57 protein-coding genes and 3 tRNA genes (2 of these 60 only partly in view) are annotated in these 54,879 nt (G+C 71.3%); 29 read left to right on the top strand and 31 right to left on the bottom strand.

Going from position 1 to position 54,879, the window contains the following annotated elements; translation table 11 throughout:
• Positions 1–955, bottom strand: partial view of a tRNA lysidine(34) synthetase TilS gene (gene tilS, locus DEJ20_RS00820; protein WP_111234399.1) — the 5' portion only. 65 nt of this gene lie to the left of the window's left edge; the window shows 955 of its 1,020 coding nt (coding positions 1–955); the start codon lies at positions 953–955; its stop codon lies beyond the left edge, outside the window.
• Positions 956–1,019: 64 nt separating this feature from the next.
• Here tilS and DEJ20_RS00815 point away from each other — a divergent pair, with 64 nt between their 5' ends.
• Positions 1,020–1,511, top strand: a complete 492-nt coding sequence (locus tag DEJ20_RS00815; RefSeq protein WP_027467055.1) for an inorganic diphosphatase — start codon at positions 1,020–1,022, stop codon at positions 1,509–1,511.
• Positions 1,512–1,741: 230 nt separating this feature from the next.
• On the opposite strand, the gene DEJ20_RS00810 is transcribed toward DEJ20_RS00815, so the two are convergent.
• Positions 1,742–3,211 (bottom strand): C40 family peptidase, encoded by a 1,470-nt coding sequence (locus DEJ20_RS00810; protein ID WP_181431448.1) that lies wholly within the window; start codon positions 3,209–3,211, stop codon positions 1,742–1,744.
• 34 nt (positions 3,212–3,245) lie between these two features.
• Positions 3,246–4,523, bottom strand: coding sequence for a M23 family metallopeptidase (locus tag DEJ20_RS00805; RefSeq protein ID WP_111234400.1), 1,278 nt, complete (start codon positions 4,521–4,523; stop codon positions 3,246–3,248).
• Between the two features lie 258 nt (positions 4,524–4,781).
• Between DEJ20_RS00805 and DEJ20_RS00800 the strand changes: the two genes are divergently transcribed.
• The 3 genes from DEJ20_RS00800 to DEJ20_RS00790 all read left to right on the top strand — a co-directional run bounded on the left by DEJ20_RS00800 (position 4,782) and on the right by DEJ20_RS00790 (position 5,058).
• Positions 4,782–4,854: transfer RNA gene (locus tag DEJ20_RS00800), tRNA-Glu, on the top strand.
• Between the two features lie 53 nt (positions 4,855–4,907).
• Positions 4,908–4,984: transfer RNA gene (locus tag DEJ20_RS00795), tRNA-Asp, on the top strand.
• Between the two features lies 1 nt (position 4,985).
• Positions 4,986–5,058, top strand: a tRNA-Phe gene (locus DEJ20_RS00790).
• Positions 5,059–5,256: 198 nt separating this feature from the next.
• Here the strand turns inward: DEJ20_RS00790 and DEJ20_RS00785 are convergent.
• Positions 5,257–6,267: an aldo/keto reductase family protein gene (locus DEJ20_RS00785; RefSeq protein WP_071404504.1), complete on the bottom strand. Its 1,011-nt coding sequence runs from the start codon at positions 6,265–6,267 to the stop codon at positions 5,257–5,259.
• 243 nt (positions 6,268–6,510) lie between these two features.
• On the opposite strand from DEJ20_RS00785, the gene DEJ20_RS00780 reads away from it, so the two are divergent.
• Positions 6,511–7,140 carry a hypothetical protein gene (locus DEJ20_RS00780; protein WP_146245133.1) on the top strand — a complete coding sequence of 210 codons (630 nt, stop codon included), beginning with the start codon at positions 6,511–6,513 and terminating at the stop codon, positions 7,138–7,140.
• A 58-nt stretch (positions 7,141–7,198) separates the two neighbouring features.
• Positions 7,199–8,191, top strand: a complete 993-nt coding sequence (locus DEJ20_RS00775; RefSeq protein ID WP_111234401.1) for an NAD-dependent epimerase/dehydratase family protein — start codon at positions 7,199–7,201, stop codon at positions 8,189–8,191.
• A gap of 119 nt (positions 8,192–8,310) precedes the next feature.
• Here DEJ20_RS00775 and rocD read toward each other — a convergent pair whose 3' ends face one another.
• Positions 8,311–9,540, bottom strand: coding sequence for an ornithine--oxo-acid transaminase (rocD, locus tag DEJ20_RS00770; protein WP_111234402.1), 1,230 nt, complete (start codon positions 9,538–9,540; stop codon positions 8,311–8,313).
• Positions 9,540–10,448: a dimethylargininase gene (ddaH, locus tag DEJ20_RS00765; protein WP_111234403.1), complete on the bottom strand. Its 909-nt coding sequence runs from the start codon at positions 10,446–10,448 to the stop codon at positions 9,540–9,542. The genes rocD and ddaH overlap by 1 nt, the downstream gene beginning before the upstream one ends.
• 246 nt (positions 10,449–10,694) lie before the next feature.
• Between ddaH and DEJ20_RS00760 the strand changes: the two genes are divergently transcribed.
• The 4 genes from DEJ20_RS00760 to DEJ20_RS00745 are packed head-to-tail and all read left to right on the top strand — an operon-like array spanning position 10,695 to position 13,118.
• The gene (locus tag DEJ20_RS00760) at positions 10,695–11,132 is read left to right on the top strand and encodes an Lrp/AsnC family transcriptional regulator (RefSeq protein WP_017887694.1); all 438 of its coding nucleotides are present in this window, start codon (positions 10,695–10,697) and stop codon (positions 11,130–11,132) included.
• Between the two features lie 10 nt (positions 11,133–11,142).
• The gene (locus DEJ20_RS00755) at positions 11,143–11,523 is read left to right on the top strand and encodes a hypothetical protein (protein WP_111234404.1); all 381 of its coding nucleotides are present in this window, start codon (positions 11,143–11,145) and stop codon (positions 11,521–11,523) included.
• Between the two features lie 3 nt (positions 11,524–11,526).
• Positions 11,527–12,360, top strand: coding sequence for a nitroreductase family protein (locus DEJ20_RS00750; RefSeq protein ID WP_111234405.1), 834 nt, complete (start codon positions 11,527–11,529; stop codon positions 12,358–12,360).
• Positions 12,357–13,118 (top strand): YqjF family protein, encoded by a 762-nt coding sequence (locus tag DEJ20_RS00745; RefSeq protein WP_220034960.1) that lies wholly within the window; start codon positions 12,357–12,359, stop codon positions 13,116–13,118. The genes DEJ20_RS00750 and DEJ20_RS00745 overlap by 4 nt, the downstream gene beginning before the upstream one ends.
• Here the strand turns inward: DEJ20_RS00745 and DEJ20_RS00740 are convergent.
• Entirely contained in the window at positions 13,090–13,743 is a 654-nt protein-coding gene (locus tag DEJ20_RS00740; protein WP_111234406.1) for a hypothetical protein, read from the bottom strand. The two genes, DEJ20_RS00745 and DEJ20_RS00740, sit on opposite strands and share 29 nt — an antisense overlap.
• Before the next feature lie 99 nt (positions 13,744–13,842).
• On the opposite strand from DEJ20_RS00740, the gene DEJ20_RS00735 reads away from it, so the two are divergent.
• The 4 genes from DEJ20_RS00735 to DEJ20_RS00720 are packed head-to-tail and all read left to right on the top strand — an operon-like array spanning position 13,843 to position 15,966.
• Positions 13,843–14,838 (top strand): SDR family oxidoreductase, encoded by a 996-nt coding sequence (locus DEJ20_RS00735; RefSeq protein ID WP_027467045.1) that lies wholly within the window; start codon positions 13,843–13,845, stop codon positions 14,836–14,838.
• Positions 14,835–15,182, top strand: coding sequence for a hypothetical protein (locus DEJ20_RS00730; RefSeq protein WP_111234407.1), 348 nt, complete (start codon positions 14,835–14,837; stop codon positions 15,180–15,182). Before DEJ20_RS00735 ends, DEJ20_RS00730 begins: the two co-directional genes overlap by 4 nt.
• A gap of 33 nt (positions 15,183–15,215) precedes the next feature.
• Entirely contained in the window at positions 15,216–15,758 is a 543-nt protein-coding gene (locus DEJ20_RS00725) for a dihydrofolate reductase family protein (protein ID WP_111234408.1), read from the top strand.
• A gap of 10 nt (positions 15,759–15,768) precedes the next feature.
• Positions 15,769–15,966, top strand: a complete 198-nt coding sequence (locus DEJ20_RS00720; RefSeq protein WP_035809337.1) for a hypothetical protein — start codon at positions 15,769–15,771, stop codon at positions 15,964–15,966.
• An 86-nt stretch (positions 15,967–16,052) separates the two neighbouring features.
• Here the strand turns inward: DEJ20_RS00720 and DEJ20_RS00715 are convergent, their stop codons facing one another.
• On the bottom strand, positions 16,053–19,622 hold the full coding sequence (locus DEJ20_RS00715; RefSeq protein ID WP_111234409.1) for a proline dehydrogenase family protein: 3,570 nt from the start codon (positions 19,620–19,622) through the stop codon (positions 16,053–16,055).
• Between the two features lie 128 nt (positions 19,623–19,750).
• Here DEJ20_RS00715 and DEJ20_RS00710 point away from each other — a divergent pair, with 128 nt between their 5' ends.
• Positions 19,751–20,230, top strand: coding sequence for a MarR family winged helix-turn-helix transcriptional regulator (locus DEJ20_RS00710; protein ID WP_071245301.1), 480 nt, complete (start codon positions 19,751–19,753; stop codon positions 20,228–20,230).
• Here DEJ20_RS00710 and DEJ20_RS00705 read toward each other — a convergent pair.
• The 4 genes from DEJ20_RS00705 to DEJ20_RS00690 are packed head-to-tail and all read right to left on the bottom strand — an operon-like array spanning position 20,227 to position 23,237.
• Positions 20,227–20,934 (bottom strand): anti-sigma factor, encoded by a 708-nt coding sequence (locus DEJ20_RS00705; RefSeq protein WP_111234410.1) that lies wholly within the window; start codon positions 20,932–20,934, stop codon positions 20,227–20,229. The genes DEJ20_RS00710 and DEJ20_RS00705 overlap by 4 nt on opposite strands.
• Entirely contained in the window at positions 20,931–21,446 is a 516-nt protein-coding gene (locus tag DEJ20_RS00700) for a sigma-70 family RNA polymerase sigma factor (RefSeq protein WP_071404491.1), read from the bottom strand. The genes DEJ20_RS00705 and DEJ20_RS00700 overlap by 4 nt, the downstream gene beginning before the upstream one ends.
• The gene (locus DEJ20_RS00695) at positions 21,443–22,132 is read right to left on the bottom strand and encodes a YceI family protein (protein ID WP_111234411.1); all 690 of its coding nucleotides are present in this window, start codon (positions 22,130–22,132) and stop codon (positions 21,443–21,445) included. Before DEJ20_RS00695 ends, DEJ20_RS00700 begins: the two co-directional genes overlap by 4 nt.
• Before the next feature lie 43 nt (positions 22,133–22,175).
• Positions 22,176–23,237: a TerC family protein gene (locus tag DEJ20_RS00690; protein WP_111234412.1), complete on the bottom strand. Its 1,062-nt coding sequence runs from the start codon at positions 23,235–23,237 to the stop codon at positions 22,176–22,178.
• Positions 23,238–23,378: 141 nt separating this feature from the next.
• Between DEJ20_RS00690 and DEJ20_RS00685 the strand changes: the two genes are divergently transcribed.
• On the top strand, positions 23,379–24,236 hold the full coding sequence (locus DEJ20_RS00685) for an NAD-dependent epimerase/dehydratase family protein (protein ID WP_111234413.1): 858 nt from the start codon (positions 23,379–23,381) through the stop codon (positions 24,234–24,236).
• Positions 24,237–24,304: 68 nt separating this feature from the next.
• Here the strand turns inward: DEJ20_RS00685 and DEJ20_RS00680 are convergent, their stop codons facing one another.
• Together DEJ20_RS00680 and DEJ20_RS00675 are read right to left on the bottom strand one after the other, a co-directional pair.
• Positions 24,305–25,792 (bottom strand): sugar porter family MFS transporter, encoded by a 1,488-nt coding sequence (locus DEJ20_RS00680; RefSeq protein WP_111095605.1) that lies wholly within the window; start codon positions 25,790–25,792, stop codon positions 24,305–24,307.
• Positions 25,793–25,881: 89 nt separating this feature from the next.
• A complete protein-coding gene (locus tag DEJ20_RS00675; RefSeq protein WP_111234414.1) occupies positions 25,882–26,847 on the bottom strand; it encodes a DNA-3-methyladenine glycosylase family protein in 966 nt (321 codons plus the stop codon).
• 73 nt (positions 26,848–26,920) lie between these two features.
• Here DEJ20_RS00675 and DEJ20_RS00670 point away from each other — a divergent pair, with 73 nt between their 5' ends.
• The 6 genes from DEJ20_RS00670 (at position 26,921) to DEJ20_RS00645 (ending at position 32,492) form a co-directional block, all read left to right on the top strand.
• On the top strand, positions 26,921–27,949 hold the full coding sequence (locus tag DEJ20_RS00670) for a 6-phosphofructokinase (protein WP_111028748.1): 1,029 nt from the start codon (positions 26,921–26,923) through the stop codon (positions 27,947–27,949).
• A gap of 157 nt (positions 27,950–28,106) precedes the next feature.
• On the top strand, positions 28,107–29,084 hold the full coding sequence (locus DEJ20_RS00665; protein ID WP_111234415.1) for an MDR family oxidoreductase: 978 nt from the start codon (positions 28,107–28,109) through the stop codon (positions 29,082–29,084).
• Positions 29,085–29,176: 92 nt separating this feature from the next.
• Positions 29,177–29,845 carry a GntR family transcriptional regulator gene (locus DEJ20_RS00660; RefSeq protein WP_071404482.1) on the top strand — a complete coding sequence of 223 codons (669 nt, stop codon included), beginning with the start codon at positions 29,177–29,179 and terminating at the stop codon, positions 29,843–29,845.
• Between the two features lie 3 nt (positions 29,846–29,848).
• Complete coding sequence (locus DEJ20_RS00655; protein WP_111234416.1) at positions 29,849–31,171, top strand: hypothetical protein; 1,323 nt, start codon at positions 29,849–29,851, stop codon at positions 31,169–31,171.
• Positions 31,168–31,965, top strand: coding sequence for an ABC transporter ATP-binding protein (locus tag DEJ20_RS00650; RefSeq protein WP_111234417.1), 798 nt, complete (start codon positions 31,168–31,170; stop codon positions 31,963–31,965). Before DEJ20_RS00655 ends, DEJ20_RS00650 begins: the two co-directional genes overlap by 4 nt.
• A gap of 134 nt (positions 31,966–32,099) precedes the next feature.
• Positions 32,100–32,492 carry a DUF8479 domain-containing protein gene (locus DEJ20_RS00645; RefSeq protein WP_111234418.1) on the top strand — a complete coding sequence of 131 codons (393 nt, stop codon included), beginning with the start codon at positions 32,100–32,102 and terminating at the stop codon, positions 32,490–32,492.
• Between the two features lie 48 nt (positions 32,493–32,540).
• Here DEJ20_RS00645 and hemL read toward each other — a convergent pair whose 3' ends face one another.
• The 11 genes from hemL to hemE all read right to left on the bottom strand — a co-directional run bounded on the left by hemL (position 32,541) and on the right by hemE (position 42,394).
• Positions 32,541–33,872 carry a glutamate-1-semialdehyde 2,1-aminomutase gene (gene hemL, locus DEJ20_RS00640; protein WP_111234419.1) on the bottom strand — a complete coding sequence of 444 codons (1,332 nt, stop codon included), beginning with the start codon at positions 33,870–33,872 and terminating at the stop codon, positions 32,541–32,543.
• Positions 33,869–34,924 carry a porphobilinogen synthase gene (hemB, locus tag DEJ20_RS00635; RefSeq protein ID WP_284183360.1) on the bottom strand — a complete coding sequence of 352 codons (1,056 nt, stop codon included), beginning with the start codon at positions 34,922–34,924 and terminating at the stop codon, positions 33,869–33,871. The genes hemL and hemB overlap by 4 nt, the downstream gene beginning before the upstream one ends.
• Complete coding sequence (locus tag DEJ20_RS00630; protein ID WP_258370482.1) at positions 34,921–35,502, bottom strand: uroporphyrinogen-III synthase; 582 nt, start codon at positions 35,500–35,502, stop codon at positions 34,921–34,923. The genes hemB and DEJ20_RS00630 overlap by 4 nt, the downstream gene beginning before the upstream one ends.
• A gap of 261 nt (positions 35,503–35,763) precedes the next feature.
• Complete coding sequence (hemC, locus tag DEJ20_RS00625; RefSeq protein WP_258377074.1) at positions 35,764–36,816, bottom strand: hydroxymethylbilane synthase; 1,053 nt, start codon at positions 36,814–36,816, stop codon at positions 35,764–35,766.
• Positions 36,813–38,045: a ferrochelatase gene (locus DEJ20_RS00620; protein WP_111234422.1), complete on the bottom strand. Its 1,233-nt coding sequence runs from the start codon at positions 38,043–38,045 to the stop codon at positions 36,813–36,815. Before DEJ20_RS00620 ends, hemC begins: the two co-directional genes overlap by 4 nt.
• Entirely contained in the window at positions 38,042–38,794 is a 753-nt protein-coding gene (gene hemQ, locus DEJ20_RS00615; protein ID WP_111234423.1) for a hydrogen peroxide-dependent heme synthase, read from the bottom strand. The genes DEJ20_RS00620 and hemQ overlap by 4 nt, the downstream gene beginning before the upstream one ends.
• 68 nt (positions 38,795–38,862) lie before the next feature.
• Positions 38,863–39,093, bottom strand: a complete 231-nt coding sequence (locus DEJ20_RS00610; protein WP_027467026.1) for a DUF3618 domain-containing protein — start codon at positions 39,091–39,093, stop codon at positions 38,863–38,865.
• A gap of 41 nt (positions 39,094–39,134) precedes the next feature.
• On the bottom strand, positions 39,135–39,593 hold the full coding sequence (locus DEJ20_RS00605; protein WP_111234424.1) for a phage holin family protein: 459 nt from the start codon (positions 39,591–39,593) through the stop codon (positions 39,135–39,137).
• Complete coding sequence (locus DEJ20_RS00600) at positions 39,590–39,844, bottom strand: hypothetical protein (RefSeq protein WP_017887727.1); 255 nt, start codon at positions 39,842–39,844, stop codon at positions 39,590–39,592. The genes DEJ20_RS00605 and DEJ20_RS00600 overlap by 4 nt, the downstream gene beginning before the upstream one ends.
• Positions 39,845–39,944: 100 nt before the next feature.
• The gene (locus DEJ20_RS00595) at positions 39,945–41,261 is read right to left on the bottom strand and encodes a protoporphyrinogen/coproporphyrinogen oxidase (RefSeq protein ID WP_111234425.1); all 1,317 of its coding nucleotides are present in this window, start codon (positions 41,259–41,261) and stop codon (positions 39,945–39,947) included.
• Positions 41,258–42,394, bottom strand: coding sequence for a uroporphyrinogen decarboxylase (gene hemE / locus DEJ20_RS00590; RefSeq protein ID WP_111234426.1), 1,137 nt, complete (start codon positions 42,392–42,394; stop codon positions 41,258–41,260). Before hemE ends, DEJ20_RS00595 begins: the two co-directional genes overlap by 4 nt.
• Positions 42,395–42,432: 38 nt before the next feature.
• Here hemE and DEJ20_RS00585 point away from each other — a divergent pair, with 38 nt between their 5' ends.
• Positions 42,433–43,755, top strand: a complete 1,323-nt coding sequence (locus DEJ20_RS00585) for a glutamyl-tRNA reductase (protein WP_111234427.1) — start codon at positions 42,433–42,435, stop codon at positions 43,753–43,755.
• 35 nt (positions 43,756–43,790) lie between these two features.
• The gene (locus tag DEJ20_RS00580) at positions 43,791–44,189 is read left to right on the top strand and encodes an NUDIX hydrolase (RefSeq protein ID WP_111234428.1); all 399 of its coding nucleotides are present in this window, start codon (positions 43,791–43,793) and stop codon (positions 44,187–44,189) included.
• A gap of 89 nt (positions 44,190–44,278) precedes the next feature.
• On the opposite strand, the gene DEJ20_RS00575 is transcribed toward DEJ20_RS00580, so the two are convergent.
• On the bottom strand, positions 44,279–44,554 hold the full coding sequence (locus DEJ20_RS00575; RefSeq protein ID WP_111234429.1) for a hypothetical protein: 276 nt from the start codon (positions 44,552–44,554) through the stop codon (positions 44,279–44,281).
• Positions 44,555–44,653: 99 nt separating this feature from the next.
• Here DEJ20_RS00575 and DEJ20_RS00570 point away from each other — a divergent pair, with 99 nt between their 5' ends.
• On the top strand, positions 44,654–45,334 hold the full coding sequence (locus DEJ20_RS00570) for a DUF4232 domain-containing protein (RefSeq protein ID WP_111234430.1): 681 nt from the start codon (positions 44,654–44,656) through the stop codon (positions 45,332–45,334).
• Between the two features lie 21 nt (positions 45,335–45,355).
• A complete protein-coding gene (locus DEJ20_RS00565; protein ID WP_111234697.1) occupies positions 45,356–45,775 on the top strand; it encodes a GNAT family N-acetyltransferase in 420 nt (139 codons plus the stop codon).
• A 37-nt stretch (positions 45,776–45,812) separates the two neighbouring features.
• On the opposite strand, the gene DEJ20_RS00560 is transcribed toward DEJ20_RS00565, so the two are convergent.
• Both DEJ20_RS00560 and DEJ20_RS00555 read right to left on the bottom strand, forming a co-directional pair.
• Entirely contained in the window at positions 45,813–46,751 is a 939-nt protein-coding gene (locus tag DEJ20_RS00560) for a serine hydrolase (RefSeq protein WP_071248868.1), read from the bottom strand.
• Entirely contained in the window at positions 46,751–48,715 is a 1,965-nt protein-coding gene (locus DEJ20_RS00555; RefSeq protein ID WP_111234698.1) for a M13 family metallopeptidase, read from the bottom strand. The genes DEJ20_RS00560 and DEJ20_RS00555 overlap by 1 nt, the downstream gene beginning before the upstream one ends.
• Positions 48,716–48,796: 81 nt before the next feature.
• On the opposite strand from DEJ20_RS00555, the gene DEJ20_RS00550 reads away from it, so the two are divergent.
• Positions 48,797–50,134 carry a uracil-xanthine permease family protein gene (locus DEJ20_RS00550; protein WP_111234431.1) on the top strand — a complete coding sequence of 446 codons (1,338 nt, stop codon included), beginning with the start codon at positions 48,797–48,799 and terminating at the stop codon, positions 50,132–50,134.
• 186 nt (positions 50,135–50,320) lie between these two features.
• On the opposite strand, the gene DEJ20_RS00545 is transcribed toward DEJ20_RS00550, so the two are convergent.
• The 3 genes from DEJ20_RS00545 to DEJ20_RS00535 all read right to left on the bottom strand — a co-directional run bounded on the left by DEJ20_RS00545 (position 50,321) and on the right by DEJ20_RS00535 (position 52,408).
• Positions 50,321–51,217, bottom strand: a complete 897-nt coding sequence (locus DEJ20_RS00545) for an exonuclease domain-containing protein (protein ID WP_111234432.1) — start codon at positions 51,215–51,217, stop codon at positions 50,321–50,323.
• A gap of 107 nt (positions 51,218–51,324) precedes the next feature.
• Positions 51,325–51,732 (bottom strand): hypothetical protein, encoded by a 408-nt coding sequence (locus DEJ20_RS00540; protein WP_140448665.1) that lies wholly within the window; start codon positions 51,730–51,732, stop codon positions 51,325–51,327.
• 85 nt (positions 51,733–51,817) lie between these two features.
• Positions 51,818–52,408 (bottom strand): hypothetical protein, encoded by a 591-nt coding sequence (locus DEJ20_RS00535; RefSeq protein ID WP_110893820.1) that lies wholly within the window; start codon positions 52,406–52,408, stop codon positions 51,818–51,820.
• A gap of 136 nt (positions 52,409–52,544) precedes the next feature.
• On the opposite strand from DEJ20_RS00535, the gene DEJ20_RS00530 reads away from it, so the two are divergent.
• Positions 52,545–53,879, top strand: a complete 1,335-nt coding sequence (locus DEJ20_RS00530) for an MATE family efflux transporter (protein WP_258377075.1) — start codon at positions 52,545–52,547, stop codon at positions 53,877–53,879.
• A 50-nt stretch (positions 53,880–53,929) separates the two neighbouring features.
• Positions 53,930–54,879 carry the 5' portion of a lipopolysaccharide biosynthesis protein gene (locus DEJ20_RS00525; protein ID WP_181431450.1) on the top strand. The gene runs 223 nt beyond the window's last position, so only the first 950 of its 1,173 coding nucleotides appear in the window; it begins with the start codon at positions 53,930–53,932; its stop codon lies off the right edge, out of view.

The raw sequence follows: 54,879 nt of genomic DNA, 5'->3' as shown, positions 1-54,879 counted from the left end.
GGCCCTGTCCGCTCCAGTCCGTGACGAGCCGGCAGACCTCGAGCGTCTGCACGCGCGACAGCGTCACCCCGAACTCGCTCTCCACCGCCAGGCGCACGAGTCGCTGCCGGAGCGCCGGCGGGTTCGCCCCGAGCGCCCGCACCGACAGCGAGATGCCCGCCTCGGAGTGCTCGGCGATGTCCTCCGCGATCTCCTCGGCGAAGTGGTCCAGAGCAGCGGAGTCCTCGCGCAGCTGGTCGGCCGTGCGGGCCAGGGCCTCGGGCACCCCGGCACCGAGCTCCCGTTCGAGCACCGGCAGCAGGGTGTTCCGCACCCGCACCCGTGCGTACGCGGGATCGTCGTTCTGCGGGTCGTGCCACGGCGCCAGCCCCGCTGCGGCGCACGCCTGCCGGGTCGCGTTGCGCCGGACCGACAGGAGCGGCCGGCCGTAGGCCGGACCGCCGTCGCGGCGGGCGAGTGGCTGCATGCCGGACAGGCTGTCCGGCCCGCTGCCGCGCAGCAGGCCGAGCAGCACGGTCTCGGCCTGGTCGTCCAGGGTGTGGCCCAGCAGCACCAGGGGTGACCCGGTGGCGGCCGCGACCTCGGCGATCGACGCGTGGCGGGCCTCCCGGGCGGCGCCTTCCGGACCACCGTCGGAGCCGACCGTGACCCTGCGGACCGTCACCGGGTCGAGTCCCAGCTCGGATGCCTGCCGGGAGGCGCGGCTCGCGACCGCCTCGGAGCCCGCCTGGAGCGCGTGGTCGACGACCACTGCCCCGGCCCGCAGACCCTGCTTGCCCGCTTCGAACGCGGTGGCCGCCGCCAGGGCGAGGGAGTCCGGTCCGCCGCTCAGTGCGACGAGGACCAGGTCGCCTGCGGCGAGCACGCCGTCGTCGACGGCTGCGGCGAGCAGGTCGCGGACGGCCAGGCGGGTCTCGGCGACGGCGGGGTCGAGCCGGGGACGCGGAGAGTTCACCCGGTAACGTTAGCCGCGCTTTCGCAACACACGACAGTCCCCGAAGCAGACACAGGAGCGCAACATGGCCGCGTACGACGTCGTCGTCGAGATCCCCAAGGGCAGCCGCAACAAGTACGAGGTGGACCACGAGACCGGTCGCGTCTACCTCGACCGCGTGCTGTTCACCTCGTTCGTCTACCCCACCGACTACGGGTTCTTCGAGAAGACCCTGGCCGACGACGGTGACCCCGTGGACGCGCTGCTGCTGCTCGAGTTCCCGACGTTCCCCGGCGTCGGCGTCAAGGTCCGCCCCGTCGGCGTCTTCAAGATGAGCGACGAGGCCGGCAACGACGAGAAGGTCCTCGTCGTCCCCGCCAAGGACCCGCGCTGGGCACACATCCAGGACATCTCGGACGTGCCGGAGCAGACGAAGGCCGAGATCGCGCACTTCTTCGAGCGGTACAAGGACCTCGAGCCGAACAAGTGGGTCAAGGCCGAGGGCTGGGGCGACGCTGCCGAGGCCGAGCGCATCGTGCAGGCCGGTCAGGCCGCGTACGTGCCCGGCTCGCACTGACGATCCCCTGACGACGAACGGCGCCCGCTCTCCATCCGGAGGGCGGGCGCCGTTCTGTGTCGTGCGTGGTGGGCTGCTGTCGCGCGGGGCGTGGCGTGCGCGGGCGGCGCGGCGTGCGGAGGCGCACCTGGTGGAAACGGGCGTACCTGGTGCGTTGATCCGTGCAGGTACGCCCGATCTCGCTTGCTACCGCAGCCGCTCTGGGAAAGAACGGGCACACCGGGAGCGGGCTACAGGGATCCGCTCGGGCGGGCGACGTACGGCATGAGCTGGTTCGGCAGCCAGATCGCGCGCTCGACGACGCCGACGCCGGGGCGGGCGGCCTCGACCATGGTGCCGTAGCTCGTCACGATCGAGTCGTGGTACGCCCCCGAGGCCGTGCCGTTCGACGAGTAGAACAGGATGTCGCCGGGCTGGCGCTGGGACAGCGGGACGAGGCGGCCGATCGACTTGAAGTAGTTGTACTGCCAGACGACGTTGTGCCCACCGGTCGCGATGCCCTGCGAGTTGTAGGCCATCATCACGAGGCCGGAGCAGTCCCACGTGTTCGGGCCGGCGCCACCGAGGACGTACGCCTTGCCGAGCTGCCCGCGGGCGTAGGAGATCGCGCCGGCAGCCTTCGAGGGGCTGCTCGGGGCCGGTGCCGGTGCGGGGGCCGGAGCGGGCGCCGGAGCCGGAGCCGGGGCGGGTGCTGGCTTGCTCGGCGTGCTGGGGGTGCTCGGCTTGCTCGGGGTGCTCGGCTTCGCGGGGGTGCCGGGGTTCGACGGGGTGCTGGGCTTGGACGGCGTGCTCGGGACGGCCGGAGTGGAGGTCCCGCCGCCGGTGCTGCCGGTGCCGCCCGTGTTGCCGGTGTTGCCACCGCTCGTGCCGCCGCCGGTGGCGTTCCCGGTGCCGGAGCCGTTCCCGGTACCGGCGTCGCCCGTCTGCTTGGCGATGGCGGCCGCGGCCGCCTTCGCCTGCTGCGCACTCCAGTACGCGGTCTCCGTCGCGACGCTCGTGCCCTTCAGGTACGCGAGCTGGCGCAGGACCTCGGCCTGCTGGTCCTGTTCCTTCTGCACCCGGGCCTGGGCGCCTGCGGCCACGTCGTTGGCCGTCGCGAAGGTGGTCTTCGTCGCCTCGGTCGCCTTGCTCAGGGCCTTCTCGGCCGCGGACTGCTGGGCGGCCAGGGACTCGACGGTCTTCTGATCGGCGCGTGCCTCCGCCAGGACGGTCGCGGAGCGCTCGGACAGGTGCGACATCGTGCCGACGCGGTAGAGCAGGTCCTTCGAGTCCGACGAGTCCATGAGCATGGTCGTCGACAGGTCGCCGCCGCCCGTGCGGGACAACTCGACCACGAGCCCGGCGACCTGGCCGGCAGAGTCGTCCGCCCGGGCCTTCGCACGCTTCGACTGCGCGGACAGGTCGGCGAGGGTGTCCTTCGCCTCCTGCTGCTGCGACGCCGCGAGGGCGTACGCCTGCCCGGCCTGCTGCTCGGCGACACCGGCCTGGTCGGCGGCGTCCTGCAGCGTGCCGAGCCGGTCGCTCAGCTCGTCGACCGTCTGCTGGGCGTCGGCCGCATCGGACTTGGCGGCCTTGACGTCGTCCCACGACGGACCCGAGGGTGCGGCCTGCGCCGGTCCGGCGATGACGACCGACAGGCCGATGCCGAGCACGGCGATGGTCGCGATGCCGCAGGAGAACGAGCGAGCGGAGGTGGTCATGACGTGGGTCGACGCCTTCTGGTGGCGCTGATGCTCATACCGAGATCCCCCGCGCCGCCATGAAGGGGACCGGGTCGACGGCAGCGCCGTTGATCCGGGTCTCGAAGTGGAGGTGGCACCCGGTCGACCAGCCGGTCGAGCCGATCTTGGCGATCTGCTGTCCCGCGGTGACGTGCTGGCCGGCGGTGACCATGATCCCGCCGTCGACGACGTGGCCGTACGCGGTGGAGATGCCGCCGCCGTTGTCGAGGATGACCTCGTTGCCGTACCCGCCGCCGTTGCCGGCGAAGGTGACGGTGCCGTCGTGTGCCGCGTAGATCGGGGCGTAGCAGGCCGGGGCCAGGTCGACGCCGGCGTGCAGGGCGCTGACGTGCGTGTAGGGGTCGACGCGGTAGCCGTAGGGGCTGGTCTGGAACCCGCCCGCGGGTCGGACCCACCCAGCGGGGTTGGCGCTGCCGCCGCCGGTGCCGCCCTGGCTGGTCGCCGCGGCCTTGGCTGCTGCCTTCGCGGCGGCTGCTGCGAGGCGGGCCTGGCGGGCCTTCTCGGCGGCGACGCCCTTGCGGTAGTCGGCCTCGACGCCGCGCTGCTTCGAGGTGAGCGCGGTCAGCTGCGCCTCGAGCCGGGACTCGTTGTCGTTCTGGGCGTCGACCGCGGTCTGTGCGGCGTCGGCGGCACCCTGGGCCTGCTGCATCTTCGACTGTGCGGCGTCGGCCAGGTCCCCGAGGGCCTGCTTGGCGCGGTCGGCCTTGTCGGCGAGGCCCTGGGCCACACCGCGGTCCTGCGAGGCCTGCGCGTAGATGCCCTCGGACTGCTCGCTGAGCTTCGACATGGCGCCGAGCTCGTAGAGCAGGTCTCCGGAGTCGGACGGGTGCGTGAGGATGTCCGTCGTCACGTCGTCACCGCTGGTGCGACCGAGCTGTGCCGCGAGCTGACCGGCCTGCTCCTCGGACCGCGCGGCGGTCTGCTCGGCGTCGTCGGCCTGCGACTGGAACTTCTTCTGCTTGAGCGTCGCCTCGTCGTACTTGTTCTGCGCGGCCTGGTATGCCTCGCCCGCGGCCTGTGCGGCCTTCTGCTTGGCAGCCGCCTCGCTCTTCAGCGACGAGATGAGCGACTTGATCTCGCTGACCTTGGCCTGCTGGGCACTGGTCGACGACTTCGCCCGCTGCACCTCGTCCCAGCTGGGGTAGCTCGCAGCGCTGGCGGACGACGTCGGGGCGAGGGCCGCGAGCGTGCCGGCCGTGAGCGCGACGGCGACCGCGGCGGCGATCAGGCGGCTGCGGGTGCGGAGGGAGAAGGGAGTGGAGGTCGACATGTATCTCGATTTCGTAACAGCGCGGCAAGGCTCACGCACGTAACACTGTTAACAGGTGCAACAGTAACAACACGGGTCGCAGGCTCGACAGCCCCTCGGGCGAGGGGTGCGGCCGCCGACGATGCTCGCACCGGAAGCATCGGAGACCCGTGCGCTGACGGCGCGACACGCCGGGGATGCACGGTTGGCGGGGTCGGATTTGTGAAACCCGGGGGGCATCCGTATGCTTGTCCATCGGTAGCGCGATGCACTGCTTGCGGCCCTATCGTTTAGTGGCCTAGGACACCGCCCTTTCACGGCGGCAGCACGGGTTCGAATCCCGTTGGGGTCACTCCTTGAGTGAGCGAGCAAGTAGTACTGAACAACACCACAGCAATTCAATATGGCCCTGTAGCGCAGCTGGTTAGCGTGCCGCCCTGTCACGGCGGAGGTCGCGGGTTCAAGTCCCGTCAGGGTCGCCACGGCTGGATAGCTCAGTTGGTAGAGCGTTCGACTGAAAATCGAAAGGTCCACGGATCGATGCCGTGTCCAGCCACCGGTGAAGGCCCCCTGCTTCGGCAGGGGGCCTTTTCCGTTGTCTGAGCGGTGTGACGTCGGTCGCCGCGCACAACCGAAGTCACCCCGAACCACGCAGCGGCGCAGTTCGGGGTGACTTCGGTTGTGCGGCTTGCGTTCGTGCCGGGTCGCCGACGGCCTGGAGGCGCGGGTCGCCTCCGCACGCCGGCTTCTGGGACTAGGCCTCGCGCGTCTTCGGGCTGCTGTCGTTCGTCTTCGCCGGGTCGCGCTCGACCACGGCGCCCAGGGCATCGTCGATCCGCGACATGAGCTCCGCGGGGATCGTGACGCCGGCAGCGCCCGCGTTGTCGTGCACCTGCTCCGGACGCGAGGCCCCGATGATCGCCGAGGCGACGTTCTCGTTCTGCAGGACCCAGGCGACCGCGAGCTGCGCCATGGACAGGTTCAGCTCGTCGGCGACCGGCTGCAGCTCCTGCACCGAGGACAGCACCTCGTCGCGCATGAACCGCTTGATCATGTCCGCGCCACCCTTGTCGTCGGTCGCGCGGGAGCCCTCGGGCAGGGGCTGACCCGGCTTGTACTTGCCGGTGAGCACACCCTGGGCGATCGGCGACCAGACGATCTGCGAGATGCCGAGTTCCTTCGAGGTGGGGACGACCTCGTCCTCGATGACCCGCCACAGCGCCGAGTACTGCGGCTGGTTCGAGATGAGCTGGAAGCCGAGGTCCTTCGCGAGCGCCGCCCCCGCACGCAGCTGGTCCGCGGTCCACTCGCTGACGCCGACGTACAGGACTTTGCCCTGGCGCACGATGTCCGCGAAGGCCTGCATCGTCTCTTCGAGCGGGGTCTCGTGGTCGTAGCGGTGCGCCTGGTACAGGTCGACGTAGTCCGTCTGCAGCCGCTGCAGCGAGCCGTCGATCGACTCGAGGATGTGCTTGCGGGACAGTCCGGTGTCGTTGTGGCCCTTCGGACCGGTCGGCCCGAACACCTTCGTGGCGATCTCGAGGGACTGGCGCCGCTCCCCCTTGAGCGCTTCGCCGAGGACCGTCTCCGCGCCGGTGTTGGCGTAGACGTCGGCGGTGTCGAACGTCGAGATGCCGACCTCGAGGGCTGCCTTGACGCAGGCGATCGCCGCGTCGTTCTCGACCTGGGATGCGTGGGTGAGCCAGTTGCCGTAGGTGATCTCGGAGACCTTGAGGCCCGAGTTGCCGAGGTAGCGGTACTCCATGTGCGTGTCACTCCTGTCGTGGGGCGCGTCGGTGCGACCCGAACCGTGACGGTAGTCCGACGTCGTCGGCGCGCACTCGGCAAGGCGGCGCGGCGCTGTACGCTGATGTTTCAGAAACGGTCGGCAAAGACGAAACCCCGGCGATGTGGCCTGAGCCAGTGATCGTTCCGGGGTCTTCAATATATGAGTTTACGGGGCGAGCGTTCGATGTCAACTGGAGGTCGCGTGGAGCCGGCGGACGTAGTGGACCTGCTGACCCGGGAACGCCTTCGTTCCTACTTCCACGCTGTGCCCGACGACGCACGCGCTGTCGGGCTCTACGAATGGAACATGCGAGCTGCAGCTGCCGTGATGGAGCTGACCGGGGCGGTCGAGATCGTGGTGCGCAACGCCGCAGACGTGCAGCTCTGCGCTTGGGCAACTGCTCGTCACCCCGGCTCATCCTGGCTCGACGTCGTTCCCCTCGACGCCCAAGGCAAGAACGATCTGGTCGTCGCGCGACGACGTGCCACGCGAGGGGGGAAACGAGCAGAAGTGCACGGGCGAGTCGTCGCCGAACTGAGCTTCGGGTTCTGGCGGTACCTGTTCGAGTCTCGTTACCTGACGGCCCTGTGGACACCGGCACTCCACCGCGCGTTCCCACACGGCCCGGCGGATGCGCTGACTCGCCAGCGCGAGGTTCGGACACGTATGCAGCAACTGCACTTCGTGCGGAACCGCGCCGCGCACCACGAGCCGATCCATGGGCGTGATCTTCGGCGGGACCACGATTACGCGATCGAACTGCTCGGATGGATCCACCCCGGCGCCGCGGCTTGGGCACAGGACGTGACGATGCTCGGCACGGTGCTCGGTGCCCGACCCAGCATCTGAGGGGCAGGATCGGAGGGGTTCGGCGCAGGGCTGCGCCGCGGAGAGCGAGGGAGCATCCATGACCGGAGCGAGCGTGTTGTTCATCGGCGGGAGCGGCGTGATCAGCGCCGCCTGCGTCCGGGAAGCCGTCGAGCGGGGGTTCGACGTGACCGTGCTCAACCGGGGGACCACCGGGGGCAGGCCGATCCCGGAGGGTGTGACGCGCCTCCAGGCCGACGTGTCGGACCGCAGCGCACTGGCGGACGCACTCGGCGACCAGCGCTTCGACGTGGTCGTGAACTGGATCGCCTTCACGCCGGACCAGGTGCAGGCCGACGTCGACTTCTTCGCCGGGCGGACGCGGCAGTACGTGTTCATCAGCTCGGCCTCGGCGTACCAGACGCCGGCGACGCACCTGCCGATCACGGAGTCGACGCCGCTGAAGAACCCGTACTGGCAGTACTCGCGCGACAAGATCGCGTGCGAGGAGCTGCTGATGGAGGCGTACCGGGAGCAGGACTTCCCGGTGACGATCGTGCGGCCGTCGCACACCTACGACGAGACGAAGCTGCCGCTGACCGGCGGCTGGACCGCGGTCGCTCGGATGCGTGCCGGCAAGCCGGTCATCATCACCGGCGACGGCACCTCGCTGTGGACCCTGACGCACAGCCGTGACTTCGCGGTCGGGTTCACGGGGCTGCTCGACCGGGCCGAGGCGATCGGTGAGCCCTTCACGATCACGAGCGACGAAGCCCCGACGTGGAACGCCATCGCGCACGAGATCGCGGCGGCGGCCGGGGTCGAGGACCTGCGGATCGTGCACGTGCCGGCGGACGCGATCAACGCCGTCGACCCCGAGTGGGGCGCGGCGCTGCTCGGCGACAAGGCGAACAGCTCGGTGTTCGACAACAGCAAGGTCCGGTCGCTCGTGCCGTGGTACCGGCCGCGCACGACCTACCGGCAGGGTGTGCGCGAGGTCATCGCCTGGTACGAGGCGCACCCCGAGGAGCAGGTCGTCGACGAGCGGCTCGACGCCCTGATGGACGAGCTGGCGGCGCGTTGGGCCGTGTGAGTCGCGCTTGGTGAGCAGAAATGGTCGGGTGCCGTGTGGCGACCCGACCATTTCTGCTCACGAAACTCGCGAAGCGCGTGCGAGCGCAGGCGAGCGCGCGGCGCGGGCGCGCGAGCCCGTCAGGCGCGCGCCGCGAGCACGTCGGCCAGGGTCCCGATCGCGAAACGCAGCTCGTCGTCGGTGACGACGAGGGGCGGCGCGAAGCGGATCGTCGACCCGTGGGTGTCCTTCACCAGGAGCCCGCGGTCGGCGAGGTCCTTCGAGATCGCCTTGCCGGTGCCGAGCGCGGGGTCGATGTCGATCCCCGCCCAGAGTCCGGCGACCCGGTGCGAGACGACACCCTTGCCGAGCAGGTCGTCGAGCAGGCCGCGCAACAGCGGTTCGCCGTCGAGGGCCCGCTGCTGGAAGGTGCCCTCTCCGAGCATCGCCACGACCTCGGCGCCGACGGCTGCGGCAAGCGGGTTGCCGCCGAAGGTCGAACCGTGCTCGCCGGGGCGCAGGACCCCGAGGACGGCAGCTGAACCGACGACCGCCGACACCGGCACGATGCCGCCGCCGAGGGCCTTGCCGAGCGTGATGAGGTCGGGGCGGACCCCGATGCGCTGCACCGCGAGCGTGTGTCCGGTGCGACCGAGGCCGGACTGGATCTCGTCGGCGATGAACAGCGCACCGAACTCGTCGCAGACCGCGCGGACGTCGGGAAGGTAGGACTCCGGCGGGATGACCACGCCGCCCTCGCCCTGGATCGGCTCGAGCAGCACGGCGACGACGGTCTCGTCCATCGCCTCGCGCAGAGCCGCAGCGTCGCCGTACGGCACCGTGCGGAAGCCGGGCGTGAACGGCCCGAAGTCATCGTGGGCCGATGGGTCGTCCGAGAACGAGATGATCGTCGTGGTGCGGCCGTGGAAGTTGCCGGACGCGACGATGATCGTCGCCCGCTCGGCCGGCACGCCCTTGACGCGGTACCCCCAGGCGCGGGACACCTTGATCGCGGACTCGACGGCCTCGGCACCGGTGTTCATCGGCAGGACCATCTCGGTCTCCGTCAACGCCGCCAGTGCTGCCGCGAACGGCCCGAGCTGGTCGTTCACGAACGCGCGGCTCGTGAGCGTCACCCGCTCGAGCTGCGCCCGCGCGGCGTCGAGCAGCCGCGGGTTGCCGTGGCCGAAGTTCACCGCCGAGTACGCGGCGAGGCCGTCCAGGTACTGCTTGCCGTCGACGTCGGTGACGGTTGCTCCGGCACCCGACGCGATGACGACGGGCAGGGGGCTGTAGTTGTGCGCGAGGGCGCGGTCCTCGACGGCGAGCGCCGCCGCGGTGTTGAGCCCGAGCGACGCTGCCGCCGACATCAGCTGACCCCGAGCGAACGCGCGACCGAGGTACCGGTGCCGACCGGGTGCAGGTCGAGCGTGCAGCACTTCACGCCGCCACCGCCGAGCAGCAGCTCGGACAGGTCGACGCCGATCGGGTTGTAGCCCTTCTCGCGCAGCTGCTCGGCAAACCGAACAGCCCGGGCGGCGATCACGACGTTGTACCCGTCGGAGTACGAGTTCAGGCCGAGGATCGCGGCGTCCTCTTCGGTGGCGATGATCGCGTCCGGGAAGCGCTCGCGCAGGATCGCCAGCGACGGCTCGTCGAAGGCGCTCTCCAGGTAGGCGATGTTGCTCGTCCCGTCGACGGAGGGCTCGGGGTCGAGCACGGCGATGGCGGTGTCGAGGTGGTAGAAGCTCGGGTTGATGAGCTTGAGCGTGACGACCTCGCGGCCGTAGATCTTCGCGAGCTCGTCGTGCGAGGTGCTGTCCGACCGGAAGCCGGTGCCGGCGAAGATGGTGTCCCCGATGAGCAGGAAGTCACCCTCGCCCTCGTTGGTCTGCTCCGGCTCGGCGACGGTCAGACCAGCCTGGCGGAACCAGTCCATGTACGCGGGGCCCTCGGGCTGGCGCTCGGGGTACTGGAACTTCGCGCCGTACGCGATGCCGTCGAGGACGAACCCGCCGTTGGCCGCGTAGACCATGTCCGGCAGGCCGTCGATCGGGTCGATGTACGAGATGTCGAAGCCGAGCTGCTCGTAGACGGCGACGAGCGACTCCCACTGCTCGACGGCCTTCGACGTGTCGGTCGGCTCCTCCGGGTGCATCCACGGGTTGATCCGGTAGCTCACGGTGTAGAAGTCCGGCTTGCACATCAGGATCGTGCGCTTGGTGGCGACACGGGCCGGGGTGGCGACGGACTCGGGGGCGGGTGCGGTGTTCGACATCAGTCCTCCTGGAAGGGACCGGGGCCCGAGCCTGCCAGGAACCGAAACGGAACGAGGAGAAGAGCTCCGGTGAGATGCAGGCTCACTCACCGCAGCGGACCAGGTCGACGCCACTCAGAAGTCTGGCATGAACCGTCCGACGAGTGCAGTCCCCCGCCTGCGGGACCATGACACCCGTTCGGGTGACGCACGTTTCGTGCGCCAGACCCACCGGCCTCGCAACAACTCCGCGTACGATGGGGACAAATGGATACGCTCGACCACCGCATCCTGGATCAGCTCCGGGACAACGCCCGCGCCGGCTACGGCGACATCGGGTCGGTGGTCGGACTCTCGGCCTCGGCCGTCAAGCGCCGCGTCGACCGGCTGGTCGGTGACGGCGTCATCCAGGGCTTCACGATCAAGGTCGACCCCGCCGTCGAGGACCGCGGCACCGAGGCCTGGGTCGAGCTCTACTGCCGCGGCACCGTCTCGCCCGACGAGCTGCGTGCCCTGCTCGACACCGTCCCCGAGGTCATCGACGCCGGCACGGTCACCGGCAGCGCCGACGCCGTCGTGCACATGCGCTCGAAGGACCTGTCCGCGCTCGAGGAGGCGCTCGACAAGGTGCGCCTCGCACCCCAGGTCGACCACACCCGCTCCGCGATCGTGCTCTCCAAGCTCGTCAGTCGAGAGACCGCGTAACGTCCCACGCATGGGACGGAAGACGGCCGGGAGGCGCGGATCACCGCCCACGGGATCGCGCCCGGCCCGGCAGCTGGTCACCGCTGCGAGCGTCGCCTACGTCGCGAACTGTCTGTGGGGCACCGCGGTCGCCGTGCGGTTGATCCGCACGAAGAAGCTCCGCGTCGTGCACCACGGCCTGTTCGTCGTGACCGCGACCCTGACCGGCGTCGCCGCGACGACCCCCGCGTGGACGCGCGACCGCACCGCACTGTTCCTGCTGCCGGCACTCGTCCCGCTGGCGGTCGCTCCACGCACGAACCCGCGCTCCGGAGCACACTGGAAGGTCGCGGTCGCCGCCGCACCGTCCTACCTGGGGGCCGTGCTCGCCCGCAGGCGATCAGAGAGGTGAGCAGTGGAGCTGTTCGAGGCCATCCGACGACGACGCACGACGAACGGGCCGTTCCTGCCCGACCCGGTGTCCGAGGAGCACCAGCGGCTGCTCATGGAGCTCGCCGGCCGGGCGCCGTCGCAGCTCAACAGCCAGCCGTGGCGATTCGTGCTGATCGAGGAACGCCAGACGATCGACCGCGTCGCCGAGATCAGCGGCAGCTCGATGACCCGCACCATGGCCGAGGGCACGTTCTTCGAGCGGTACAAGCCGTACTTCCGGTTCTCCAAGGCCGAGATGGACGAGCGGCGCGACGGCATGCTGTTCGACAAGCTCCCCGGGCCGCTGCGGCCGTTCACGAAGCAGGTGTTCACGAAGCGCGGGCAGCTGCTCATGAACACGCTCCGGGTGCCGCAGACCCTGGGTGAGGAGAACCGGAAGCTCGTCGCCGGGTCACCGCTGCTGCTCGGCGTGATGCTCGACCGCCACGAGTACCGGAAGGAGGAGCTGTCCGGCTTCTACTCGGTGTTCAGCATGGGCGCGGCGATGGAGAACATCTGGCTCGCGACGACCGAGCTCGGCCTGGGGATCCAGTTCGTGTCCTTCCCGATGGAGACCCCCGGCGCGTGGGAGGAGATCGAGGGACTGCTCCGCGTGCCCGAGTCGCTCGAGCTGATGGCCGTCTACCGGATCGGGTACCTGCCCCCGGAACGACGACGGCCGGCCATCGACTGGACGTCGAGCGAGCGGAAGCGTCCCTCGCAGTACGTGTTCCGCGGCACCTGCGACACCCCGCAGCAGGGGTGGGACGACGCGCCCGTCGCAGCCCACATCGAACCGGAGGCGACCACATCGTGACCGACACCCGACCCACCCAGAGCACCCCGGGCCTCCAGGCCGTCGCCCCCGGCCTGCCGGGCCGCCCCTGGATCTCGCAGGACTGGCTCGACGTCGTCTTCGTGCACTGGCGCGTCGACGTGTCGGCGGTGGCCCCGCTGCTGCCGGCCGGCACGCGGCCCGACACGATGGCGCTCGACGGTACGGACGACGGGGTGACCACCTGGGTGGGCCTCATCGCGTTCCGGTTCGAGGACACCCGGTTCCCGCCGTTCTCGACCGGGAGCATCGGCGACTTCGTCGAGCTGAACGTCCGCGTCTACACGGTCGACGAGCAGGGGCAACGCGGGGTGGTGTTCCTGTCGCTCGACGCCGGCAAGCTCCTGCCCACCATCGGTGCGCGCGTCGCGACCGGCCTGCCGTACCGGTGGGCGATCGCGGAGTCGCGCAGCGGTGACGGCCGCGTCGGGTACGCGATGCGGCGGCACGGCACCCACCTGCGGTCGATGCTCGACGTCCGTGTGGGCGAGGTGCTCGACGAGCCGGGGCCCCTCGAGACGTTCCTGACCGCGCGGTGGGGCATGCACGTGCACCGCGCCGGACGGACGCGGTTCTGGCCGAACGAGCACGAGTCGTGGCCGTTGCACCGGGCCTCGGTGGTGTCGCTGCGGGACGACCTGGTCGGAGCGGCCGGGCTGCCCTTCGGGCTGACCGAGCTCGAGCCGGACTCAGTGCTCTACTCGCCGGGGGTCACGACGCGGTTCGGTTGGGGGCGCTGAAGGGTTCCTGGCCGGGTGGTGTGCGGGCGGCGATCCGGAACTGGCCGGCGGCCAGCAGGGTCGCGAACAGTGCGAACACGGCGCTGGCGATCCAGGCGGCACGCAGGGACTCCGGCACGCTCTCGACGGTGAGTCCGACGACGGCGAGGGTCGCGCACGCGACTGCGACGGTCGTAGAAGCCCATGCGGCTACGAGGTGATCGAACCGCGGCGCCGCGCGCGCGGTCGTGTACAGCCCCACCGCGGCCCCGACGCCGACGAGCAGGCCGAATCGTGACCCGACCAACGAGCTGGTGATCGCGACGACGACAGCAGCCGTCGCAACAACGACCACGCGGGTCACGTGGCTCCGCCACGAGGCAACACGCGTCTGTTCGTCGTACGCATGCCGACCGGTGATGAACAGGGCGACGGCGCCGAAGGTGATGATGATCGCAGCCGACACTCCGACGACGAGGGCGAGCGCGCCACCGAGAACGACACCGACGACGACGTGTGCGGCGGCGAGGAGCAGCGCGAGGACCGGGTACGTCCAGACCTCGAGCGGCCGGGTCGGTGTGTTGAGCACCCAACCGGGCGGCGCCTCCTCGGCGGGGTCGTCGGTATCGGGGTCTCGGGTCTCCACCTGGCCATGATGTCCGATCGGTGCGTGCGTCGTTCGGTACGGCGACTTCGGGGGACAGCGGCTGAGTGGTGCACGGCCGAGCGCAGGTACAAGGGAGCCATGACTCGAGTGGCAGTGGTGACCGGTGGATCCGCAGGGCTGGGACGGGCGACCGTCCGGGAGCTCGCCGCACGGGGGTGGGACGTGGCCGTCCTGGCCCGCGGGCAGGAGGGCGTCGACGCCGCCGTCGCCGAGGTCGAGGCAGCCGGGCGCCGCGGCCTGGCCCTGGTCGCCGACGTCTCCGACCGCGACGCCGTCGAGGCCGCGGCCGACCGGGTCGAGCGGGAGCTCGGACCGATCGACCTGTGGGTGAACGGCGTGATGGTCGGGGTGTTCGGGAAGTTCCTCGACACCGCCCCGGAGGACTTCGAGCGGGCGCTGCACGTGACCTACCTCGGTTTCGTGAACGGCACCCGGTCGGCACTGTCGCGGATGGTCCCCCGCGGTCGTGGGCACGTGATCCAGGTCGGTTCGGCGCTCGGGTTCCGTGGGATCCCGCTGCAGGCCGCGTACTGCGGCGCGAAGCACGCGATCGTCGGGTTCACCGAGTCCGTCGTCTCCGAGCTGCGCGAACAGGGCAGCAAGGTCAAGGTGTCCCGCGTGGACATGCCGGCCCTCAACACGATCCAGTTCCAGTGGGTGAAGTCGAAGCTGCCGCACCACCCGCAGCCGGTCGCCCCGATCTACCAGCCCGAGGTCGGCGCCCGCGCCATCGCCGCCGTCGCCGAGCGGCCGCGCAGCCGCACCTGGGTGGGCGAGTCGACGGTCTACACGATCCTCGGCAACCGGATCAGCGGGCGCTTCGCCGACTGGTACGCCGCCAAGACCCTGGTCGACGGGCAGCAGGCCCCCGACAAGGACGGCCTCGAGATGCGGGACAACCTGTACGAGCCGGTGCCGGGCGACCACGGTGCGCACGGGGTCTTCGACGAGTCCGCCCACGCCTGGTCGCCGCAGACCTGGTGGGTGGAGCACCGCCGGGTCGGCAACGGCATCATCGGGGCCGTGCTCGGTGCCGCCGGGGCCGCTGCACTCGTCGCGGGACGCCGACGATGAGCCGCCGGGGATCCGGGCTGGCAGCGCCCTCGCTGGTCGAGATCGGTCGGGCCGGACTCGGGCTGTGGCACCTGAGTCGCGCCCTGCGCGGCCGGGAGCAGGCGGTCCTGCACGGCGTGCTCGGTGTCCGGCAGCTGGCGCAGGCGCTGCTCGTCACGCGCTCCGGCACCGGGAACGCGCACACCCTGAGCGCCGTCGTCGACGCGCTGCACGGTGTGACCATGGTGCCGCTCGCGGTCGCCGACCCCCACCGCCGTCGGTTCGCCGTCGACCAGCTGTGGATCGCGACGGTCCTGGCGGTCGCCGAGGCCGCCGCGGTCGGTCGCGGGCAGCGCCGACGCTGATCCTGTCGGGGGTGCTCGGTAGCGTCCCCCGACATGAGCACGATCTACTCGGTCGCCTCGTCGCTCGACGGGTTCGTGGCCGCACCCGACGACGACCTCGGCTGGCTGCTGCAGTTCGGCTTCGAGCCGTTCCAGGAGCACCACGACCGGTTCTTCGCGGGCGTCGGTGCGATCGCGATGGGGTCGACCACGTACGAGTGGTTGCTGACCCACGACGACACCTGGGCCTACCCGGACGTGCCGACGTGGGTGTTCACCTCGAGGACCCTGCCGGTGCCGGACGGCGCCGACGTGCGGTTCGTCTCCGGCGAGGTCGGCGACCACCAGGCCGACCTCGAGCGCGCGGCCGGTGACCGTGACGTGTGGGTCGTCGGCGGCGGGCTGCTCGCGGCGCAGTACCAGCAGGCGGGGCTCCTCGACGAGCTGCGGGTCACCGTGATGCCGGTCGCGCTCGGCGCCGGCGCACCGCTGTTGCCGGTGGCGGCCCCGACCCCGGTGTTCGAGCTCGTCGGCACCACGCAGTTCGACGGCGGGGCGGTCGAGCTCCACTACCGTTCCGCAGCAACCGCGGCGTAGCGTCCGGAGCATGAGCGACAACGAGCAGACCGAGCCCGTCATGGACGGCGCCACCGATGCCACGAACCACGAGAAGCTGCAGGGCCTGATCGAGCAGGTCGACCACGACCACGCCGGTGAAGGTGCCGGCGCGATGGCCGACCACCTGCGGGACCGCATGGACGAGACCGGCGTCGAGGACGAAGACGCGGGTGACGCCGAGGACTGATCCTCGGGTCACTTCGTGAGCAGAAGAGGTCGGGTCCCGTCTGGGAACCCGACCTCTGCTGCTCACGAAGCGGAACGCGCGAACGCCTAGACGCGCAGCCCGGAGAAGTCGCTGTCGACGTCGCCGAACCGGTGCGCTGTGATCGACACCGACTGCTCGCGCAGGTACGGCAGCATCTCGATCACGCCGGCCTCGACCACGGGGGCGTCATGGATCGCGACGTCGATGCTCGCACCCAGGGCTTCTTCGAGGGCCAGGGGGTCCCCGCCGAGCAACCGGATCCGGGCACCGGGACCACCGAACGCCGTGTGCGCCGGCCGGTCCTGCCCCTGTGACAACACGGCCTCGAGCGCGTCGACGGGCTGGTCGTCCTGGTCGGTGGACCAGTCCGCCTGGAACACGGCTCCCGACGATGCGCGGGCGTGGAACTCCTGGTCGGACTCGACCAGGTGGTCGACGACGTCGAGCGGCGACCGGTTCGACGCCAGCAGCTGCGTGAGCGGGCCGGGAAGCGGCCGAGCCGTGCTGAGCAGGACGTGCGCGCGTGCCGAGGTCGCGGCGACGAGCGTCCGGACGAGGTCCACGGTCGGGGCGTCCTCGGCCTGGCGCACGATGACGGACTGGGGTCGGTGGCGCAGCACGTTCCGCTGCACCACGAGCCCGGACAGGTCCCGCGACCGGAAGAGGGTCTCTCGTGCATGCACGTCGCTCAGGGCTCCGGCGCGGACGCGGTCGAACTCCTCGAACGACAGCCCGCTGCGCGCGGCCTCGATCACCGCGGTGACGCGCGGAGGCAGGCCGTGCAGCTGGATGCTCTTGTGCACGGTGCGTGGCGTGGGCAGCCAACGGCCGAGCGTCGCGACGTACATGGGGCCGCCGGCCTTGGTGCCGGTGCCGACCGAGGAACCCTTCCAGCCGCCGAACGGCTGGCGTCCCACGACGGCACCGGTGATGCCGCGGTTGACGGACAGGTTGCCGGCGCGGACGCGGGCAAGCCACTCGGACACCTCGTCGACGTCGAGCGAGTGGATGCCCGCCGTCAGCCCGAAGTCGGTGCCGTTCTGGATGGCGATGGCCTGCTCGAGGGTCTCGGCGCGCATGATGCCGAGCACCGGGCCGGAGTACTCGGTCTGGTGGAAGTCGCTGCCGGGTCGGACGCCGTCGCGGATGCCCGGCGACCAGAGCCGGCCGGAGTCGTCGACCGCCTCGGGCTGCACGAGCCAGGACTCCCCCGGCCCGAGCTCGGTCAGCCCCTGGCGGAGCGTGCCCTGCGGTTCGGCGATGAGCGGGCCGACCTGCGCCGTGGGGTCGTCGGGCCACGCGACCCGGAGCGTGCGGGTGACGTCGACGAGCTGCCGTTGGAAGCGTTCGCTCTCACCCACCGACCCGACGAGGATCACGAGGGACGCCGCCGAGCACTGCTGCCCGGCGTGCCCGAAGGCGGACTGCACGATGTCCTGCACCGCCAGGTCGAGGTCGGCGCTCGGCGTGACGACGATGGCGTTCTTGCCGCTCGTCCCGGCGGTGAGCGGCAGTCCGGCACGCCACCAGCGGAACGAGCGGGCGGTGTCGGACGAACCGGTCAGGATGATGCGGTCGACCGTGGGGTGGCCGATGAGGTCGCGGCCGAGTTCGTCCTCGGCCAGGTCGACGAGCTGCAGCAGCGAGTGCGGCACCCCGGCGTCCCAGAGCACGTCGGCGAGCACGGCCCCGGACCGCTTGGCCTCGGGCGCGGGCTTGAGCACGACACCGCTGCCCGCGGCGAGCGCCGCCAGCACCCCACCGGCGGGGATCGCGACGGGGGAACTCCACGGCGGCACGACGACGGTCAGCCGCGGCGGCACGTACTGCGCGCCCTCGACGTCCACGAGGCGGCGGGCGCTCTCGGCGTAGTAGTGGGCGGCGTCGACGGCCTCGGTCACCTCGGCGTCGGCCTCGGCGAAGGTCGTGCCCGTCTCGGCGGCCATCACCTCGATCAGGTCGGCGCGGCGGGTCTCGAGTTCGTGCCCGATGAGGTCGAGGAGCTCGGCACGGTCGGACGGGTCCTGCCGCCCCCAGTTCACGCCGGCCTGGGCGGTGCGCGCCATGATCCGCTCGAGCTTGGAGCGGTCGGCGACCTTCGCACCGCGGATCGTCTGCGCGCCGAGCTGCGAGCGCGGCACCCGACGCAGGACGTCGAGTGCCCAGGCCCGGTTCGCGGCGATGGACGGGTCGGTGTCGGGGGCGTTGCGGAACGCGTCGCGCAGGACGGGTTCGCCGAGCGCGCGGTGGCGGTCCTGCGTGCGGTGGGTGGTGGGGACGGGCTCGTCGAGTGCGGCGACGGACGCCAGGAACCGGCTGTGCTCCCGCTCGAAGACGCTGGCGTCGTGGTCGACGTCGGCTGCGGCGGCGATGAAGTTCTCGGGGCTCGCGCTCTCCTGCAGGCGACGGGCCAGGTACGCGATGGCCGAGTCGAACTCGTCCGGCTGCACGACGGGCGTGTAGAGCAGGATCTGCCCGACGTCGGCCCGGACGGCCTGGGCGTGGGTGGACGCCATGCCGAGCAGCATCTCGACGTCGACGGCGTCGGTGACCCCACGGCGCTGGGCGAGCACCCACGCGGTGGCGAGGTCGAACAGGTTGTGCCCGGCGACCCCGATCCGCACGGCGTCGGTGCGCTCCGGCGTCAACGCGGTGTCGAGCATCCGGAGGTAGGCGGTGTCGGTCTCGCGCTTGCTGCCCCAGGTGGCGAGGGGCCACCCGTGCAGGATCGCGTCGACGTGCTCCATGGCGAGGTTCGCGCCCTTGACGAGCCGCACCGTGATCGGGGCACCGCCGCGCGCCCGGCGTTCCTGCGCCCACGCGGTCAGCGCGTCGAGCGCTCCGGCGGCGTCGGGCAAGTAGGCCTGCAGCACGATGCCGGCCGGCAGGTCGGCGAACTCGTCACGGTCGAGCAGCGCCCGGAACACGGCCAGGGTGACGTCGAGGTCGCGGTACTCCTCGATGTCGAGGTTGATGAACTTGGCGGGGCGTCCGGAGGCCGTCGGTGCCGCGGCCAGGCGGTAGAGCGGGACGAGCCGGTCGACGACGCGCTCGACGGTCTGGTCGAACGCCCACGCCGAGGTCTGCGGCACGACGGCGCTCACCTTGATCGACACGTGGTCGACGTCGTCGCGGGCGAGCAGGTCCATGGTGCCCTGCAGGCGTCGGTCGCTCTCGGCGCTGCCGAGGACGGCTTCGCCGAGCAGGTTCACGTTCAGTCGTGTCCCCGGAGCGCGGACCTTGGCGAGGGCCGGGCCGAGCTTGCTCGTGCTCGCGTCGATGACCAGGTGCCCGGTCATCCGGCGCAGGATCCGGCGTGCGGTCGGGATCACGGCCCAGGGCGCCATGGTGGCGAACCCACCGCCGAGCGTCACCGCCCCGCGCAGGTACCAGGCGAGGAAGTCGGGGACGTCACGGCTCAGCTGCTCGAGGTTGCGTGCCGCCACCCGGGGGTCTTCGGGGCGGATGACCTTGTCCACGAACCCCCGGGTGAAGTCGAGGCCCTGCTCGTCACGCAGGACCTCGGCTAGACGGACCGCACCCGGGTCGGGCTTCACCCCGGCGGACGCCGCCAGCCACCGGCGCACGAGCGCGACGGCGTCATCGGTGGTGTCCTGGAGGCGAGCGCTCGGCATCCTCCGATCGTATGCCGCACGTCCGACGCGACCTCGGAGCACGCCGTACGTCGGCCAGGAGTCATCCGAGCGGATGAAAGGGGTCGCTGCGCGGACCGACCGTCCGCCCGGTGGATACGCTGGTCGGCATGTCGACGGAGGGCAACGGTGGCCACGACTGGGCCACCTGGGACGCGTACCACGACGTCTGGCGACGACTCGACCGGGCGCTCGACCGGGCCGTCCAGGCGGGCGCCGGCATCTCCGTCCCCGAGTTCGAGATCCTGATCGGCCTGCACCGCGACCCCGACCACCGTCTGCGCGTCCGGGACATCGCTGCGGGCATCGGCTGGGAGAAGTCGCGCGTCAGCCATCAGGTCACGCGGATGGTCTCCCGCGGCCTGGTCGAGCGGGCGGACTGCCCGAGCGACGCCCGCGGCAGCTGGGTGGTGATGACCGCGGACGGCCGTCGCGCCGTGCTCGCCGGCATCCGCGCGCACACCGGTGCGCTCGAGGACCTGTTCTGGAGGCCCGTGGGGACCGACGCCGAGACGCTGCGGTCCGTCAGTGCGCGCGTCCAGGATGCCATCGGCCCCGACGACGCCTCGGACGAGGCCGACGTCGGCTAGAGCGTGACGACGGCGAGCGCGCCGCGCTCACCGCGCAGCCGGACCTGCACGCTCTCGATCTCGTCCCGCGGGATGTCCGTCGATGCCGACAGCCCTCGGGCGTCCGCGCCGGCAGCCGTCCACGACCCCACGGTCTGCGTCGTGCCGTCGGTCCGGACGACGACGAGGTCGTAGAGGATCGACCGGTCCGGCGACCACTCCTTGCCGCCGTACGAGCACCCCCAGTCGAAGCGGGTGCCCCACTGCTCGCCGCTGATGGCGAGCTGGACGTCGAGTCCCTGCACGCCGGTCATGTCGTAGCGGTCGGCGGTGGCAGCTGCCGTCGGAGCGGCACCGGCCTGCACGGTGGTGCGCTCCCCCGCTGCGCCGACCGCGAGCCCACCCAGGACGGCGGCGACCACCGCGAGCCCCGCGGTGGCGGCGACCCAGACCCGGCGACGGCGGCGACGGTGTCGGACGCGGTGCGCGACCGAGGCGAGGTCGCTCTCGGAACGGGTGTCGGGCCTCCCGTCCGGTTCTGCGATCTCGATCGCCTGGTCGGCCGGGAGCTTGCCGAGCAGCCCCGGCAAGCCGACCAGCTCGGCGACGGCGGCCGCACAGCGGTCGCACGTCTCGAGGTGCCGTTCGTACTCCAGCCGCTCGTCCGCCGGGAGCGACCCCAGGACGTACGCCGCATCCCACTCTGCGTACCGGTCGTCGCTCATCGGGTCACTCCTCGTTCCTGCAGTGCGAGCCGCAGGGCTCGCAGCCCGTAGTGCAACCGCGACTTGGCGGTGCCCTCCGGGATGTCGTGTCGTCGTGCGATCTCCGGCACCGTGTGCCCGAGCCAGTACGCGTCCACCACCACGCGACGGTGGTCCGGGCTCAGCGACGCGAGTGCGTCGGCGACCACGATCCGGTCCAGCACGGCGTCCGTGCTGTCCGACTCGATCCGTTCGACCTGGTGCTCAGTGCCGTGCTCACGGCGGTTGCGTGCCGACCGCGCGTCGTCGACCACCAGGTTGCGCGCCACCGTGAAGAGCCACGCCCGTGCGCTGTCGGGTGCCCGTTCGAGCACGGCCGGGCGCTGCCAGGCGCGGACCATCGTCTCCTGCACGACGTCCTCGACCGTCGAGCCGTCCCGCGTGAGGTGCCGGACGTACCGCGTGAGCGCGTCACCGTGCTCGCGGTACAGCGTCGCGAGCAGCTCGTCCGCGGAACGACTCGTCACGGTCACTTCCCGAGGTCGAGGGAGAACTCGACGGAGCCCTTCCCGTCCACGGTGACGAAGCCGAGCGAGGGGGCCTCCACGCCGTAGTCGGCGAAGGTGATCGGCACGGTGCCGGCGACCTGGACGGTCCCGCCCTTGCCGACCGCGACCTGGGCGTCGGCCGTGACGGGCTTCTCGACGCCGTGCAGGTCCATCGTGCCGGTCAGGGTGACGTCCTGCGTGGAACCGTCGAGCGCCTTCGTGACGTCGACGGGCTTCGTCAGCTCGAACGTGGCCGTCGGGTACTCGTCGGTCTGCAGCGCGGTGGAGCGGAAGTACTCGTCGCGGGCCGCTTCGGGGGTGCTGATCTTGCCGACCTGGACGGTGACGGTCGCCTTGGTGAGGGAGCCGCCGTCGACGACGGCGGTGCCCTTGACGTCCTTCGTGCGTCCGACCACGTTCACATCGTTCCCCTGCAGGACCTCGTGCACCCGGTACCCGGCGTACGAGCTGTTCGTGCTGGTCCAGGTGCCGTCGGCGTCCTCCGCGTCGAGGGTGCCGGACGAGGACGCCGACAGCGAGGGGGCTGCGGCGGCCTGGCCGTTGACGGTGTTCGCGTAGATGACCGGGCCGGCGATGACGGCTGCTGCCGCCACGACGACGACGCAGGCGGAGATCCCGATGATGACCTTGGTGCGTTTGCGGAGTGCCATACCCTCAACGACGAGACGGCAGGGCGGATCGTTCAAACGGGTTTCAGTCGGAGGTGCGGGCCCGGTCCTGGTCGGCGCGGTCCTGGTCGGATCGGTCGTCGTCCGCCGCTGTGTCGTCCGCGGTCACGGCGTCGGCGGGGGTCTCCCCGCGCATCCGGACGAGGCTCGCCAGCGTCGACACGGCCATCGCGGCGACGATCACCAGCAGGGACACCCACGTGTTGATCTCCGGCGCCCACTCGATGTGGTGGCCGCCGTTCAGGAACGGCAGCTCGTTGTCGTGCAGCGCGTGCAGGACGAGCTTCACGCCGATGAAGGCCAGGATCACGGCGATGCCGTACTTCAGGTAGACCAGGCGCTCGAGCAGTCCGCCCAGCAGGAAGTAGAGCTGGCGCAGGCCCATCAGCGCGAAGACGTTCGCGGTGAACACGATGAAGGGGCTCTCGGTGATGCCGAAGATCGCCGGGATCGAGTCGAGCGCGAACAGCAGGTCGGTGGTGCCGATCGCGATGAGCACGATGAGCAGCGGCGTGAAGTGCCGGACACCGTCGTGGTGGGTGCGGAACTTCATGCCGTCGTACGTGTCGGTGAGGCGGACCCGACGGCGGAGCAGCCGGACGATGAAGGTGTCCTTCTGCTCGTCCTCGTCCTCGCCGCGCAGCTGCTGGATCGCCGTCCAGATCAGCCAAGCGCCGAAGATGTAGAAGATCCACGAGAAGTTCTCGATGAGCTGCGCGCCGACCAGGATGAAGATGCCGCGGAGCACGAGCGCGATGATGATGCCGAGCAGCAGCACCTCCTGCTGGATCTTCTTCGGCACCGAGAAGCGCGCCATGATGATGACGAACACGAACAGGTTGTCGATGCTCAGGCTGTACTCGGTCAGCCAGCCCGCCAGGAACTGACCCGCGGAGTCGCCACCGGCGAAGACCAGCATGAGCACCGCGAAGATCAGCGCCAGCCCGACGTAGATGCCCACCCAGATGCCGGACTCGCGCAGCGTCGGCACGTGCGGGCGGCGCGCGACGATGAGCAGGTCGGCGAGCAGGATCGCGACCAGGGCGATCATCGAGCCGACTTCGAACACGACGGGGAGCTCGGGCATGCGGAGCCTTCCTTGCTGGTGGTGGGGCGGGCAGCTTCGTGAGCGACCCGCACCAGTCTCCGGCATGATCCGAGCGGTGGCGAACCCGGGGGCTGCGTGCGGCGGACAGAGACGCCCATCTGCGCGTGCCAAGGTCGAGCAGTGCAGAACTCCACGACAGTCGTCATCGCCGGATGCGGCGACCTCGGGACCGAAGCCGGCCTGCGCTTCGCCGACCTGGGCCACCACGTGATCGGACTCCGCCGCCGTGCCGAGCTGATCCCCGCACCGATCACCGGCCGGAGCGTCGACCTGCGCAACGAGGTCCCCGAGATCCCCGCCGGCACGAGCGTCGTCGTCGTGGCCTTCGCCGCCGGCAGCCGCGACGTCGACGAGTACCGCGCCACCTACGTGGACGGCCTGCGCAACGTGCTCGACGGCATCGACGCCTCGGAGGCCGACGCCCGGGTGCTCGTCGTGTCCTCGACCGCCGTGTACGACGTCTCGGACGGCAGCGAGGTCACCGAGGAGACACCCGCGCGCGGGGCGACCCCGACCGCCGAGGTCCTGGTCGAGGCCGAGGTCCTGCTGCGCGAGCGCGCTCCCGGCGCCGTGCTGGTCCGGCTGTCGGGCGTCTACGGCCCCGGCCGGGAGCGACTCATCGATCAAGTCCGGTCCGGGTCCGCTCGGCTGGCGCCGGGCACCTCACCGCACACGAACCGCATCCACCGCGACGACGCCGCCGCCGCACTCGTGCACCTGGCGGCCCTGCCCGACCCGGCGCCGCTCTACCTGGGGACGGACGACGAACCGAGTCGGCTGGACGACGTGCTGCGGTTCCTGGCCGACGAACTCCATGTCGCCGAGCCGTCGACGGGCGACGGTGACGCGCGGCAGGCCGGCGGCGACAAGCGCCTGTCGAACGCGCTCCTCCGGTCGACGGGCTGGACACCGCAGTACCCGACGTTCCGCGAGGGCTACCGCGCCGTGCTGGCGGGTGCGGGCACCCGCCACCCGTGACGCGCACGGGAGCCGCAATCTGACGGCCTGGAGGCCCGTGGCGGACGCAGCCACGGGCCTCCTGTCCGTCAGGCGGTCCGGTCCACGGCGCGACGCTCGCGTCCGCCCCGGTGCGGCAGGAACGTCTCGTCCCGCAGGGACTGCTCGATCTGCTCCAGGGACTTGCCCTTCGTCTCCGGCACCCGCAGGAACACCAGGACCCACCCGAGCACGTTGAGCGCGGCGTAGACGAGCATCGTGCCGCCCAGGCTGATCCAGCCGGTCAGCGTCAGCGCGGTCGAGGTCACCAGCAGGTTGGCGCCCCAGAGCACCATCGCGTGCAGGCTCGTCGCGGCGGCCCGGATCCGCAGCGGGTACATCTCGGAACCGACGAGCCACCCGACGACCTGGATGCCGCCGGCCTGGAAGAACATGAACGCCAGGATCAGCACGAGCGTGAGCACCGGTGAGGGCTTGCCGTCCTGCACGTAGAAGAGCACACCGAACAGGCCGATGCTCACGGCGGCACCCGGCAGCATCACGAGGGTCAGCCGTCGACGCCCGATCCGGTCCACCAGCCGCGACCCGACGAACGTCATCACGAGGTAGACGACACCCACCCCGACGTTCGCCCACAGGGAGTAGACGTGCGGGAACCCGGCATCGGTGAGGATCGTCGGCGTGTAGTAGATCATCATCTCGAGGCCGGTCAGCTGCGTGAACGCGGCGACGATGAGTCCCGCGATCAGGGCTGGCCGGACCCACGGCTTGCGCAGCTGGGCCCACTGCCCGGAACCGGCGCTCGGTTCGGCCTCGTCGAGCTTGCGGATGTCGTCGAGCTCGTCCTCGGCGGCATCGTGGTCCGGGCGCAGCCAGCGGAGCACCCGTCGAGCCGGACCGATGCGGTCCTGCGACACGAACCAGCGCGGGCTCTCGGGCAGTCGGAGCATCCCGAGCAGCAGCACGATGGCGGGTGCGGCGGCGACCCCGATCATGAAGCGCCAGGACACGACGCCGTTCAGGGCCACCCCGACGATGGCGGCCGACAGGATGCCGACGCCGATCGCGCAGTTGAACACCGTGACCAGGCTGCCGCGACGCGGACCCGGGGCGATCTCGGCGATGTAGGTCGGGATCGTCTGGGTCGAACCGCCCACCGCCAGACCGAGGAACAGCCGGCTGAGGATCAGGAACACCGGACTCGGCGACACCGCGGCGAAGAGCACGCCCAGGCCGAAGACCCCCGCGATAAGCAGGATGGTCCGCCGCCGGCCGATCTTCGCCGAGATCGGACCGGTGACGAGTGCGCCGAGGATCGCGCCGACCAGGATCGACGCTGTGATGAACTCCTTGACGGCGGAACCGATCGAGAACTCCTTGCCGATCTCGATGAGGGTGCCGGAGATGACGCCGGTGTCGTAGCCGTAGAGCAGTCCGCCGAGTGCCGCGACGAACGCGACCCGGGTGACGTGCCGCTTCGTGACGCGAGCCGTCTCGGCCGACCCGGTGTCCTCGGGGATCTCCGGGGGGACGCCGGGCACCTTGTCGTGCTCGTCCTCGTCAGTGGTGGTCGTCATCGCGTCCTCTCCGTGCCGGGCGCGCCCCGGACCGGCGGTCACGGTAGGCGGACCAGCACGAACGGACGTTGAGGAAGCGTCGCTCGCGCTCAGTGCCCTCGGTGGTCCTGGATCGTGATCCGCGGCCCGAACGACGGCTTCCGGAACCCGGAGCCACCGATCAACCGCACGACACGCTCCCGGTGCCCGCGCCAGGGTTCGAGCAGCTCGAGCATCCCGTCGTCGTCGACCGGGGCCCCGGTGAGCGCCCACCCGACGAGCGCCGGCACGTGGAAGTCCCCCACGCTCGGCGAGTCCGGGTCGCCGTGGGAGCGCTGCGCGGTCTCGGCGGCGGTCCACCGACCCACCCCGGGGATCGACTGCAGCTTGGTGGACACGACCTCGCCACCGCGCCCGTGCGCCAGGGTCCGTTCGAGTGCCGGCGCGAGCTTCACGGCGCGCATGACGGTGGCCGAGCGCCCCGGTTCGATGCCCGCCCGGTGCCACTCCCAGCTCGGGATCCGCGCCCACGTCGGAGCGTTCGGCGGCACCATCATGCCCGCGGGTGCCGGACCGGGCGCCGGGGTGCCGTGCCGACGGAGCAGGTACCGCCACGCGCCCCACGCCTGCCGCGAGGTCACCTTCTGCTCCATGATCGCCGGGACGAGCATCGCGACCACGGTGTTCGTGCGGAGCAGCCGGAGCCCGGGCTGCCGGTGTCGTGCCGCGGCGAGGAACTCGTTGCCGGAGACGTCGAACGACGACCAGTCGTCGCCGCGTCCGAGCAGATCGGGGGCGTGCTCGACCGCCCACGGGGCTCCGCTGCCCCACGCCGACACCGCGATGGTGTCGCCGGCCCGCCGGATCGCCACGGAGGCGGGACCGGAGGGCGTGCGCAGCGCGAGCCACACGACACCGCCGACCACCTGGAAGGCCGGGTCGCCGGAGCCGCGCTGCAGGGGCCGCAGGGTCGACGCGACGTCCACCGCGCCTCCAGGCCGGTACACCGTGTCGACGCGAGACGCGTCGCCGGACGCACCAGCGGCGTCGACGGCGGTGGAAGCGAGCAGGGACACACGGGGATGGTAATGCGGAACCACCGTCAGTCATGATGGGCACTGATCCCCACCACCCGACGACGGAGTTCCCATGCGCATCGGCATCCTCACCTCCGGAGGCGACTGCCCCGGCCTGAACGCGGTCATCCGCGCGATCGTCCTGAAGGGCATCGCCATCTACGGACACGACTTCGTCGGCTTCCGCGACGGGTGGCGCGGGGTGGTCGACGGCGACATCGTCCCGCTCGGCCGCAAGGACATCCAGGGCATCGCGAAGCAGGGCGGCACGATCCTCGGCACCAGCCGCACGAACCCGTTCGAGGGCCCCAACGGCGGGTTCGAGAACATCTCCGCGACCCTGCAGCGGCACGGCATCGACGCCATCGTCGCGATCGGTGGCGAGGGCACCCTGGCCGCCGCGAAGCGCCTGACCGACGCCGGGCTGAAGATCGTGGGCGTGCCGAAGACGGTCGACAACGACCTGGGTGCGACCGACTACACCTTCGGCTTCGACACCGCCGTCGCCATCGCGACCGAGGCCATGGACCGCCTGCGCACCACCGGCGAGTCGCACTCGCGCTGCATGGTCGCCGAGGTGATGGGCCGGCACGTGGGCTGGATCGCGCTGCACTCCGGCATGGCCGCGGGCGCGCACGCGATCCTCATCCCGGAGCAGAAGACGAGCATGGAACAGATCGCGAAGTGGGTGCGGGCCGCCTACGACCGCGGTCGCGCACCGCTCGTGGTGGTTGCCGAGGGCTTCGTCCCCGACCACGAGGACACGGCGCACACCGAGCGCGGGCTCGACGCCTTCGGGCGTCCGCGACTCGGTGGCATCGGCGAGCGCCTCGCGCCGCTCATCGAGGAGATGACGGGCATCGAGACGCGGGCCACGACCCTGGGGCACATCCAGCGCGGTGGCACGCCGACCGCGTACGACCGGGTGCTCTCGACCCGGCTCGGGCTGGCGGCGATCGACTCGGTCGTCGAGGAGCGCTGGGGCCGGATGGTGGCGCTGCGCGGCACCGAGATCGAGCACGTCTCGTTCGAGGAGGCGCTCGGCGAGCTCAAGACGGTGCCGCAGGCACGCTTCGACGAGGCCGCCATCATGTTCGGCTGAGGTGGGCTGGGCTGCCGGGGCGTTTCGGGCGTACCCGGTCGAATCGGGCGTACCCGGTCGGATGTTCTGCCCCGGTACGCCCGAATCCACCAGGCATCGCACGCGTTCTGGGAAAGAACGGACCGAAGGCCGGGAGGCCCGGGGTAGCGTCCGGCGCATGACCCGCGCCGTCCTCGTGTCCAGTGCAGCCCCGCCCACCGTCACCGACGTCGACCTGCCGGATCCGGCAGAGGGCGAGGCCCTCGTCGACGTCACGTACTCGAGCGTCAACTACAAGGACGGCCTGGCCCTCGCGCGGAACCCCGGCGTCGCCCGGCTCGACCCACTCGTGCCGGGGATCGACGTGGTCGGCACGGTGTCGGGGCTCGGGCCGGGCGTGCACGAGGTCGCGATCGGTGACCGGGTGGTGCTGAACGGTGCCGGCCTGGGTGAGACACGGCACGGGGGCTGGGCAAGGCAGGCCGTGGTGCCGTCGGGGTCGCTCGTCGTTCTGCCCGAGGCGATCGACGACTCGTTCGCGGCGGCCATCGGTACCGCGGGGTTCACGGCGATGCTCAGTGTGCTGGCGCTCGAGCGCTTCCTCGCGCCGGACGACGGGCCGGTGCTGGTGACCGGGGCGTCCGGCGGGGTCGGCACCGTGGCGATCGCACTGCTCGCGGCCCGCGGGTACCGGGTCACGGCGTCGACCGGTCGCGCGGCCAACACGGACTCGCTCCGCCGGCTCGGGGCCACCGAGGTGGTCGACCGCGGCACCCTGTCCGAGCCGGGCAAGCCGATGCAGCGCGCCACCTGGGCCGGAGCGGTGGACAGCGTCGGCGGGGCCACGCTGGCGAACGTCCTGGCATCGACCCGGTGGGGTGGTGCCGTCACGGCGTGCGGGCTGGCGCAGGACTCCGCGCTGCCGACGACCGTGCTGCCGTTCATCCTGCGGTCGGTGTCGCTGCTCGGGATCAACTCCGTCGACGCCCCGCTCGAGCTCCGACGTCGGGCGTGGGATCGGCTCGCGACCGACCTCGACGCGGCGCTCCTGGCCGACGTCACCCGCACCGTCACGCCCGAGCAGGCCATCGCGGTGGGGGCCGAGGTCGTCGCAGGACGGGTGCACGGTCGGACGGTCGTCGCCGTCGCGGGCTGATCTGGAATGTTTCCCGAGCGGTTGATTCAGCAAACGTTTGCATATTGGCACGCTAGGATTTCGAGTGTCGATTTCGTCCTCGAGGAGATGACATGCCGGTCCCCAAGTCCACCGTGGAGAGCTCTCCCCGGAAGCTCCTGCGCGACGTCGTCTACGACAAGATGCTCGCGGCCCTGCGCGACGGCACGCTGCAGCACGGCGAGCGCCTGAACGACGACGAGCTGGTCCAGTGGCTGGGTGTGAGTCGCACCCCGATCCGCGAGGCGATCGCGAAGCTCGTCGACATCGGCCTGGTCGAGATGGAGGCGAACCGCTACACCCGCGTCGCCACCCCGACCTTCGAGGACTGGGTCATCGCGACCCGCGCGACCGCCGGGTTCTTCGAGCTCAGCCTGCGCTGGGGCGTCCCCGAGTACAGCGACGAGGACGTCGAAGCCCTCACCGCGCTGCTCGACAAGGCCGACCGCATGCGCAAGGTGCGGGACTACGGCTTCAGCGGCGCCCTCACCGAGATCATCGAGTTCGCGGTCGAGCACTCCGGCAACCCCCTGGTGCAGAACGCGGCCGTCGGTGCCATGGAGCGGGTCCGCTTCACGCTCAACCCCACGCCGGCGTTCGAGCAGTACGGGTCCGAGGCGTTCTTCTCGATCCTGCGCGAAGCGCTCACCGAGCGCGACGGTGAAGGCGCTGCCGAGGCCGGACGCGCCCTCACCCGCAACTTCGAACAGCACATCGAAGCGGTCCGCGCCGACCGCGGCTGACCCGTGGTCGTCGGCGAGTGGGGTGACGCCGACCCCTGGGCGGCGGCGAACGACGACGCCTACACGTCCCTGCTCGCCCACGTCCGGACCGGCCCCCGCGGACCGGTGTCCGTCGACCTCGACGCACTGAGCTGGGAGTGGGGCGCTTCGCTCGGTGAGGTCCGATCGGCGGCGGCTCGGCTCGAGGACCTCGGCATCCTGGTCCACCAGCCGGACGGCACGTGGCAGTACGAGGAGCTCTCCGACGCCGACCTGTCCGACGCACTGGACTTCTGGGTCTCGCTCCTCGGTCCGGCCCTCCGTGCCACGATCCCGGCGCTCACCCCCGAACTGCGCGCCGAGCTCGATCGCCGGGTCGCGCGGGCCCGCACCACCGCTGCACTCCGGTTGCCGGAGTACCCGACGGCGTTCTCCGCCGCCTGCCAGTTCTGGTTCGAGCACTGCCCGAACATCCTGGTGCGCAGCCTGGGTCTGCGTGCGTTCGAGCGGATGCGGTGGGCACGCGTCCCCACCCAGCTCTGGTCGGTCCACGACGTGCACGCCTGGTTCGTGACCACCGGCCGCGCCGTGGACACCGGCGACCCGGGCGTCACGACCACCGCGGCAGAGGTCATCGACGGGCTGTTCGAGGTCCACCGGCGGAACGTCGGGGTGCCGCGGACGAGCCGCCCGGCGGACGACACCACCGAACACCGCGTCGGCCCGGTCGACCGCGCCCTGCTCCGCGACGTCCGCTCCGGCGCGTTGGCGGTCGGCTCGACGCACACGCTCGAGGACCTCGTGACTCGGACCGGTGCCCCACCCGAGCAGGTCCTCCACGGGATGCGTTGGCTGCACGACCTGGGCCTCGCCGAGAGCGACCGGGGACGCCACCGCATCGTCGAGCCGTCGCTCCCGACCTGGCGCGACACGATGGAGCTGCTCACCGGCGTCTTCGCCCATGGTGCCGTCCACGTCCTGCCCGGGCTGCACGGACCCGACCTCGAGGAGTTCCGCGCGCTCGTCGAACGGGCGCGCGCGGACGGCCAGGTGCGCGACCACCGCTACACCGAGAGCGCGTTCGCCGTCACCCGGTTCCTGGCCGAGCAGTCCGGCAACCGCTGGACGCGGCAGGCACTCCGGCTCGCGATGGCTCGGCTCGCCTACGCGCTGCCCGAGGCCCCGGCGTTCCGGCAGTGGGACGCAGAAGCGCTCTGGCTGGCGCTCGACACGGCGGCCGGCAGCCGAAACGTCGGTGCCGGCCGGGCAGCGGCCCGCCGGTTCGTCGACGTCGCAGGGGCGCACGTGGACGACGTCACGGCGCGGTGGGGCACGATGGGGTCATGACCGACCCGCACGACGACGTCTTGATTCACGCCACCGGGGTCCGCGTCACGCGCTCCGGCCGCGACCTGCTGCACGGCATCGACCTGACCGTCCGGCGCGGGGAGCACTGGGCGCTGCTCGGACCGAACGGGGCCGGCAAGTCCACGCTGCTGGCCGTCCTCGGCGCGACCGGACACCCCACCGCCGGCACGGTCGAGGTCCTCGGCCGCCGGCTCGGACGCGTCGACGTCCGCGAACTCCGGGAGCATATCGGCCACGTCGACCCCCGGCACCGGATGCTCTCGCCGCTCACGGTGCTCGAGACGGTGCTCACCGGGCTCACCGGCACGACGGACCTCATGATGCGATGGGAGCCCTCGGCCGAGCAGGTCGCGCTGGCCGAGCAGCACATCGCCAACGTCGGACTCACGGCACGACGGGACGCCCGCTGGCCGGTGCTGTCGCAGGGTGAGCGGGGACGCGCCCTCATCGCCCGTGCCCTGATGTCCGAACCCCAGCTGCTGCTGCTCGACGAGCCGGCGACCGGCCTCGACGTCGCCGCACGGGAGCACCTGCTCGAGACCGTCGACGCGCTGCGGCACCGGCACCCCGAGCTGGGCAGCGTCATGGTGACCCACCACCTGGAGGACCTGCCGGCCTCGACGTCGCACGCGATGCTGCTCCGCGACGGCGCCGTCGTGGCCCAGGGCACCTCGGACGAGGTCATCACGTCGTCGGCGGTGTCGCACGCGTTCGACTTCCCGCTCGCGATCCTGCGGTCGGAAGGGCGCTGGGCGGCACGCCGATCCGCCTGACGAGGTGCAGCGGCCAGCCGTACCCGCAGCAGCCCGCAGGCCAGCCGTACGCCCAGGCAGCCCCCGCCGGAGCCGCTCCCTACGCACCCCCGCCCAAGTCGTCGTCCTCCCGAGGCAAGCGCGTCCTGATCTCGGTGCTCGGTGTCGTCGTGGCCGTGGTGGTGGCGTTCCTCGTCCGCCAGGGCCTCAACGCGGCCTTCAGCGACTCCACGGAGGAGAAGGTCTCGAAGGCCGTCGAGCAGATCCGCGAGCAGAGCGATCTACCCAAGCACGTCGACTCCGTCACGACGTGGACCGGGATCGAGGCCGAGGGCGCCGCGATCCACTACGTCTACACGGTGTCGTCGAACGTCGATCCGGCCTCGATCACCGAGGGGGCCATCCGCGACGCCGTCGGGCCGAACCTCTGCTCGAACAGCGAGACGAAGAAGCTCCTCGACGAGGACGTCGACATGCGGTACACCTACAAGTTCGAGGGCTCGTCGAAGACCGTCGACACGACCTTCACGAAGGCCGACTGCTCCTGAGCCCGGACGCCCGTCACGCGGTCGCGGCGGCAACAGCCTCCGCGCCCGTCACGCGGTCGCGGCGGCAGCAGCCTTCGCGGCCGCGGGCAGGGCGTCGAGGATCCGTCCGACCGCGCGGTCGTCGTGCGCGGCCGTGACGAACCACGCCTCGAAGACGCTCGGCGGCAGGGTCACCCCGGCGTCGAGCATCGCGTGGAAGAACGGCGCGTAGCGGAACACGTCCTGTGCCCGCACGTCGTCGTAGTTCCGCGGTGCCTGCTCGGTGAACGCGAACGAGAACAGGTTGCCGGCGCGCTGCACGGTGTGGGCGACACCCTCGGCCGACAGGGCCTCCGACGTGGCCGCCGAGATGACCGCAGCCGTGCGGTTCAGCGACTCGTACACGGACGGCGTCGCGGCTCGCAGCGTGGCGATGCCGGCGGCGACGGCCAACGGGTTCCCCGACAGGGTGCCCGCCTGGTACACCGGCCCGAGCGGGGCGAGGAAGTCCATGACCTCGCGCCGACCGCCGAGTGCGGCGAGGGGCATGCCACCGCCGATGACCTTGCCGAACGTGATGAGGTCGGGCTTCCACCCGGCGCCGTCCGGCACGACCTTGGACGCCTCGAGGCCCCACCAGCCGGCAGCACCGACGCGGAACCCGGTCAGGACCTCGTCGACGATGAGCAGAGCCCCGTGCGACTGCGTGATCTGCGCCAGGGCACGGTTGAAGCCGCGCTCCGGTGCCAGGACGCCCATGTTCGCGGCGGCGGACTCGACGATGACGGCGGCGATGCGCTCGGAGTGCTCGTCGAAGGCCCGGCGGACGGCGTCGAGGTCGTTGTACGGCAGCACGAGGGTCTGCGCGGCGGTCTCGGCGGTGATGCCCGCACTGCCCGGCATGGCCAGGGTCGCGACGCCCGAGCCGGCCTCGGCCAGCAGGGAGTCCGAGTGCCCGTGGTAGTGCCCGGCGAACTTCACGAGCAGGTCACGACCGGTGTAGCCGCGGGCCAGCCGGATCGCGGTCATCGTGGCCTCGGTGCCGGTCGACACCATGCGGAGCTTCTCGATGGGGCCGTCGCCGTCCACCGACACCCGCTGCTTCACCAGTTCGGCAAGCTCGGTCTCCCCCGGGGTCGACGCCCCGAACGACAGTCCGCGCGCGGCGGCCTGCTGCACCGCCTCGACCGTGCCGGGGTGCGCGTGCCCGAGGATCGCGGGGCCCCACGACGCGACGAGGTCGACGTACTCGCGGCCCTCGGCGTCGGTGACGTAGGCGCCCTTCGCGGACACCAGGAACCGCGGGGTGCCGCCGACCGACCCGTAGGCGCGGACCGGGGAGTTCACACCACCCGGGATCGCGTTCTTGGCACGGCCGAAGAGCTGGTCGTTCGTGGTCATTCGGGGGCCTTCCCGGTCGAGGCGATGCCGGCGACGTCCGCGGTGCTGCCCGAGGTGCGGAGGCCCGCTTCCTCGTTGAGCTTCCGCGCGATGTCGACGGCGAAGTAGGTCAGGATCGCGTCGGCACCGGCGCGCTTGATGCCGACGAGCGACTCCATCGCGGCGGCGTCGCGGTCGATCCACCCGTTCTGCGCTGCTGCGGTGATCATCGCGTACTCGCCGGAGATCTGGTACGCCCAGACCGGGACGGGCGAGGTCGCAGCGGTCTCGGCGAGCACGTCGAGGTAGCTCATCGCCGGCTTCACCATCACGATGTCGGCGCCCTCGTCGACGTCGAGCTCGACCTCGCGGAGCCCCTGCCGACCGTTCGCGGCGTCGATCTGGTACGTCCGGCGGTCGCCGACGAGCGACGACGACACGGCCTCGCGGAAGGGACCGTAGAACGCCGAGGCGTACTTGGCGGCGTAGGCGAGCAGCGCGGTGCCGCTGTGCCCGGCACCGTCGAGGGCGTCACGTGCGGCGGCGATCTGGCCGTCCATCATGCCGCTCATGCAGACGAGCTCGGCACCGGCTTCGGCCTGCGCGACCGCCATGTCGCGGTAGCGCAGCAGGGTGGCGTCGTTGTCGACGGAGCCGTCGGCTGCCAGAACACCGCAGTGTCCGTGGTCGGTGAACTCGTCGAGGCACAGGTCGGACTGCACCACGAGGGCATCGCCGACCTCTTGCCGAGCAACACGGATCGCCACGTTGAGGATGCCGTCCGGGTCGGTCGCGCCGGAGCCGGTGGCGTCCTTCGTGGCCGGGACGCCGAACAGGTTCACGCCACCCACACCGACCGACGCGGCGTCGACCAGCGCGCGGCGGAACGAGTCGAGGGAGTGCTGCTGCACGCCCGGCATGCTCGAGATGTCCACGGCGTCGGTCGCGCCTTCGCGGATGAACATCGGCAGCACGAGCTCGGCGGGGTGGAGCCGGGTCTCGGCCACGAGTCGTCGCATCGCGGGGGTGGCGCGGAGCCGACGGGGGCGGACCTGGGGGAAGCGTCCAGTCACGGGTGACCTTCCTGGTGGGGGGTGGTTGGGTTCAGTGCCTCGACGACGGCGTCGAGCAGGGCTTCTGCGGACCGGGTGCGTCCGACCGCGTGCACGGGGAGTCCGGCCGCACGGGCGTCGGTCGCGGTCCCGGGGCCGATGCAGGCCACGATGGTGCGGGGGTCGAGCGGGGTCATCCGGCGGGCGATCTCGCGGGCGACGCTGCCGCTCGTCACGAGCACCGCAGCGGGCGCCGTCTCGAGGGTGATCGGCTCGTCGCCGGTCCCCACGGTACGGTACGCGACCACGTCGTCCACGTCGATGCCGCGGGCACGGAGGCCGTCGACGAGCGTGGGTGCCGCGATCTCGGAGCGGGGGAACAGCACGGTGCCGTCGGTGTCCGGCAACTCCTGCACCAGGCCGGCCGCGGACGTCTCGTCCGGCACCAGGTCGACGACCCAGCCCGCAGCGCGCGCGGCACGGGCGGTCGGCTCGCCGACCGCGGCGACGCGCACCCCGGCCGGGAGGCCCGCCACGCGTTCCGACAGGACCGTCACGGCCGTCGCACTGGTCACCACCACCCATGCGTAACCAGCCACAGGGGTTCGGCCACCGACAGAATTCGGCGATCCGTTCCTCCCGGCCGCCCCGGAGGCGACCAGGCGGCGGACCGCAGCGTCGAGCGCGGAGGGGTCGGACGGCGGAGCGTCCGTGATGAGGGGGACGACGACGGGGGCGAGCCCACGGGCCCGCGCCGCTGCGGCGACCCGGTCCCCCCACGCACCGCCACGCGGGACGAGGACGACCGGGGGTCGCGCCTCGTCCCGCGTCGCGGTGGTGGAGGGTTCCGTGGTGACCGCCTACTCGGCCGGCGTCGCGAGGCCGGGGCCCGCGGTGTACGGCCCGTCCGTGGTGTCCTCGGCGACGGTGGTCGCCAGGTCGGCGAGGTCGGCGGCACCGTTCTCGAGCAGCTCGGTCGCCACGCGGCCACCGACCGCGAGTGCTTCGTCGAGACGCTCCTGCGCGGACCCGTCGAGCACGGCCGCGTGCGACGCCGTGCGGTACTCGGTGCCGTCGGGACGGTAGACGGTCGCGGACACGAGCAGCAGCTCGGCGTCCACGACGGCCGTCGCACCGATCGGGGCGGAGCAGCCGGCCTCGAGCTTGGCGAGGACCTCGCGCTCGGCCGTCACCGTCAGGCGGGTGGGGGCGTGCTCGATCTTGCGGAGCGCGGCGAGCAGCCCACGGTCGGTCTCGTCCGAGCGGATCTCCACCGCGAGCGCACCCTGTCCGGGAGCACTCGGCCAGAAGCCGAGGTCGAGCAGTTCCGTGGCGTCCGACAGGCGGTCGATGCGGCCGAGGCCGGCGGCGGCGAGCACCACGGCGTCGAGGTCGTCGTCCACCCGGCCGAGTCGGGTGTCGATGTTGCCGCGGATGTCGACGACGTCGAGGTCGGGGCGCTGCGCACGGAGCTGCGCGGCACGGCGGGGCGAACCGGTGCCGACCTTCGCGCCCTCGGGCAGGGTCTCGACGGTGGCGCCGTTCCGGGCGACGAGGACGTCACGGGCGTCCGCGCGCTTCGGCACGGCACCGATCGTCAGCCCCGGGTACGGCGCGGTCGGCAGGTCCTTGAGCGAGTGCACGAGCACGTCGACCTCGCCGGCGACCAGGGCTTCACGCAGGGCGCTGGCGAAGACACCGGTGCCCCCGAGCGACGCCAGGGAGGCACGGTTCGTGTCGCCCTCGCTCGTGACGGTGACGAGTTCGACGGGGCGACCGGCCGCCTTCGCCAGGCGGTCGGCCACGTCCTGCGACTGCGCGACCGCGAGACGGCTGGCACGGGTGCCGAGCCGGATCGGGGTCGGGCCGTCGGGCCCTGTGGCGCCGGGGTCGTCCACGGTCGTGTCGGTCACGGAGCGACGCCCGCGGCGGCGGGCTTGAACCCCGCTCGCACGTTCTCGCAGCACCCCGGACGGCACACGTCGTACCAGGGGCCGATGTCGGTCATGTGCGGGCGCTCGGCCTTGGGCGTGCCGTTGACGCGCTCGAGCACCAGGTCGACGAGACCGGACACGTAGGCCGGGTCGATGCCGGGGGTCTGCGTGCGGAGCGACCAGAAGCCGAGCTCACCGGCGGTCTCGGTGGCTTCCTCGTCGAGGTCCCACATGACCTCCATGTGGTCGCTGACGAAGCCGAGCGGGACGATCAGCACGGCACGCGTCGGGCCGCCCTTGAGGTCCTCGTTCATGTAGTCGTTGATGTCGGGCTCGAGCCACGGCTGCGTCGGGGGGCCCGACCGCGACTGGTAGACGAGCTTCCAGGCGGGCTTTGACGTGCCCTGCAGGTGGGCGTGCTCGGGCTGCTCGAGGAGCTCGGCCCAGGCCTGGTCGAGGACGACCTCGCCGACGGCCAGGTGCTGCGCCTCGTACGCGCCGTGCTCGTCGAACCCGCGGTAGTCGGGGCCCGAGCGGGCGGCGTCGGTCGAGGGGATCGAGTGCGTCGAGAAGAGCACCTGCAGCTCGGTCGCGACGTCGAGGCCCTCGTTCTCGGCGATCGCGCGGGCCATGCCGTCGCGGACGCCGTCGATGAACGGGCGGACGAAGCCCGGGTGGTCGAAGAACTGGCGGATCTTGTCGATCTGGATGGTGTCGATCAGACCGGTCTCGGTGAGCACGCGGGCGTAGTCCTCGCGGTACTGCCGGCAGCTCGAGAACGACGAGTACGCGCTCGTGGCGATGGCGACGAGCTTCGTGTAGCCCTTGTCCGCCGCCTCGGTGAACGCTTCTTCGAGGTAGGGCTCCCAGTTGCGGTTGCCCCAGAGGACCGGCATGTCGATGCCGCGCGACGCCAGCTCGGCCTCGAGCGCGGCCTTGAGCGCACGGTTCTGCGCGTTGATCGGGCTCACGCCGCCGAAGTGGCGGTAGTGGTGCGCCACTTCTTCGAGTCGCTCGTCCGGGATCCCGCGGCCACGGGTGACGTTGCGCAGGAAGGGGATGACGTCGTCCTGGCCCTCGGGGCCGCCGAAGCCGGCGAGCAGGATCGCGTCGTACGCGGTCGGCGTCTCGACGTGCTCGGGACCGGACGCCGCCGCGGGGGTGGCAGCGAGGACCTGGCCGTTCGTGATCATGCTGGTGTCGGTCATGACAGCACCTCCGGGAGTTCGGCGGTCGTCACGCGACGACCCGTGAAGAAGGGGACCTCTTCGCGCACGTGCATGCGCGCCTCGGTGTAGCGGAGGTCGCGCATCAGGTCGACGAGGTCGACGAGGTCCGGGCTCTCGAGCGGCAGGATCCACTCGTAGTCGCTCAGGGCGAAGGTCGCGATGGTGTTCGTGAGCACGCGGCGGTACTTCGCGCCGGCGATGCCGTGGTCGCGGAGCATCTTCGAGCGCTCCTCTTCCGGCAGCAGGTACCACTCGTAGGAGCGGACGAACGGGTACACCGTGATCCACGCCTCGGGGTCCTTGCCGCGCAGGAACGCGGGGGTGTGCCGCTTGTTGAACTCGGCCTCGCGGTGCATGGCCATGACGTGCCACACCGGCTCGGCGTCCTGGAACAGGCCGGTGCGACGGATCTCGCGCAGCACGGCCTGGATGGCCTGCGCGTCGTCGCCGTGCAGCCAGACCATGACGTCGGCGTCGGCACGGAAGGCCGAGACGTCGTAGAAGCCACGGATCGTGACCCCGCGCTCGGCGGCGCTGGCGATCACGGTGTCGAGTTCGGCCACGGCGTCGTCGCCGACGCGGTGGACCGGACCGAGGGGCCGGCGGAACACTGCCCAGAGGGCGTAGGCCGTCAGCAGGTTCGGGTCGATCCCGGAGTCCGGCTGACCGGTCTCGGCGGGTTCGGTGTGGGGGTGGTCGTTCGCGTGGGCGGGCGCGTCGGAGCTCATGGATCCATTGTCCTATCGGTTGCCAGGGTGTTGGCCGCCCCGCATCCGGTGGACCGCGCTCGGGCGGTCTACCGCCGTCGGAGCACCATCACGACGATACCCCCGACCACCGCTACGCCGGCTGCGAGACCGGCCAGGTAGGGCACCGGCTTCTCGTCGAGGCCGCGCTTGAACTTCGACGCCGCGATCCCGATCTGCTTCGGGACGTTGAGCTTGTCCTCGATCGCGTCGAGGGTGTCGAACAGCTGGGCGCGGGTCGCGGCGACGCGAGCAGCGAGATCGTCGTGCGGGTCGGTCACGGTTCCTCCGTCGGTGGTGCGGCTGTCGGGGCTGTCGGCGCTCAGGAGCGGCCGTCGACGTCCGGCTTGCGGCTGCCGTACTGCGTCGGCGGGGTCGGCTTGTTGCCGAGGCCCTTGACCGCGTTGATGTCGTCCTTCACGCTGGCGATCGTGCGCTTCGGCGTGATCGGCAGGCCCTTCTTCAGGCGCTTCCAGCCGATCAGGCCGAGGATCGCGGCGATGATCAGCATCACCACGGCCACCACCAGTGCGGCCAGCCACGCCGGCATCACGGTCGCGAGGCCCATCACGGCTGCGGTCAGCAGGACGCCGATCGCGTAGAGCACGACGACGAGCGCACCGACCAGCAGACCGGCTGCGAGACCGAAGACCTTCGCTTTCGCGAGCATCTCGGCCTTGAGCAGGTCGATCTCGCCCTTGACCAGGCCCTTGACGAGCTTCGGGACGTCGCCGACCAGGCCGAACAGCGAACGCGACTTGCGATCGCGGGTGTCGGTCATGAGGTGGTGGTGTCCTTCTTCTGGCCGACCTTGCGCACGGCCTTCTTGGTCGTCTCACCGATGAACTCGGCGACGTCCGGGGTCTTGTCGGCGATGAAGTCCTCGGCGACGTGCACGCCCTTCTGGACGCCGTTGCTGTTCCAGACCTTGCCGCTGACGGTCTTGATCTGCTCGTACCGCGCCCGTCCGGCTCGCGATCCCAGGACGTACCCGAGTGCGGCGCCGGCGACGAACAGGAGCTTTCCGCGCATGTGCGATTCCTCCGTGCATTGGTTGTGCGGTGGTCATGCACCGAACGGAATACGTCCGGCGGTCTCACCAACAGTAGCCCTCAGGGGCTGCGCGGTCCGCTCAGGAACCGATGATCTCGTCGGCTGCCGTCCGAGCGGCGGCGATGATCCCCGCGAGGCCGCGTCCGGTCGAGGCTTCGCCGATGCCGACGACGCCCTCGGCCAGCCCGGCCGCGGTGAGGTCCGGTCCGTACCAGCCGACACGTGCGGCACCGCTGACGCGGTCGGCCGTGATCGGCACACCGAGCAGCGTGGACGCGTCCTGCAGCGCACGGCTGCCGACGGGGTCGGTCGGGTCGACCGGGAGGCTCGTGGCGACGCCCGCGGGGTCCGTCGCGGTGGTCGCGTAGCTGAGCCGCAGGACGTGGCGTCCGTCCGCCACGTCGGCCAGCCACGGCCACTTCACCGTCGCGTGCGTGAGGGCCTTCGCCGACACGGCCTGCGCGTCCGGGTGCACGAGCATCCCGGTTCCGCGCGGGGCGGCGTCGAGCTCGGGCTGGTCGACGACGAGCGTGACGAGCTGGATGCCCGTCCGGTCGGGGGCGGCGGCACGCTCCGGGTCGGCGACGGAGGACAGGGTGTGCTGGGCCGGCAGCCGTTCGGTGGCGCCGTCGGCGCCGACGATCTCGACCGCGTGCGCCTCGATGCGGGTCGCCCGGGTGTGCAGCCGGACGTCCACCCCGTAGGTCGCCATGTCGGCGACGAGCTCGTCCACCAGGCGCACCGTCCCACCGCGGATCCCCTGCACCGGGGTGCCGGCGGCCGCGCGTGCCCGCAGCGACAGGACGGCCCGGGCGAGCGAGCCCTCGCGCAGGAGTGCGGCGCGCAGGCCCGGAGCCACCCGGTCGGGGTCGAGCTGGTCGGGGTGGGTGGAGTGCACGCCACCGGCGATCGGCACCACGAGGTCGTCGAGCACCCGCTCCCCCATGCGCCGGCGGACGAGTTCGCCGAGCGACGAGGCCTTGGCGCCGACCGGTGCCGGCAGCAGCGAGTCCATCTGGGCGCGCAGGCCGCCCTTCTGTCCGACCACGGCCAGCACGTCGGCGGCCATCGGGGTGCTCGGGATGCCGAGGAGCCCGGTCGCCGGGATCGGTGAGGTTCGGCCGTCGCGGGTCATCAGCCAGGCGCCGCGGGGGTCGGGGGCGACGACGTCGTTGCCGAGCCCGAGCTCGATCGCCAGACGGCCGACAGCGTCCGTGCGGGTGGCGAAGGAGTCCGCCGCCATGTCGAGGTCGATCCCGCCGACGGTGTGCCGACGGATCATGCCGCCGAGCTCACCCGAGGACTCGACGAGCACCACGTGGGCGCCGCCCTTGGCGAGGTCACGGGCGGTGACGAGCCCGGCGACCCCGCCGCCGACCACGACGACGTCGGTCACGCGCCGGCTCCGTCCTGCGCTGCACCGTCGTCCGCGCGGCCGTCGCCGAGCGAGTGGACCAGCTCGACCACCCGGGTCAGGACGTCCGGGTCGGTCTCGGGCGGGACCCCGTGGCCGAGGTTCACGACGTGGGCCCGTGCGGCGCCGCCCCGACGGACGACGTCGCGGACGTGCGCTTCGAGGACAGCCCACGGCGCCGAGAGCATCGCCGGGTCGATGTTGCCCTGCACGCTGACCCCGGTGCCGACGCGCTGGACCGCCTGGTCGAGCGGCAGGCGCCAGTCGACCCCGACCGCGTCGACGCCGACGGTGTCCGTGCCGAAGGTCGTCATGTCGGCCAGGACCTCGCCGCTGCCGACGCCGAAGTGGATGCGCGGCACCCCGAGCTCGGCGACGTGCGACATCGCCTGCGCGGAGTGCGGTGCGACGGACCGGACGTAGTCGGCGCGGGAGAGCGACCCGACCCACGAGTCGAAGAGCTGCGCGGCCGAGGCCCCGGCGAGCACCTGTGCCCGGAGGAACATCCCGGACACCTCGGCGGCCCACGCGAGCAGCCGCGACCAGGTCTCGGGGTCGGCGTGCATGAGCGTGCGGGCGCGGATGTGGTCCTTGGACGGGCCACCCTCGACCAGGTAGGCGGCGAGGGTGAACGGCGCCCCCGCGAAACCGATCAGCGGGGTGTCGCCGAGCTGCTCGACCGTGCGTCGGACGGCCTGCTCGATCGGGGCGAGGGCCGCGGGGTCGAGCTGCTCGAGGGCGTCGACGTCGGCGGGGGTCCGGATCGGCGACGAGAGCACCGGGCCACGACCGGGGACGATCTCCACGTCCACACCGGCGAGCTTGATCGGCACGACGATGTCGCTGAAGAAGATGCCCGCGTCGACCCCGTGCCGGCGCACCGGCTGCAGGGTGATCTCCGACGCCATCTCCGGGTCGAGGCACGCGTCGAGCATGGCCGTGCCGATCCGGAGCTCCCGGTACTCCGGCAGGGACCGTCCGGCCTGCCGCATGAACCACACCGGGAGCGTCTCCGGACGGTCACCCCGCAGGGCCCGTACCAGGCGGGAACCACTCGTCCGCCCTGATGCCAGGGGGTGGGAGTCGGGGAGGGATGTGGTCGTCGCTTCGGTCACCGGATGATTCTCCCATCGAGCGCGTTACCATTGACTACGTGCTCATCTGTCTCACGGCGTCGCATCGCAACGCCAGCTTCGATCTCCTGGAGCGACTGAGCATCGGTGCACCCGCGGCAGCCAGCCGACTCGTCACGGATGCCGGCGTCCTGGACGGTGCCGTGGTGCTCGCCACCTGCAACCGTTTCGAGGCGTACCTCGACATCGCGGGCGACGAGAGCGACTCGGCCGTCTCCGCCACCGTGCAGGCCGTGGCCGCCGCGAGCGACCTGGACGCCACCGAGGTCCTGGACTCCGTCAACGTGCTGGACGGCAAGGACGTCGTGCAGCACCTGTTCGCCGTGTCGAGCGGACTCGAGTCCGTCGTCGTCGGCGAGACCGAGATCTCCGGCCAGGTCCGGCGCTCGCTCGAGGACGCCCGGTCGAACGGCACCACCACCTCGGACCTCGAGCGCCTGTTCCAAGAGGCCGCGCACACCTCCCGCGGCGTCAAGACCCGCACCCGCATCGGCGCCGCCGGCCGGTCACTCGTGCGCCTCGGCCTCGAACTCGCCTCGTCGCGGGTCACCGACTGGGCCCGCACCCGCGTGCTGCTCGTCGGCACCGGCAGCTACGCGGCCACCACCATCGCCGCCCTGCGTGACCGCGGCGCCTCGAACATCCAGGTGTTCTCGCCCTCGGGCCGGGCACCCTGGTTCGCCGCCAAGCACGACCTCGTCGCCGCCCGCGACCTGCGCCAGGCCATCAGCGAGAGCGACGTCCTGATCACCTGCACCTCGAGCGAGGTCCCGGTCGTCGCACCGGCCGACCTCGACGACGGGGTCCGCCGCATCGTCATCGACCTCGGGCTCCCCCGCAACGTCGACCCCGCGGCCGCCGGCGTCGACGGCGTCGAACTGCTCGACCTCGAGACGATCAGCATCCACGCCCCGATCTCCGAGCTGAACGCCGAGTCCGAGGCCCGGGCGATGGTCGACGACGCCGTGTCCCGGTTCCGCGCCCAGGCGATGGAGCAGTCGACGACCCCGGCGCTCGTGGCGTTCCGCAAGCACGTGTTCGACATCCTCGACGACGAGATCGAGCGGGCCAAGCGCCGCGCGGACGCCGACGGCGAGTCCGTCGAGCACACCGAGCGGGCGCTCCGGCACCTGGTCGGCGTCCTGCTGCACCGTCCCTCGGTCCGCGCCCGTGAGCTCGGTCGCGCCGGTCGCGGCGAGGAGTTCGTCGGGGCGATCGACTCCCTGTACGGCGTCCGGCCGGAGGCCGAGCCGGAGCTGCCGTCGCCCGTCGTCCCGCTGGCCGACCGCACGGCACTGGACCCGACCGCCTCGGATCGCGACGACCAGGCGGACGCGAGCTGAGCCTCCAGGCCGCTCCGCAAGCACCCACGCTGCGCGTGAGTGCGCTGCTGCTGGTGCGTGACCGACGTGTCCTGATGGTGCGCGCCCGGGCGCGCGACGTGCTCTACCTGCCCGGCGGCAAGGCGGAGCCGCACGAGACCGACGTCGAGGCCGCCGTGCGCGAGGCGTACGAGGAGACCGGCCTGCGGCTCACCGCCGACGACGTCGACCCGTTCGGCGTCGTGCTCGAGCCCGCCCACGGGCAGGCTCCGGGGACGATGGTCGCGATGACGCTGTTCCTGGTCCGGCCGGGAGGCCCGCTGGACTCCGCCACGCCCGTCGCCTCGGCCGAGGTGGACGAGGTCGAGTGGGTCACCTCCGTCAACGCGGACCGCTGCCCGCCTGCGGGCGTGGAGACGCTCCGCCGCCTGGTGGCGGCGGAGCTGATCGACTGACCGTCAGGCGCAGAGCGACGACGCAGAGGAGCCCATGCTCAAGGATGAGTACTCATCCTTGAGCATGGGCTCGCTTCCGCTCGGGTTCGTCAGGCCTTGTCGGTGTCGGTGTACTCCCCGACCTCGCCGTTCTGGGCTGGCTCGGTCTCGCCGGGGATGTCCGAGTCGACGTACTCGCCGTCGGGTCCGGCTCCGTCGGGACGGGTCTCGCCGGGGATGTCGCTCGAGACGAACTCGCCGACGGGCTCCGTCGACTCGACGTGCTCCTCGCCCGGGATCTCGCTGTCCGTGAAGGCTCCGGCCCGGGGCTCGACCCCGTCCGCGCGACCCTCGTCGCCTCGTGCCTGTTCGTGCTTGCCCGTCATGTCCGACCTCCGCTGCTCGGGTTGCTTGCCTCGGAGTGTGCCCGTGGTCCCTGGACGCCGACCGAACCGGATGCGGCGTTCGGTGGTTGCCTGTGCACCATGCAACGCAGCAGCCGATCGAAGTTCCTGCTCGTCGTGACCGGGCTCGTCGCCGTCGGGACTCTGGCGGGGTGCGCCTCGGACGGGCAGCCCGCCGCGACCGAGACAGTCACGGCGCCCGCGCCGTCGCCGTCCGCGTCGGCGTCCACGCCGCAGTCGTCCGAGGAGTCCGCCTCGGCGGCACCGTCCTCCGGGTCCGGCTCGTCCGCCGGATCCGGTGCCACCGGCGAGGCTTCCGGCGACCGGTGCGCGGTGTCGTCGTTGGCCGGACGCATCGAGGCCGGCAGCGGTGGTGCCGCCGGCAGCGTCATCGTGCACCTGGTGCTCGAGAACACCGGGTCGACGACCTGCACCGTGCAGGGGTGGCCCGGCGTCTCGTTCGTCGGGGGTGGCACCGGCAAGCAGATCGGGGCTGCGGCGACGGCGGAGAAGAGCTCGCCGCACCCGACCGTGACCCTGGCGCCCGGCAAGACCGCCGTCGCACCGCTCAAGATCGTCCGGGCCGAGAACTACTCGGCGGGCGACTGCTCGCCCGAGACCCCGGACGGCTTCCGCGTGTACCCGCCCGGGTCGAAGCAGTCCCTGTTCGTGAAGGACACCGACTTCCAGGCGTGTGCGTCGGCCGATGCCTCACTGCTGTCCGTGCAGGCGTTCGTGCCGGAGGGGCAGGCGACCTCGTAGGCGTCGGGCACGATGGGCACCGTGACCACCACGATCAGCGACGAACGACCGGGCACCGACGAGCTGGTGGCGCTGTACGACGCCGTCGGGTGGACCGCGTACACGCAGGACCCCGCAGCCCTCACGGCGGCGATCGCCGGCTCCCACACCGTGCTGACCTCCCGCGACGACGACGGGCACCTGCTCGGCCTGGTCCGCACGGTCTCCGACGGCGTGACGATCGTGTACGTGCAGGACGTCCTCGTCCTGCCGTCCGCGCACCGGTCCGGCATCGGCGGCGCACTCCTCGACGCCGTCCTGCAGCGGTACGCCGACGTTCGCCAGACGGTCCTGCTCACCGACGCGGAGCCGGGGCAGCGGGCGTTCTACGAGTCACGTGGGTTCGTGGAGGCCCACGACGTCGAACCGCAGCCGCTGCGCTCCTTCGTGCTCCTGCGCTGAGCGACGGCGAGCGGCGAGCATCGAGCGGCGTGCGCCGTCAGCGACGAGCCGGGGCGTGTACGGCCTCGAGCACCTCGGTGCCCATGGTCCGCAGCGCCTCGACGACCGCCAACCGCCGCTGCAACGAGGCGTCGTCGAAGGTCACCGTCACGGCGTAGCTGACCGACGACCCGGGCCCCCGCAGGATCCCCGCCTCGGCCCGCACGCCGGTGCTCGACCCGGTGACCGCGACGACCTGCAGCCCGTGGTCGAGCGCCCGGTGCGCCAGGGGGTCGAGCCCGAAGGAACCGGCGACCAGGTTCAGGTCGCTCGCCAGGGACAACCAGCCGAGCACCCGGTTCGACACCGCCTCGTCGACGACCTCGCCGAGCGCCAGTCCGCGCATCACCCACGACAGCTCCCCGGTCGGTGCGACGGAGGCGTCGGGGGCGTCATCCGGGCCGCGGCGGTCCCGCACGCGGTCGATCAACGCCGTGCGCTCGATGCCCAGGGACTCCGCACGCTCCCGGACGGCGTCGATGCCCACGGTCGACAGCAGTGCGTTCATGGCCCAGGCGTCGGCGGTGGCCCCGACCAGGGTCGCCAGGTCGGGCACCTGCATGGTCGGCTCCTGCAGGAACTGCCACAGGCCGGCACCGGTCGCGGTGTCGCGGGCCATGCGCTGCAGGCGGTCACCGTGCAGGCGGCCGTCCTCGAGCTGGGCGGCGACCTCGATGAGCAGCAGGACGCGGCCCAGGCTCGCGACCGGCTGCACCAGGGTGTCGTCGATCGCCAGCAGGGCCTTGCCGCTGGAGGTGTCGATCACCGAGGCGCTGACCCCGGCACCCTCGAGCGCGAGGGCACCGAGGGCCTCGGTGGTGGCGGTGAAGCGGTCGTCGGACCGGCCGCTGTGCCGCCCACGACCGCGGCCGCCACCTGCTGGGCGGTCGTCCGGTCGCCGGCGGCGCGACGACCGGGCCGCGTCCGGCTCCGTCATCACCAGATCGCGACGCGCTCGGCGGGGTCGAGGTACATCGCGTCCTGCTCGGTCACGCCGAAGGTGTCGTACCAGACGTCGATGTTCCGCACGACCTGGTTGCAGCGGAACTCGTTGGGCGAGTGCGGGTCGATGCTCAGCAGACGAGCCGCCTCTTCCGGGCGGATCGCCATGCGCCAGGCCTGGGCCCAGCTCAGGAAGAAGCGCTCGGCACCCGTGAGGCCGTCGACGACCGGGGGCTCCTGGCCGTCGAGCGACAGCAGGTACGCCTTCCACGCGATCGACAGGCCACCGAGGTCACCGATGTTCTCGCCGATCGTCAGGGCACCGTTCACGTGGCTGTCGGGTACCTCGGTCGGCACCAGGGCGTCGTACTGGGCGATGAGGGCCTTCGTGCGTTCCTCGAACGCCGCGCGGTCGGCCTCGGTCCACCAGTTCTCGAGCTTGCCGTCGCCGTCGTACTGCGACCCCTGGTCGTCGAAGCCGTGGCCGATCTCGTGCCCGATGACGGCACCGATCGCGCCGTAGTTCGCGGCGGCGTCGCGGTCTGCGTCGAAGAACGGGAACTGCAGGATGGCGGCCGGGAACACGATCTCGTTGAAGCCGGGGTTGTAGTACGCGTTGATCGTCTGCGGGGTCATGAACCACTCGTCGCGGTCGATCGGCTTGCCGATCTTGCCGAGCTCGCGGTCGACCTGGAACGAGGCGACGGCGCGGACGTTCGCGACCAGGTCGTCGGCGAGGACGGGCAGCGCCGAGTAGTCGCGCCACTTCACCGGGTAGCCGATCTTCGGCGTGAACTTGTCGAGCTTGTCGAGCGCACGGGCACGGGTCTCGTCGGTCATCCAGTCGAGCGCCGTGATGCTCTGCCGGTACGCCTCGACCAGGTTGGCGACGAGGTCGTCCATCTTGGCCTTCGAGGTCTCGTCGAAGTGCTCCTGCACGTAGATGCGGCCGACGGCCTCGCCCATCGCGCCCTCGACCAGCGAGACGCCACGCTTCCAGCGCTCGCGCTGCTTGGGCGCACCGGTCAGTGCGGTGCCGTAGAACGAGAAGTTCGTGGCCGAGAACGCGCTCGTCAGGTACGCGGCGGAACCACGGATGACCTGCCAGCGCAGCCAGTCCTTCCAGACCTCGAGCGGCTGGTCGTTCAGCAGGTCGGCCAGGCCGGTGATGAACGAGGGCTCGCGCACCACGACGGTCTCGAACGCACCGGCCGGGGCGTCGATGGCCTGCCACCAGGTCTGCAGGTCGACGCCCTTCGCGAGCGCGGCGACCTCGGCCCAGGGCAGCTTGTTGTAGGTCTTCTGGCTGTCGCGCGTCGTGACGTTGTCCCAGTGCTGGGCGGCGAGCGCCGTCTCGAGCGCGATGACGTGCTCGGTGCGGGCGCCTCCGTCGTCGAGGCCGGCGAGCGGGAACATCGCCGCGACGAACTCGCGGTACTTCTCGCGGATGTCGGCGAAGCGCTCTTCGCGGTAGTACGACTCGTCGGGCAGCCCGAGGCCGGACTGCTCCAGGAACACGACGTAGGACTCGGGGTCGCCCGGGTCGTTGTCGACGAAGAGCTGCAGGAAGCTCGGCAGACCGAGGCGCTCGAAACGGCCGACGGCGGCGATGACCTCGCGCGTGGACTGGATCTCGGTGATCTCGGCGAGCAGGTGCTCGATCGGTGCGGTGCCGAGCTCCTCGAGCCGGGCTTCGTCGGTGAACGAGGTGAAGAGGTCACCGACCTTGCGCTCCTCGGTGCCGGGGGCGGCCTGCTGCGAGCGTTCGATGATGTCGCGCACGGCGATCTCGGCGGCTTCGGCCAGCACCGTGAAGGAGCCGTACCGGGCCTTGTCGTCGGGGATCGGCGTCGCCTCGATCCAGGTCCCGTTCACGTGGCGGTACAGGTCGTCCTGGGGGCGCACCGCGGGGTCGAGTTCGTCAGTGTGGATGCCGGAGGCACGTGCGACGTCGGTCATGCGGTCCACGATAGCCACCGACCCCATGGGGCAGGTCGATCCGGGTCGTCACCGGCACACGGCTGCCGGTACGGTCATCGCATGGGACTTCCGTGGAAGCTGCACGGAGACGGCAAGACCGTCTCCGCGACGACGATCGTGGCACCCGACGAACGGCTCACCTGGCCCCGGACGATCGGCCTCGGGGTGCAGCACGTCGTCGCGATGTTCGGCGCCACGTTCCTGGTGCCGCTGCTGACCGGGTTCCCGCCGTCGACGACGCTGCTGTTCAGCGGTATCGGCACGATCCTGTTCCTGCTCATCACGGGCAACCGCCTGCCGAGCTACCTCGGCTCGTCGTTCGCGTTCATCGCCCCGATCGGTGCGGCGACCAAGATCGGTGGCATCCCGCTCGCCCTGTCCGGCATCATCGTCGTCGGTGCCCTGCTCGCGATCGTCGGGCTCGTCGTGCACCTGGCCGGCGCCGGGTGGATCGACCGGCTGATGCCCCCGGTGGTCTCCGGCGCGATCGTCGCCCTGATCGGCTTCAACCTGGCTCCGGCGGCCCGCGACAACTTCACGGCGGCCCCGGTCATCGCGCTCATCACCCTGGCGGCGATCATCCTGGTCACCGTGCTGTTCAAGGGCCTGATCGGCCGGCTGTCGATCGTCATCGGTGTGCTCGTCGGCTACATCGCGGCGCTCATCGGCGGCCAGGTCGACTTCTCGAAGGTCGACGCAGCACCGTGGATCGGCCTGCCGGAGTTCACCGCTCCCGCGTTCGACCCCTCGCAGCTCGCGATCTACCTGGCGTTCGTGCCGGTCGTCCTGGCACTGGTCGCCGAGAACGTCGGCCACGTCAAGGGCGTCGGGCAGCTGACCGGCCGTGACCTCACGCCGCTCACCGGTCGCGCGCTCTTCGCCGACGGCGTCTCGACCGTCCTTGCCGGTGTCGGCGGCGGCTCCGCCACCACCACCTACGGCGAGAACATCGGCGTCATGGCCGCCACCCGCGTCTTCTCCACCGCCGCCTACTGGGTCGCCGCCATCGCGGCCGTCCTGCTCGGCCTGTCGCCGAAGATCGGTGCCGTCATCTCCTCGGTGCCGGCCGGCGTGCTCGGTGGCGCCACCACCGCGCTGTACGGCCTGATCGGCGTCATCGGCATCCGGATCTGGGTCGAGAACCGCGTCGACTTCTCGAAGCCGAAGAACCAGCTGACGGCCGGCATCGCCCTGATCATCGGGATCGCCGACTTCACGTTCCGCTTCGGCCAGGCGAGCTTCGGCGGCATCATCGTCGGCACCATCGCAGCGATCGTCGTCTACCACGTGATGGACGTCATCGGCCGGGCCCGCGGCACCGACGAACCATCGACCGAGGTCGCCGACCCCGCACACGCCGCCACCGGCGCTGTTCCCGCGGAACCACGCGCCGACTGACGCGAGTGGTCGGCTGGAACGCGCGTCCGGCCTGACGACGTGGGACCACCGGACTGGAGGCCCGTGGCGGTGCCGCCACGGGCCTCCAGTCCGTCCCGGCGCGCGCCGCGATCGGGAACCGGGTTCTGATCACCCAGACCGGGAACTTGCTCGATCCCATCTCCCGGAAGTTCGCCGGAGCTCGGGCTACGCGACGGCGACGATCTCGAGGAACGTCTGCTCCGTGACGATTTCGATGGTCTGGCCCGTGGCGGCGAGGTCCTTCGCTCGTTGGACCTTCCCGCTGAGGGAGGTTCCGGGGCGGAGCGTTGCGGAGTCGAAGCCGCCCATCACGACCAACGTGGTCTTCTTGGTCACGTTGCCCGAGACGACGGCTCCGAACGAAGCGACGAGCGTCTGCGCCTCGGTGCGGGTGTAACTGTCGAGGTCGCCAGAGAAGCACACCACCTCTCCGAACAGGGGGTGGGCCGGGTCAGCCTCGACGGCCGGTTGAGGAAGGTCGGCCTTTCGCTGGTACACACGGCCAGCTCGGTTGGTGCCCTTCGACCGGATTGGCACGGCAGCCCAGAGTTCGTCGACACTCTCGATGTGCTGCTCCTCAGCGATGCGCAGGATGATCAGCGCGCAGGCGAGCGAGTCAGCGCCGGCTTCGTGGTGATGGAAGTCAGGTAGAGCAAAGTGTTCGACGACCAGCGGAAGACGGTGACTGGGCAGTTTGCAGTGGTGCCGGACCACGGCGAGCGCATCGAGGAAGTTCAGTTGCGGGTCGGGTGCTCCTGTGAGCGAGTTGGCCGCGTTGTAGACGCCCTTGTCGAAGGGACTGTAGGCGACGACGGGAAGCCCGTTCGTCACGGTGCGCAGCTGCTCAAGGGTCTCGGACCATGTCGGGGCGCCGTCGACGTCGTCCGGCCCGATGCCGTGGAGGTACGTGTTGGTGAAGTCCAGCCCAGTGGGCGGTTCGACGTACCAGGACGTCGTGGACTGGACAGCCCCGTCGATGACCGTGGTGAGGCCAACGGCACAAACCGATGCACGGTCGAAGTTGGCCGTTTCGAAGTCGAGGGCAACGAAGCTCAGCGTCATGCCGGCAGCTTAGGTGAGAACGGCTCGTTCTTCGCTCCATCTGCCCCTCGACTGGAGTGTCCGGTGATCGCTCGAGCGTCACCGACAGTCGAGCGAGTGCAGAATGATCAGGGTTGGCTGCGCAACGGGATGTGGCCCCACCAGCCCAGGCCAGCGGCGTCGAAATCGAGGATGTCGAGGTAAGCGCCAAGTGGTTCGCCGATGTTGAAGTCCGCGACCTCCTGTCCGAACTCCTCTGGAGTCGACTGGTCGCCGGTTGCGTAGGCGTCCGTGCGGTCGATCGTCGTCCACCGGTCGCGGATGATCCCGACGCGAGGACCTTGCCACGGGGAGTCGTAGACGACGCGGAACTCGTCAGCCGTGGCCCAGGCGTCGTGCACGACGACGCTTGCCGCCTCGGTTGGGCCGCCGTCACGGAGTTTTCGGAGGCATGCGAGCAGAGCCCGCTGACCCCATTCCTCGGCACGAGACGCCTCGAGTTCTGCGATCAGCTCAGCATGTCGAACGCTCTCCATGTGGCGAACGTATCAAGCGAACCGTCCGACGACGGACCTGGCCCCGATCGGTGCGGCGATGCTTCCGAAAGGTGCGCCGACGGAATCAGGCGTCCGCCCAAACTGGACGGTTCAAGAGCCAAGGGTGCCCCTCTGGGAGTCCGACGCGATCGCCGAAGGCGAGGTCTTCGAACCGCGCGGGCAACATGACCGGCACAGCAGCGGTCGGCTGGGCGAGCAGGTCCCACCGGGCCTCGTACCCGCTCCACACGCTGATGTGCACGCGAGACTTGTCGACACCCGCGTTCCGGGTTCCCGGAACCGCGTCGGGGTCCGTTCGCCAATCTTCATGCGCGATGAAGGCTGCAGCCGCAACGTGGTCTCGGGGAACGATGAACGAACGGGGCGCCGAGACGTAGTCGGACTGTTCCGGCAGGCTCACGAAGACGAACCACTCTCGATCCGAGCGCGCCGTCTGCTGCGAGTTCAAGCCGAGTGGGTAGTTCACATTGGAGGCTGCTCGAGCCGCTTTGACCTGCACCTCGATCGCGGGGCGCGAGAGGTCCTCGGTGTGCACGGCGAGGATGTCCGTCCGTGCGAGCCCATCGCGCGTCAGCGCGGCACCCCAACCCTGCCGAGCGAGCATCGAACACACCCAGTGTTCCCCAGCGGACTTCGTCATCTTGTTGTCGGCCATCAGTGCTTCCCTTCGATGTGGATGTGCCTATCGACAACGCACGGCGGCATGTTAGGGATTCTCACTTTCCAAGCGCCTGGGGACCCGGGCCGGGCCACGAAACGCGCGCACTCGGCATCGCCGACAGAATGGGTCGGTGCACCGACTGACGCGACCCGCTGTGACCGCTGAGCGGCGCGCGGTCGACCGCGACATCGTGCGGCTGGCGGTGCCTGCGCTCGGAGCGCTCGTGGTCGAGCCGCTGTTCCTGCTGACCGACACCGCGCTCGTCGGGCACCTCGGGGCGACGCCGCTGGCGGCCGTCGGGCTCGCGAGTGCCGTGCTGTCGACGGTGACCGGGCTGCTGGTGTTCCTGGCGTACTCGACGACCCCGGCCGTGGCACGGGCGCTCGGTGGTGGCGACCGTCGCGGAGCCGTGCACGCCGGCATCGACGGGATGTGGCTCGCGCTCGTGCTGGGGGTGGTGCTGGCGCTGGTCGGGTGGCCGCTCGCCGGGCCGCTCGTCGACCTGTTCGGCGCCTCGGCCGAGGTGTCGGCCGCCGCGACCGCGTACCTGACCATCTCCCTGATCGGGCTGCCCGGCATCCTGGTCGTGACCGCCTCGACCGGGCTGCTGCGTGGGCTGCAGGACACGAAGACCCCGCTCGTCGTCGCGACCATCGGGTTCGTCGCGAACGGGCTGCTCAACGCAGTCCTGATCTACGGTGCCGGCTGGGGCGTCGAGGGATCCGCCGCCGGCACCGTCATCGTGCAGTGGGCGATGGCCGTCGTCTACGTGCGCATCGCGGTGCGGGCCGCTCGGTCGTCAGGGGCGCCGCTGCGACCCGGCGCCTCGGGCGTCGCCCGGGCCCTGCGGTCGGGGGCCTGGCTGTTCCTGCGGACCGCGTCGCTGCGGATCGCGATGCTCGCGACCGTCGGGGCCGCTGCCGGGCTGGGGACCACCGGGCTGGCGACGACGCAGGTCGGGCTGACCGTCTTCTCGACGCTGGCGTTCGCGCTCGACGCCCTGGCGATCGCCGGGCAGGCGCTCGTCGGACACGGACTCGGCGGACGTGACCCGGAGCGGGTGGGACTGGTGACGCGACGGCTCGTGCTGCTCGGGATCGCCGGCGGTGTGCTGCTCGGGGTGCTGACCCTGGCGGTGAGCGGCGTGCTCGGGCCGGTGTTCTCGGACTCGCAGGCGGTGCGGGACGCCCTGCCCGTCGTGCTGGTGCTCATCGCCGTCGGGATGCCCGTCGCCGGGTACGTCTTCGTGCTCGACGGAGTGCTGATCGGTGCCGGGGACGCGCGGTACCTGGCCATCGCCGGAGGCGTGAACCTCGTCGTGTACCTGCCGCTGCTCTGGTGGGCAGGCGGGACGCTCGCGGGGTTGTGGGCCGCCTTCGCCCTCGGCTACATCGGGGTCCGGGCGGTGACGCTCGGGGTGCGGGCGCACCGGCGCGGCTGGGTGGAACAGGCGCTGGCGCGGTGAGCGGGCCTCCTGCTTCTGCGGCGCCGTCGTCTTCGGTGGCTTCGTCGGCCGTGCTCGCCACGGTCGGCATCGGGGTGCAGGGTGTCGCGAAGCTGCTCGTGACCGTCGTCGTCGGGCGGGTGTTCGGCACCGAGACCCTCGGACAGACCACGGCGCTGCTGTCGCTCTCGGTGTTCGTCGCGCTGCTCTGGCCGAACGCCGCAGGCAACACCGCCTCACGGTTCCTGGCGATCGCGCTGCGGGGCCGCCGCTCCGACGCCGCGGTGAACCGGCTGCTCGGGGTGTCCATGCTGGTGTCGAGCGCGGTGCTCGCGGCGGTCACCGTGCCGATCGCACTGGCCTGGGGCAACGGCCCCGGCATGGTGCTCGGTGGTGCCGCGGTCGTCGTCGGCTACGGCCTCTACTGCTACGCCCGCGGTGCGCAGCTCGGCTACGACCGGGCGCCGCGGGTCGCCCTGTGGGACTCGTTGACGAGCGTGCTGGCGCTCGCGTTGCTCGTGGTGGAGTGCGTCGCGCGGCTCGAGCCCTTCGTGCTGCTGCCCCTGGCCATCGGGTACACGGTGTTCGCGATCGCGTGCTGGCCGCGGGGCAACGGCTTCGCGCCAGCTTCGCGTGAACCCGCTACCGGGGTGCTCGGGTTCGCAGCGTGGAACGTGCTGGCGGTGGTGACCTCGAACGGGTTGCTGCAGTTGACGATGATCTCGGCGCAGGTGACGTCGTCGCCGCACGACGCCGGTGTCTACGCCGCCGCCTTCACCCTGGCGACACCGGCGTCGATGCTCGGGCAGGCGTTGGGGCAGGTGCTCGTGCCGGCGTTCGCGCACCGGACCGATGGTGGATCGTTGCGCTCTCGTGGGGCACTGCTGCTCGTCGTCGGGTTCGCTGCGGCATCCGCCGTCGTCTTCGGCCTGGTCGCCCTGCTCGCCGGGTGGTTCCTGCCGATCGTCTACCCCGCCGAGGGTGCCGCTGCCGTCGCCGACCTGCGGTACCTGATGGTCGC

Origin of the sequence: Curtobacterium sp. MCSS17_005 (assembly GCF_003234225.2) — a bacterium.
In the GTDB taxonomy this organism is placed as follows: Bacteria; Actinomycetota; Actinomycetes; order Actinomycetales; family Microbacteriaceae; genus Curtobacterium; species Curtobacterium flaccumfaciens.
Note: the sequence above shows the minus strand (reverse complement) of the source record. Positions and strands in the feature narration are given on the sequence as shown.

What these genes read in the sequence shown, in the direction of transcription:
- DEJ20_RS00815 (WP_027467055.1), top strand. Translation starts at nt 1,020, where the DNA reads ATGGCCGCGTACGACGTCGTCGTCGAGATCCCCAAGGGCAGCCGCAAC.
- DEJ20_RS00810 (WP_181431448.1), bottom strand. Translation starts at nt 3,211, where the DNA reads ATGACCACCTCCGCTCGCTCGTTCTCCTGCGGCATCGCGACCATCGCC.
- DEJ20_RS00805 (WP_111234400.1), bottom strand. Translation starts at nt 4,523, where the DNA reads ATGTCGACCTCCACTCCCTTCTCCCTCCGCACCCGCAGCCGCCTGATC.
- DEJ20_RS00785 (WP_071404504.1), bottom strand. Translation starts at nt 6,267, where the DNA reads ATGGAGTACCGCTACCTCGGCAACTCGGGCCTCAAGGTCTCCGAGATC.
- DEJ20_RS00775 (WP_111234401.1), top strand. Translation starts at nt 7,199, where the DNA reads ATGACCGGAGCGAGCGTGTTGTTCATCGGCGGGAGCGGCGTGATCAGC.
- rocD (WP_111234402.1), bottom strand. Translation starts at nt 9,540, where the DNA reads ATGTCGGCGGCAGCGTCGCTCGGGCTCAACACCGCGGCGGCGCTCGCC.
- ddaH (WP_111234403.1), bottom strand. Translation starts at nt 10,448, where the DNA reads ATGTCGAACACCGCACCCGCCCCCGAGTCCGTCGCCACCCCGGCCCGT.
- DEJ20_RS00760 (WP_017887694.1), top strand. Translation starts at nt 10,695, where the DNA reads ATGGATACGCTCGACCACCGCATCCTGGATCAGCTCCGGGACAACGCC.
- DEJ20_RS00755 (WP_111234404.1), top strand. Translation starts at nt 11,143, where the DNA reads ATGGGACGGAAGACGGCCGGGAGGCGCGGATCACCGCCCACGGGATCG.
- DEJ20_RS00735 (WP_027467045.1), top strand. Translation starts at nt 13,843, where the DNA reads ATGACTCGAGTGGCAGTGGTGACCGGTGGATCCGCAGGGCTGGGACGG.
- DEJ20_RS00730 (WP_111234407.1), top strand. Translation starts at nt 14,835, where the DNA reads ATGAGCCGCCGGGGATCCGGGCTGGCAGCGCCCTCGCTGGTCGAGATC.
- DEJ20_RS00725 (WP_111234408.1), top strand. Translation starts at nt 15,216, where the DNA reads ATGAGCACGATCTACTCGGTCGCCTCGTCGCTCGACGGGTTCGTGGCC.
- DEJ20_RS00720 (WP_035809337.1), top strand. Translation starts at nt 15,769, where the DNA reads ATGAGCGACAACGAGCAGACCGAGCCCGTCATGGACGGCGCCACCGAT.
- DEJ20_RS00715 (WP_111234409.1), bottom strand. Translation starts at nt 19,622, where the DNA reads ATGCCGAGCGCTCGCCTCCAGGACACCACCGATGACGCCGTCGCGCTC.
- DEJ20_RS00710 (WP_071245301.1), top strand. Translation starts at nt 19,751, where the DNA reads ATGTCGACGGAGGGCAACGGTGGCCACGACTGGGCCACCTGGGACGCG.
- DEJ20_RS00705 (WP_111234410.1), bottom strand. Translation starts at nt 20,934, where the DNA reads ATGAGCGACGACCGGTACGCAGAGTGGGATGCGGCGTACGTCCTGGGG.
- DEJ20_RS00695 (WP_111234411.1), bottom strand. Translation starts at nt 22,132, where the DNA reads ATGGCACTCCGCAAACGCACCAAGGTCATCATCGGGATCTCCGCCTGC.
- DEJ20_RS00690 (WP_111234412.1), bottom strand. Translation starts at nt 23,237, where the DNA reads ATGCCCGAGCTCCCCGTCGTGTTCGAAGTCGGCTCGATGATCGCCCTG.
- DEJ20_RS00680 (WP_111095605.1), bottom strand. Translation starts at nt 25,792, where the DNA reads ATGACGACCACCACTGACGAGGACGAGCACGACAAGGTGCCCGGCGTC.
- DEJ20_RS00670 (WP_111028748.1), top strand. Translation starts at nt 26,921, where the DNA reads ATGCGCATCGGCATCCTCACCTCCGGAGGCGACTGCCCCGGCCTGAAC.
- DEJ20_RS00665 (WP_111234415.1), top strand. Translation starts at nt 28,107, where the DNA reads ATGACCCGCGCCGTCCTCGTGTCCAGTGCAGCCCCGCCCACCGTCACC.
- DEJ20_RS00660 (WP_071404482.1), top strand. Translation starts at nt 29,177, where the DNA reads ATGCCGGTCCCCAAGTCCACCGTGGAGAGCTCTCCCCGGAAGCTCCTG.
- DEJ20_RS00650 (WP_111234417.1), top strand. Translation starts at nt 31,168, where the DNA reads ATGACCGACCCGCACGACGACGTCTTGATTCACGCCACCGGGGTCCGC.
- hemL (WP_111234419.1), bottom strand. Translation starts at nt 33,872, where the DNA reads ATGACCACGAACGACCAGCTCTTCGGCCGTGCCAAGAACGCGATCCCG.
- DEJ20_RS00620 (WP_111234422.1), bottom strand. Translation starts at nt 38,045, where the DNA reads ATGACCGACACCAGCATGATCACGAACGGCCAGGTCCTCGCTGCCACC.
- hemQ (WP_111234423.1), bottom strand. Translation starts at nt 38,794, where the DNA reads ATGAGCTCCGACGCGCCCGCCCACGCGAACGACCACCCCCACACCGAA.
- DEJ20_RS00605 (WP_111234424.1), bottom strand. Translation starts at nt 39,593, where the DNA reads ATGACCGACACCCGCGATCGCAAGTCGCGTTCGCTGTTCGGCCTGGTC.
- DEJ20_RS00600 (WP_017887727.1), bottom strand. Translation starts at nt 39,844, where the DNA reads ATGCGCGGAAAGCTCCTGTTCGTCGCCGGCGCCGCACTCGGGTACGTC.
- DEJ20_RS00575 (WP_111234429.1), bottom strand. Translation starts at nt 44,554, where the DNA reads ATGACGGGCAAGCACGAACAGGCACGAGGCGACGAGGGTCGCGCGGAC.
- DEJ20_RS00570 (WP_111234430.1), top strand. Translation starts at nt 44,654, where the DNA reads ATGCAACGCAGCAGCCGATCGAAGTTCCTGCTCGTCGTGACCGGGCTC.
- DEJ20_RS00560 (WP_071248868.1), bottom strand. Translation starts at nt 46,751, where the DNA reads ATGACGGAGCCGGACGCGGCCCGGTCGTCGCGCCGCCGGCGACCGGAC.
- DEJ20_RS00555 (WP_111234698.1), bottom strand. Translation starts at nt 48,715, where the DNA reads ATGACCGACGTCGCACGTGCCTCCGGCATCCACACTGACGAACTCGAC.
- DEJ20_RS00550 (WP_111234431.1), top strand. Translation starts at nt 48,797, where the DNA reads ATGGGACTTCCGTGGAAGCTGCACGGAGACGGCAAGACCGTCTCCGCG.
- DEJ20_RS00545 (WP_111234432.1), bottom strand. Translation starts at nt 51,217, where the DNA reads ATGACGCTGAGCTTCGTTGCCCTCGACTTCGAAACGGCCAACTTCGAC.
- DEJ20_RS00540 (WP_140448665.1), bottom strand. Translation starts at nt 51,732, where the DNA reads ATGGAGAGCGTTCGACATGCTGAGCTGATCGCAGAACTCGAGGCGTCT.
- DEJ20_RS00535 (WP_110893820.1), bottom strand. Translation starts at nt 52,408, where the DNA reads ATGGCCGACAACAAGATGACGAAGTCCGCTGGGGAACACTGGGTGTGT.